A 57,671-nucleotide genomic window follows, 5' to 3' on the forward strand; every position below is an offset into this window, starting at 1 on the left:
GGTGCGGCAGTCGAATTCGACTGCCGCACCCGCGTTTTCGCCCCGATTCAGACTGCTTCGCTACGCATATCGTCTTGGCTCCAGTAGGCGCGCATGCTGACGATCCGGCCCTCGTCGTCGAACTCCATTACATCGATCGGCGAGAGTGTGAAGCGCTGCTCGCCGAACTTGGTGACCAGGGTGAACATGAAGGCGGCGTGGTTGCCCGTGATGCGGATCGTCTCCGGTCGCAGCTCGGTCTCCCGATCGAGGTTGGCGATCACGGCGTAGAACTCGCGAATGGCCTCATGGCCGCGCTTGGGCTCGGTGCCCATGGGGTCCTCCACCACCGCGTCGGGCGCGTAGAGGTTGACGATCTCTTCGGTGGGACCCGAGCCGACCAGTTTGACGTACTGCTCGACCACATCGCGGATCTGCTGTGCCATGAAAACCCCTCTTGTTTCGAGCGACCGGCGAGCAGTCGCCCGGGGCGACGAATTGAAACGTGTTCTAATTCGGAGCCTAGCAGTGTCCCACGGCCGCGTTGCGGGGAATCCCGATAGCCGGGAGGGGGATGACGTACTGGCGCAGATTGCCCCCCGCGCCAGCACTTGTCCTAGCATCTTGCGCACCGAACGGGCCGATCATGCCCACTCGGCATTCTTGTTGGCGCGCTAGTGCTACTGGATACGGTGACGATCGTCGTCCACATCTCTGTGTTTCCCGATCGCGCCCGGTGCCGGAATCGCCGTTGATTCCCTGGTTCGCCATTGAACCTTCTGTCCCGCACTGGTGCGTCTGCTAGTGGTTTCGGCATTGAGGCTTCGGGTGTTACCGCCTGCGGCTGCCTGTTTTACCAGGGCGTGCGCACTGGTTCCAGAAAACTTGTCGCTATTTCCCGCCGTCCGACCCCGGTGTGTCGAGCTAGTGTGGTGCTTGTAGTGCTGTTTACTCGGTCCGGTCAACCAGATGTTCGAGTGATGAGTGAAAGCGGAGGAGACATGCCACTGCCTACCATGACCGCCGAACAGCGCACCGAGGCGTTGGCCAAAGCGGCTGCGGTCCGCAAGGCACGCTCGGAACTGATCGGCAAGGTGAAGGCCGGAAAGGTATCGGTCGCCGAATTGTTGAAGAAGGCCGACAGCGATGACTTGGTCAAGAAGACCAAGGTCGCTGCCGTGATCAAGGCACTGCCCGGCGTCGGACCGGTAAAGGCCGCCAAGCTGATGGACCAAGCGGAGATCCCCGAGGACCGCCGCATCGGCGGACTCGGCGCACGCCAACGTGCGGCGTTGCTCGAAGCGTTGAAGGACTGACAACTAGCGCCAGCGACTGCTTGTCGCTCGAAAGGGTCAGCTCCGCACCATGATCGGGGAACCAACGCTCACGTCGGTGGCGTGGCTGTGCGTCGAGAACGGCCGCTTGCCCGCGGTCCGGACCGAGGGACGCGACGCCTTCTATCTGCCGGGCGGCAAGCCCGAGCCCGGGGAAACCCTGGCCGGAGCGCTCGTTCGTGAGGTTCGCGAGGAAGTAGGCGTCGAGTTGGAGGCGCACCGGATCACGCCCGTGGTGACCATTACGGCCCCCGCCCACGGGCGTCCCGGAACGCTCGTGGAGATGCACTGCTTCCGCGCACCCGGTCACGGCATACCGGCTCCGGCCGCGGAGATCGCCGAGATGGCGTGGCTCGGACCGGGCGATGGTCATCGGTGCGCACCGGCGGTGGTGCGGGCGCTCGACCATTTGACCGAGATCGGCGGATGGAATGCGTCCTGAACGTCGGACGCGCATCCACTTGCGACAGACCAAACGCCCCACGGCATGCGCTGTGGGGCGTTGACTGTTCCGGGGAGTCAGCGGGATGTGCGGCGGCGGGGGAGCCGGAAGGTGATCGGGTCGGGATCGCGCAACTGCGGTCCGCGCGGGGTGACCAGGATCAGCGCCAGACCGAGGACGGCGATCAGTACCGCGCCGATGATGCTGACGGTGAAACTGCCCGCGCCCATCTCGGCTGGCTTGTGCGAGACGTGATAGATCAGGTGTGGTACCCCGAAGACCAGCCAGCCCAGGCCCGCGACCTGCGCCAACGCGCTGCCGCCGAGGAAAAGTGCGGCCAGCGTCACCGCGGTCAGCGCTAGGAAGAACGAACCGACGTCGGAGGCCAGATGGTGGTTGTACGGACCGTCGGCCGAGATCCACTGCATGCCGAAGCCCGGAAAGCTGCTGTACCACGAATGCGGCGCGAAAACCGCCCACAGACCGACGACCGCGCCCTGGAATGCCAATACCCCCAATATGATTCGGACGGCCAGCCAGCGGTTGCGCTGCTGTTCGAACCGCATACGCACGCGTAGTCCGCCGGATTTGCCATCGACCGTGATCCGCATCGGTGTCTCCGTTCATCGCCGAACTATGGATCTGGTGTTGTCACCGTAAAACGGACATCGGCCGTGATCAATAGGTGGCGACTTCGTCGGTAATGGTCAGCCGGTCCGGGCGGGTATAGATGTTCATGGTGTCGCCGCGCAGGAAGCCGACCAGGGTCAGGCCGGATTCGGTGGCGAGGTCGACGGCCAGCGAGCTGGGGGCGGAGACGGCGCCGAGTATCGGTATGCCAGCCATGACGGCTTTCTGGACCAGTTCGAAGGATGCACGGCCGCTGACGATGAGTACGAGATCGTTTGCGGGGATGCGGTTTTGGAGTAGGGCCCAGCCGAGGACTTTGTCGACGGCATTGTGGCGGCCGATGTCTTCGCGTACGGCGAGTGCGGTGCCGTCGGCGGTGAACAGGCCCGCGGCGTGCAGGCCGCCGGTGGCGTCGAAAACCGTTTGGCGGGTGCGCAATCGGTCGGGCAGGGCGGCGAGGGTATCGCTGCCGAGGGAGATCGAGGCGGGCGGGAGCGGATATCGGGTGCGGGTGCGGACCTCGTCGAGTGCGGTTTTGCCGCAGAGGCCGCAGGCGCTGGTGGTGACGAAGTTGCGGCCGCGGACGGGGGTGGGGGTGCGCAGGTGGATGTCGAGGACGTTGTAGGTGTTGCGACCGTCCTCGTCGGTGCCCGCGCAGTAGCGGGCGCTGACCACATCCTCGGCGGTGTGAATGATGCCTTCGCCCAACAGGAATCCATGGACGAGTTCGATATCGCTACCGGGGGTGCGCATGGTGACGGTGAGCGACTGGCCGTCGAGGCGGATTTCCAGCGGCTCCTCCACGGCGAGTGAATCCGGGCGCTCGACAATGCCGTTGGGGGAGATGCGGCGCATCCGTCTGCGGGCGGTGACTCTACTCATGATTGCGCCTCTCCGCGTTCGGCTCGGTCGTGCGCGGTGTGTGCTGCGACCTGGTTCGCTCGCTGGGGTTGCTCATGTGGGCTGTCCGGTGTGGACGTGTGGTTCGATTCGGATAGTCACCGCTTTGGACACTGGTGTATTCGACCGTGCCGCAACGTGATCCAGCGGAACCAGCGGGTTGGTTTCGGGATAGTAGGCGGCGGCATTACCGCGCGGGGTGGCGTATTCGACGATGCGGAAGCCGGTCACCTTGCGTTCGGTGGCATCGGTCCATTCGGAGATCAGATCGACCAGATCTCCGTCCACGAAACCGAATTCGGTGATGTCGTCGATGTGCATCAGGATCACCTTGCGGCCGCCGTGTACCCCGCGGTAGCGGTCGTCGAGGCCGTAGATGGTGGTGTTGTACTGGTCGTGGCTGCGCAGGGTCTGCAGGATCAATCGGCCCTCGGGCACCGGGACCCAGCTCAATTCGTTGACCGCGAAATTGGCTTTGCCAGTGGCGGTGCGGAATTCGCGGGAGTCGCGCGGCGGGTGCGGTAGCACGAAGCCGTTGCGCTGACGGACTCGCGTGTTGTAGTCGGCACAGCCGGGCACTACCCGGGCGATCGCGTCGCGGATTTTGTCGTAGTCGTGCTGATACTGCGCCCACGGCACCGGATGATCGGCGCCGAAGAGGGTCTGGGCGAGTTCGCAGACGATGGCGACTTCGCTGCGCAGTTGATCGCTGACCGGCTGCAGTCGGCCGGTGGACAGATGCACCATCGACATCGAATCCTCCACCGACACTTGCTGTTTCGTGCCGTTTCGGAGGTCGAGGTCGGTGCGTCCGAGGGTGGGCAGGATCAGTGCGGTGCGGCCGTGCACGATATGGCTGCGGTTGAGTTTGGTCGAGACGTGCACGGTGAGCGCGCAGCTGCGCAGGGCGGCCTCGGTGACCTCGGTATCGGGGGTGGCAGAGACGAAATTGCCGCCCATGCCGAAGAACACCTTCGCGGTACCAGCGCGCATGGCTTTGATGGCTTCGACGGTGTCGTAGCCGTGGTGGCGTGGGCTGGTGATGCCGAATTCGCGGTCGAGTGCGTCGAGGAAGGTATCGGGCATCTTCTCCCAGATGCCCATGGTGCGGTCGCCTTGGACGTTGGAGTGGCCGCGGACCGGGCACACACCGGCGCCGGGCTTGCCGATCATGCCGCGCAGCAGTAGCAGATTGACGGCTTCCTCGATGGTGGCGACGCCGTGGCGCTGCTGGGTCAGCCCCATCGCCCAGCAGATGATGACGTTTTTCGATTCGGCCAGAAGCGTTGCGGTGCGGTGTAAGTCGTCGTCGGACAGGCCGGTCGCAGTGCGGACGGTGGCGAGATCGACAGCACGTACGTTCTTTTCGTATTCGGCGAAGCCAGCGCAGTGGGCGTCGACGAACTCGCGGTCGACCACCGTGCCGGGCGCGCGGTCCTCGGCTTCGAACAGCAGTTTGCCCAGGCCCTGGAACAGCGCCATATCGCCGCCGAGGCGGATCTGCAGGAAATCGTCGGCGATGGCGACGCCGCTGGTGAAACCTTTGACGGTTTGCGGGTCGCGGAAGCCGAGCAGTCCGGTCTCCGGCAGCGGGTTGACCGCGATGACCTTGGCGCCACTGGCCTTCGCGGCCGCCAGTGCGCTGAGCATGCGCGGGTGATTCGTGCCCGGGTTCTGGCCCGCGACGATGATCAGATCGGCCTTGGTGAAGTCATCGATCGAGACCGAACCCTTGCCGATGCCGATCGAGGTGGTCAGCGCGGCGCCGGAGGATTCGTGGCACATATTCGAACAGTCCGGCAGATTGTTGGTGCCGAAGCTGCGGACCAGCAGTTGATACAGAAATGCGGTCTCGTTGGCGGTTCGGCCGGAGGTATAGAACAGGGCCTCGTCCGGGGAGGGCAGGGCATGCAGGTGTTCGGCGATGAGCCGGTAGGCGTCATCCCACTCGATCGGGGAGTAGTGCGTATCGCCGGGGCGCAGCACCATCGGGTGGGTGAGTCGGCCCTGCTGGCCCAGCCAGTAGCCGGATTTGCCCGCCAGTTCCTCGATCGAGTGCGCGACGAAGAATTCGGGGGTGACGGTGCGTAGTGTCGCCTCCTCGGCGACCGCCTTGGCACCGTTCTCACAGAACTCCGCCGGACGACGGTGCCCCGTAGGCTCCGGCCAAGCACAGCCGGGGCAGTCGAAGCCGTGCACCTGATTGACCCGGGCCAGCGTGCGGGTGGTCCGGACGACACCCATCTCCTCGACCGCGCGTTTCAGCGCAACTGCCACGGCGGTCACGCCCGCGGCCTGCTCTTTCGGCGGGGTCACGGTCAGCGCGGACTCGTCGATGTCCTGTGTCGGTCCATTGCGGTGCATGCTGGACATTGTCCACACCGCACGAATTTTGTCGCGGCAACCCTTACCCCGATCCTGGGCCGCCGCGTTCGTAGTTGTGCCGCGGCCGTCGGATTCCTGCTCGGATGCTGTTCCCCGACACCGGAAGTCGCGCCGGAGGAGTATTTCGCATCCACCGGGGAACTCGACGAAATCGACGGTACGAATACCGTGCGGTTCCGAGTGGATGGGCGACGACTTGACCAGTGACACCGGCAGGTTGCGGGCCGCGCTGCCCGCCTACGATATCGGCGCCCAGGTCGGCAGGGGTGGATGCGGTGTGGTGCTGGCGGGCACGCACCGGCGGTTGGGCCGACCGGTCGCCATCAAACAGATTCCACCGCAGTTCGCGCAGGATGAACAGGTGCGCCGCCGGTTCGTCGCCGAGGCGCGATTGCTCGCGGCCATTGATCATCGCCATGTGGTGCGGGTTTTCGACTACATCGAGAAGGACGAGCTGTGTCTGCTGGTCATGGAATACCTGCCGGGCGGCACCGTCGGCAGCCGGTTCGCCACCGAGGGGTTCGACGCGGCGACCGCGGTCGCCGTCGGGCTGGCCGGTGCGGCGGGACTGGAAGCAGCGCACCGCCACCGGATTCTGCACCGTGACGTCAAACCGTCGAATCTCATGTTCGGCGCCGGCGGTGCGATCAAACTGACCGATTTCGGCATTGCCGAGATTGTCGGTGGTGACCAGACCCTGGTCACCAGGACCGGCGCGATCGTCGGCACTCCGTCCTATATCGCGCCGGAGCAGGCGCGCGGACAACCGCTTTCCCCCGCGACCGACGTCTACGCGCTGGCCGCCATGCTCTATCAGCTGCTGTCCGGTGTGTTGCCCTTCCCGCCGAGCGATGACCACCTCGCAACGCTTTTCGCCCATGCCTTCGGCGATCCCATACCCCTCACCGAGGTAGCGCCCGGTGTTCCCGGACCGATCGCCGATGTGGTGATGCGCGGCCTCGCGACCGATCCCGCCGACCGCTTCGATACCGCCGAACTCTTCGGCATCGCGCTCGCCGAACTCGCCGCCTCCTGCTGGGGCGGCGATTGGCTGACTCCGGTGGGTATCCCGGTGATCGGCGCCGACACCATTGTGGCCGCCGCAACCGGGGGTGGTCGTGCTGCACGGCGGGCGGGTGCGGCGATACCGGGACCGGGAGGTGCGCAGGGTTATGGGACGGTGGTGGGGCCGATTTCACCGGTAACCGGCGAGATCGCTGCCGGACCGCATCGTCCCCCGATGGGCCGGGTGCGGCCGCGGTACGGGTTGCAGGACCAGGGTGTTCGGCTGGCTGATGTCGATCGGCGCGATCTGGTGCTCATTCGGGATGTCGTCACGTTCGCTTCGCCTTGGCGGCCGCTGCTCGCGGGAGTGTTGTGTGCGGCGGGTGCCTGTGCGGTCGCGGTGCTCGGGCTCGGTGCATCCACGGCCGGCGGAGATCTGGTACCGGGCACGGTCACCATTGCCGGTGTTGATCCGACGAGGTCGAATCCGATCGATATCGATCTGTCCGAGCCGATTCCAGTCCAAGTCAATGGGATCGACGTCGATTCGGCTTCGCTCACAGTGCATGTGGTCGGTGTGCGGTTGGGTGGAGATCCGGTGCCGCTGCCGCCCGGTGGCGCGGTTGTATTGCCCGATCCGGTCGACCGGCAGGTATTGGCGGGCGATCTCGACGGCGAGCTGACTCTGCTGCGCAACGGTACCGAGATCGCGACCCAGCGAGTCGAACTGCATACGACGCAGCGTCCGACGCTGACCGCCGCTTCGGCCGTGATCGTGATCCTCGCGTTGTTCGCCGCCGCCTACGTGGAGTCCAACGCCCGGACACTGCGTCGTGGCCACGGTGGAATCGCCAATTTCATCGGTCTGTGCGCGAGTTCGGCCATGCTGGCCTGGGCGGTTGCCGGTGGTGCCTGGATTTTCCGGGGTACCCCGCCGACCGTCGCCACCCTGGCCGTCAGTGGGGTACTCGCCGCTGGCGCGGGCGTCGCGGTCGCATTCGGCGCATGGCGGATCGGCGAGCGGCGCAGGCTCCTTCGCCACGCACGGCGGGAAGATCGCTGAGTGTGCTGGCGGCGGAACGGGCCTGTGCGGTCCTGTTCGGTGCCGGTTCAGCGCACGGCGGATCGGCGAGCGGCGCAGGCTCCTTCGCCGGCGCCGCGGGAAGATGGCTGAATGCGCTAGCGGCGGAACGGCGCCTGTGCGGTCCTGTTCGATGCCGGTTCAGTTCGGCTACTGGTTCGGTCGATGAATCCGTGCGGATTCGCCCGGGATCGCCAGACGTGGGAAAAGTGCGCCCAGTGCGGCACGTCTTCGCAGGGCAAGCGATCCGCTCAGGAACGGCGGCCCTTACCAGTGGCTTCCGTCGGATGCTTCGGGTCGTTCTCGGAGCGGTAGGTGATGATTCGCTGGCCTATGCGCAGGCTCCAGCCGGGCGGCAGTTCGATCGGGGCGGTGCCGACGCGCGTCCAGTCATCGTCGCCTGGGGCCGCGATGAAAGTTCCCGCGGGAGTGGCGGCATCGCGGACGTAGACCTTGCCGCGGTCGACCGAGACGTAGGCGTGCACGCGGGAGATATGGCGGTCACGAGGGACGGTGATGGGCGTGGCCGTCGCGGCACGTACCGCCTCATCGATAGTCGGACTTCGACCGACAACATACGCCCGGTCCAGCGGATATGCCGCACCGTCCTCGAGAATCAACGCACCGGCGACCGGCCCCGGACTCTCCGGATTGCCCGCGCCGCCAACCGGCCGCACCGGTCGCGGTCGTTGCCCTTGCAATGGCGGGATCTTGTGCAGCGCAATAGGTTCGGGCCGTAACGATGCACCTGCCCGCGACCCACCGGACTCCGCACGCTCGGCAGCGGACATAGCCTGGGTACTGACGTCGCGCGGTGTCGCTACCTCCCCGGACCCGGACTCCGCCGTCCGCCCCTTCGCGGATGCCGCAGCCTGCTCGCCGATCGGCGACTCCGCCGATGCCCCCCGACTCGTTTTTTCGGTGGGCGCTGCGGACTGCGCGGAGGACTGCCGCGAAATCCCAGCAGACCCAGTTGATTGCGCTGAGCCGGCGGGTCCGGCCTTCGCCGAGGGTGCGTCCGGCGTGGCGGGCCGGATGGAGGACTGCCGCGGGACACCAGATCCGGTTGGTTGCGCTGAGCCAGCGGGCCCGGCGTTCTCAGTGGGCCCGTCCGGTGCGGAGGCCTGCCGGGGGACATTTGTAGAGCGCGCTGATCCCGTTGGTTGCGCCGAGTCTGCGGGTCCGGCCTTCTCAGTGGGTCCGTCCGGTGTGGAGGATTGCCGCGGAATGCCGTTAGCGCGTGCCGATCCAGTTGGCTGCGCCGCGCCAGCTGGTCCGGCGTTCGCCGTGGGCTCGTGCGGTGTGGCGGACCCGACAGAGGACTGCCGGGAGAGCTCGACGCGCCGGGCGGAGCCGGTGCGGCGATCGGAGGTGGGGTTTTGCGTGGCGTCTGTGCGGTGGCCCATCGAGGTGGGCTGGGATTTCGCGGACGGGTCGAGGAGGGCTTCCAACCCGGCCGGTGCGGTTTGTGGCGGTTCGAGTGTCGTGCCGGGGGACGGGGATGGTCCGGTGGCGCGGCCTCGGGTCGCCGCGGATCTGCCCGTGCGTCGGGCTGCGATATGCAGGGTGAAACCGCCGCCGGGGACGACACCGGCGCGTAGGTCGGTGCGTGGCAGTGCCTGCACCGGAAATGTGTCGTCCGCGCCGACTGTGATCCGGCGCACGGGCTCTCGGATGATTTCGTCTACCCAGGTGAACGCGCGGGCCCCGGAAAGGCGTCGAGTTCCTTCCGCGCCCTGGATCTCCGCGGTCACCTGGCCGCGCAGCAGGATCACGGTGCCGTCGGCAGTCGGCGCGACCACGCCGAACGGCGGTGGTTCGGAATTGCCGCCGAAAACCACCGCGGCCAGCCGCTGCGCGATCGCCGCGCCCGGATGCCGCGCATCGGCGACGGCCTCGATCGCGCCGAGTATCCGGTCGGTGGAGGGGGTTTCGCCCGCGAGATACACGACAACCGCACCGAAGCGTGCGATCAGACCAGTGCCCGGTGCAATCCCCACGGTCGACGGGTTACTCACCCGCGCCTCCTTCCCGCACCACTACCGGCGTCCAGCATAGAGTGTGCGATGCCCCCGAACCCTGCCTGCGACGAACAGCGAGCGCGGGCCCACAGTGATCCGTACCCGCGCTTATCGACGAAGAGGCGTGCATCACCCGACGTCGCCTCCGGATGCCTCCACGCACACTTCCCGCGAGCTCGGATAGCTCTGAGAGACCACGCGTACATCCTCAGCAAGCCAGTGCCCCGTCCACATACATCGCTGCGCTACCCACTTCGGCTGCTCGCCGAGCGTAGTCACATGGCGGTCGATACGGCCTGGGCGACCGCCATTCGACTACCTGCGACTGCCTCTGGCCCCAGGGGGCGATACGGCAGGAGCTATCTGGACATGGCGCTGGCGAACCCGTTGTGCGCGAGCTCACGGCCAGCCGGAGAATTCGGCTCGGTGCGCGGTCGTCGGAATCCGGTGGCGGTCAGTGCCCGTCACCCGCATTGCTGTGGCACTGACCACTGACGAGATTCAGGGAGCCGCCGTGACCACCCCGGCCGCCGCATCCTGCTCCGCGACGGCGATACCAGCTCGTCGTCGCGGCTCTGCGCGATCGGTCGACACACCTGGGCGGCACGGAATGATCCGTGCCGCCCAGGTGGGTTGGTCCTGTGCGCAGCGATCTGCCCGCCCGCGGCGGGTGAGTCCATGCGGCCGATCTGCCGTGCACCACCGGCCAGGTGGATTCCGTGCCTCAGGCGGTGAATTCGGACAGGTGGTCTTCGAGCCAGGTGGTGAAGGGCCGGGCCGGGTGGTTGGTGAGGAGGGCGACGGTGTCGGTGATCGGGGTCGGGACGCCGTCGCACCTCCGCCAGTAGTCGAGGAGGCCGTCGGCGTAGCGGGCGGGGATGAATTCGGCCATCTCCTGTCGCCAGGCGTCGGGAGTGACGTGGGCGATGGTCGCGGTGTGGCCGGTGATCTTGTTGATCAGGTCGATCTGCTCGGTGAACGTCAGGGTCTGCGGACCGGTGAGAGTGTGGACTCCACCGCGGTGGTCCGGCTTGGTGAGTAGAGCATGGGCGCACTCTGCGATGTCGAGTTCGTGAATCGGATCGGTGTAGGCATGGGGGTAGGGGAGGCTGACCGGGCGGTCGGCTTTGATCGCGAATGACCAGCCGCGGGCATTGCCCGCGAACGCGCCAGGTCGCACTACCGAGACGGTCATCGGCGCGTCGGTGAGTCCGAGTTCAACGTCGAGATGCGATTTCGCTACGCCGTTGGTGGCGGCATCGGGATCCACCACCGCGGACGAGGACAGCAGCACGATGTGGTCGACTCCGGCTTCGGTTGCGGCGGATACGAATTCGGTGATGCATTCGGGCTCGGCGTAGAGGAACACCGAGGTGACGCCGTCGAGTGCGGCGGCAAAGGTGGCCGGGTTCCGCAGGTTGCAGGCGACGGCAGGCACGTCCGCGGGAAGCTGCTCGGGGCGGCCGGAGCCGATACGGACGGCATGGCCGTCGGCGCGCAGCAGGGACACGAGGTTGTTGGCGACCGCGCCGCGGCCTCCAGTGACGAGAATCATGAGAGTCCTTGGGTTGAAGGTGATTCAGTGCTGCTGTTCGGCCTGAGCGTGGCGCGGCAGCAGTCGCACCAGCCCGAGACTGACCAGCGTGATGGCGGCGACGAACACCAGGCTGACGGTCAGCGCATGCGCCTGACCGGAGTCGACCGTGTGGAAGTACACCGTGGTGACCGCGGCCGCGCCGATCGCATTGGCGAGTTGCTGGACGGCGGAAAGGGATCCGCTGCCGCTACCGGTCTCGGACGGGTCGATATCGCCGATGGTGACGACGAAGATGCTGCCGAAGCAGGTGCCCATACCGATGCCGAGCACCAGGATTGCCGCCGCGAGAGCCCATGGGGCGATATCGATTCCGCCGGTCAGCACCAGCAAGAGCAGCAGGCCGCTGCCCGCCAGGGTGATCAGCAGGCCGATCAGGATGAGGTTGCGTCCGAGGGCGGTCAGCAATTGGTGCGCGGCGATCGAGGCGATGATGATGCCGACGGCGAGCGGGGCGAGACCGAGCGCGGCATCGGTCGGGGTGTAGCCGAGTCCGTTCTGCATGAACAGCGACAGCACATACAGCAGGCCGGAGACCGCGGCGAAAAATACGAGGCCGAGGATCAGACCAGAGGTGAAGCCCCGGTTCTCGAAGAGCGTCGGCTTGATCAGCGGGTTGGCCGCGGTGATCTGCCGAAGGGCGAACAGCGCGAAGGAGACGACTCCGGCCGCCAAGGCCGCGAAGGGCGCGCCGCTCCAGCCATTGGCGGAACCGTCGATCAGTCCGAATAGCGTCCCGAACATGGCCGCGGCGAGCAGGAGGGCGCCGAGCGCGTCGATGGTGACGGTGCGGTCGCCGTCCTCGGCGGGCAGCAGGCGATGGGCGGCGGCGAATGCGAGGCCGCCGAGCACGATATTGATCAGGAACATGGCACGCCAGCCGAGGCCGAGCAGATCCGCGTCGACGAGGAATCCGGCCAGGATCGGGCCGCAGACGCCGGACAGGCCGAGGCTCGGCCCGAAGACGCTGAATGCCCTGCCCAACTGTTCGCGAGGGAAGACGCTGGTGAGGATGCCGAAACCCTGGGGTATCAGCATCGCGCCGAAGGCGCCCTGGATCAGGCGCGCGGTAATGAGCGTGGCCGGATCGATGGCGAGACCGCAGGCGACCGAGGCGAGGGTGAATCCGGCAAGGCCGATCAGGAACAGCCGCCGTTTGCCGAAGCGATCGCCGAGTCGGCCGCCGACGACCAGCAGGACGCCGAGGGATAGGGCATAGCTCGCGCCGAGCCACTGGATCAGCGACGACCCGCTGTGGAGATCTCGCGCGATGGTCGGTGCGGCGATATTGGTGATGGTCGAGTCGAGCAGGTCGAGAACGTCGGCCGCGAGTATTACCGCCAGTATCGCCCACATCCGGGCGCTGACCTTGCTATCTGGTTGCTGCGTGCGGGTGTTCATGTCCTTCTCCTGATGGGAGGAAATCGGAGCGAACAGGGATCGTGACGAACATTGTTCGGTCGACGGGAACGCTAGATTACGAACAGCGTTCGTGTCAAACATTGTTCGTCAGCGCGTATGCTCGGCCCATGAGCGCCGCACCCGTCAGCCGCCGGGCCCGACCCGCGAAAGCACCCCTCAGCCGTGACGTCATCATCGAAACCGGCCTGCGCATCCTCGACCGCGACGGTCTGGCCGCCCTCACCATGCGTCGCGTCGCGCAGGACCTGGATACCGGCGCGGCCTCGCTCTACGTCTATGTCGCCAACCGTGACGATCTGATGGCCGCCATGCTCGATCACGTGCTCGGCACCGTCCCCGAGCCGACCGGCGACACCTGGCGTGACCGGCTCACAGCGCTGGTCACGACGACCGTCGACGCGATGGCCAAACATGAGGGGCTCGCACTCGTCGCGCTCGGCGCGATTCCCAGCAGCCCGAATGCCTTGCGGATCGTCGAGCTGCTGCTCGCCCTGTTCGCCGAGGGCGGGGTGGACGCACAGACCAATTCCTGGGCCGTCGACCTGATCTACCTGCACATATCCGCGCAGGCCGCAGAGCAGAGCGCGTACAACACCAAGGACACCAACGAGCAGGACTATGTCGCCGAGGTGAAACGGCGCTTCGCGGCACTACCCGCCGATCGGTATCCGACGCTCATGGCGATGGGGGACCAGATGTTCTCGGGCGACGGCGACGAGCGGGCCCGGTGGGCGCTGCGTGCGCTGGTCAACGGCATCCTGGCGACTCCGGCCGAGTGAGGTTCGTGGGAGAATCGTCCATGCGGACGATTCGACCGGCGGTCGAGGACGACCTGCCGATACTGCAAGAAATCGAGCGCGTTGCGGGCAAACCATTCGCTGACATCGGCATGATGGCTGTCGCGGATGACGATCCGCCGTCACTGCAAACGCTGCGTGAGTTCCAACAGGCGGGCCGGGCCTGGGTCTATCCCGATGACACCGGCCGCCCGATCGGCTATCTGGTTCTCGGGATCGTCGATGGCAATGCCCATATCGACCAGGTCTCGGTGGATCCGAATCATGCGGGTAAGCGGATCGGCAAGCGGCTCATCGACCATGCGGTGCAGTGGTCGAAAGCGCAAGGGCTACCGGCGATCACGCTGACAACCTTCGTCGACGTGGCCTGGAACGGTCCCTACTATGAGCGCCTCGGCTTCCGCTTTCTGACCGCCGCCGAAGAGACCGCCGAGCTACGCGAAATCCGCGCCGCCGAGGCCGCGCACGGCCTCGACCTCTGGCCGCGCGCCGCGATGCGCGCCGAACTCGCCACCTGGCGGATGGACTGACCCGCGCCGCCCGACCATTCGGCCGAATGCGACGCCGCGCGTTGCGAACCTAATGCTGGTGCGCGAAGGCGGCTTCCGCTGCGGGTAGGGCCGCCGCGCGGTCCGCGGGGACCAGGCCGATGCGGGTGCGGCGGTCGAGCAGATCGTCGGTGTCGAGTGCGCCCTCGTGGGTGATGGCGAAGGCGAATTCGGCTGCGGTGACGTCGATTCCGGGGGCGACGTATTCGGCGAGGGCGGGATTCGCGGCAGCCGTTGCCAGCACGGTCGCCGCCTCGCTGCCGAAGCGTTCGATCAGCAGCGGCGGGGCGGCGATGCGGTCGCGGGCGGCGCCGGAGATCGCGCCCACCAGGGGAAGTCGCTTGGTGCGGCACGGGCCGGCGGCGAGGTTGCCCGTGGCTACCGCCGCGTCGACCGCGTCCTCGGCCATCTGGCGGTAGGTGGTGAGCTTGCCGCCGACAATGGTGATAACACCGGTCGGGGAGTGCAGGACCGCGTGCTGGCGGGAGATATCGGCGGTGCTGTTGTCGGCCGTCTTCAGTAGCGGGCGCAGTCCGGCATAGCTGCCGCGAATATCGCTGCGGGTCAATGGCTCTCGGAGGGCGGTATTGATGGTGTCGAGGAGGAAGTCGATTTCGGCTTCGGTGGGCTGGGGTTCGTCGGGGATCGGTCCCGGTGCGTCCTCGTCGGTCAGGCCGAGGTAGACCCGCCCGTGCGCCGCCGGGAAGGCGAAGACGAAGCGGCTCGTACTGCCCGGCACCGGGACGGTCAGCGATGCGGTGAGCCCGCCGAATGATTCGGCATCGAAGACCAGATGGGTGCCGCGGCTCGGGCGCAGTTCGATGCTCGGGTCGACCTGATCGGCCCAGACGCCGGTGGCATTGACGACGGTGCGGGACCGGATGGCCATGGTCTCGCCGGTCGAGGTATCGCGGAGGGTGGCCGAATCCCCGGTGACGTCAAGGGCTTCGACGCGGGTAAGGATGGTTGCGCCGTGCGCGGCAGCGGTGCGGGCCAATGCCACCACCAGTCGCGCGTCGTCCACTAGCTGTCCGTCCCAGGCCTGCAGCCCGCCGCGCAATCCTTCGCGGCGCACAGTCGGTGCCAAGCGCAGCGCCTCGGCGGCGGCGACTCGACGGGAACGCGGCAGTGTCGCGGGCGAAGTGCCCGCACTGCGCCGCAGCACATCGCCAGCGACGAATCCGGCGCGGATCAACGCACGCTGTGCCACACCGATTTCCGGAAGCAGCGGCACCAATTGCGGCAGTGGCCGCACCAGATGCGGTGCCGTGGTGGCGATCAGGATGCCACGCTCGACGGCGCTTTCGTGCGCGATGCCGACCCGCCCGCTGGCCAGATACCGCAGCCCGCCGTGCACCAGCTTCGAACTCCAGCGACTCGTACCGAACGCCAGGTCGTGCCGTTCCACCAGCACTGTTCGCAGTCCGCGGGACGCGGCATCGACGGCCGCGCCGACACCGGTCACGCCGCCGCCGATCACCAGCACATCGATATCGATACCGTCGCCGAGCACCTGTAGCTCGCGCGCGCGGCGTCCGGCGTTCAGCGCGGAATTTCCACGGGCAGCGGCCGAATTCGCAGTCATCACAATCCCTTTCCGGTGGCGGACGGACCGCCGGTGCGCAGGTGTTCGGTCATTGGAGCGGCTTGTCGGTCGTCGCGGGTCCGCCGTCGGGAGCGAGGTAGCCGTCGATCGCGCGGGTCAATTCCGCATCCAGTGCCGCTCCGGCCAGCAGCGGGGCGACCGTACCCGCCGACTGCACCGCCGATTGCGCGATCAGCAACAGCATTGTCGCCATCTGTTCGGGCTCGCCCGCGCGGATGGAGCCGTCCAGGTGGCCGTCCCGGATGCCCGCGGTGAACAGTTCGATCAGGGCGCGTTGATTGCGGCCGAGGCGGCCGAAGACATAGGTGAGCATCAGGTCGGTATCGGTACGGAAGATCTTGCCGAACAACGGATTCGAGCGAATGGTCGCCGCGCCCCCGACGATGCCCTCGACCATGCGGGCACGCGCGTTACCCGTACTCGGCATGGCCGCGGCGACGATCGCGCGCAGTTCGCGCACCAGCAGTTCGGCCACTAGCGATCCGGTATCCGGCCAGCGCCGGTAGACGGTCGGCCTGCTGACCCCGGCGCGGCGGGCCACCTCGGTGAGGGTGGTGCGGCGCACCCCGAACTCCTCCACGCAGGCCCGGGCGGCATCGAGGATCGCGAGATCGGTTGCCGCGAGCGCGTCGACGGGGGCGGACTCTGCGGAGGCAGTCATCGGGTGTCACCACCGGGTGTCGGCGGCACCGTCGCAGCGGTGCCGGAAGCGGGTGTCTGTTCGTTACTGCTTGACAGTCTATGTCAAACTGTAACGTATGGTCGAGACGCATCAGCACACATCCTCTAGCGAGGCGGCCGCCGCAATCCCGGGCGCGCCGGAGCACGCGGCGAGTATGGTTTGGGACGCCTGGGGCATACCCGCCGGACACAAGCCGCTCTCGGCTTCGATTCGAACCCTGCTGACGCAGGTATTCGGAGTCTCCGGCGACCCGGTGGCGCGCCGCGATGAGGGCGATGTGCCGCTACGCGAGTCGACGTTGACACCGACTCAACGGGACGGGTTGGTCGCGGTGGTCGGCGTGGGCAGCATTTCGGTCGACCACCACGATCGTTTGCGGCATGCGGGCGGTAAGAGCACCCCCGATCTGCTGCGCCGCCGCGCCGACGGCCCACAGGACGCGCCCGATGCGATCATCTTCCCCGGCGACCATGAGCAGGTGCTCGCCGTGCTGGCCTACTGCGCCGACAATGCCATCGCGGTGGTGCCCTTCGGCGGTGGTACCAGTGTGGTCGGCGGCGTCGACCCGGTCCGGGGCCGCTTCGATACCGTCATCGCGCTGGATCTGCGCCGCCTCGACGGTATTTCCGATATCGACCCGATCAGCGGCACCGCCACGCTCGGCGCCGGATTGACCGGCCCGCTGGCCGAGGAACTCCTTGCCGCCCATGGCCTTTCGCTCGGCCACTTCCCGCAGAGCTTCGAATTCGCCAGCATCGGCGGTTTCGCCGCAACCCGGTCCTCCGGACAGGCCTCGGCAGGTTACGGCCGCTTCGATGACATGGTGCAGCGGCTCAAGATCGCCACGCCCAGCGGCACCATCGAACTCGGCCGCGCACCCGCATCCGCCGCGGGCCCGGACCTGCGTGAACTGTTCGTCGGTTCGGAGGGGGCGCTCGGTGTGATCACCGAGGTAACCCTGCGGGTGCATCCCGTACCGGAAACCATTGGCTACCAGGCCTGGTCGTTCCCGGACTTCGAAACCGGCGCCGCCGCACTGCGCTCGGTGGTGCAGGCGGGTGCCGCACCGACCGTGCTCCGGCTCTCCGATGAGGTCGAGACCGGCATCAATCTGGCTCGGTCCGCCGATATCGGTGGTGAGTCGGTTCCGGGTTGTCTGGCCATCACCACGTTCGAGGGCACCGAGGCGCATGTCGCGGCCCGCAGCGCTGAGGCGGGCGCACTGCTGGCCGCGGCGGGCGGGACCGCGCTGGGACAGACCCCGGCTCGAGACTGGGAGCACGGCCGTTTCGCCGCACCCTATATGCGCGATGCCCTGCTGGATGTCGGCGTGCTCTGCGAAACCTTGGAGACCGCGACCACCTGGTCGAATCTGGCCGAGCTGAAGGCGAAGGTCACCGCGGCACTGACGGATTCGCTCGGCGGTCAGGGCACCCCGCCGCTGGTGATGTGTCACATCTCGCACACCTATCCGACCGGTGCCTCGCTATATTTCACCGTCATCGCCAAGCAGCTGGACGACCCGATCACCCAGTGGTCCACCGCGAAACGAGCCGTCGGCGACGCGATCGTGGCCGCGGGCGGCACCATCACCCATCATCACGCGGTCGGCACCGACCATCGCCCGTGGATTCCCGATGAGATCGGCGATCTCGGCGTGCGCGTGCTGCGCGCGGTGAAGCGGGAATTGGACCCGGTGGGCATCCTCAACCCTGGAAAGCTGGTCCCGTGACACAGGATTCGTCCCGTCCGGTGCGCGCGGTCACCGTCGTGACCAATCCGCAGTCCGGCGTCGGCAAGGGCGGCGATGTGGCAGCGGCCGCGCTGGCCCGCTTCGCCGCACGCGGTGTCGAGATCACCGAGGTGCGTGCGCCTTCGGCCACCGAATCGGTACGTCTGGTGCGGGATTCGATCGCGGGCAGTGACCGGCCGGACGCGGTGGTCTGTATCGGCGGTGACGGGTTGATGAATGTGACGCTGGAAGCGCTCGCGCAGACCGGCGTACCGCTCGGCCTGATCCCCGCGGGCACCGGCAATGACCTCGCGCGGGAAATCGGTGTGCCCACCGACGATCCCGTCGCGGCGGCCGATCTGGTGCTCGGCGGCCGCACCCGTGGCATCGACCTGGGCCTGATCGAATCGCCGACGCCCGGATTCACGCCCAAGTGGTTCGCCACCGTCACCGGTACCGGATTCGACGCACGAGTCACCTTGCGCGCCAACGATATGCGCTGGCCCAGAGGTCCGCTGCGCTACACCGTCGCCGCATTGGCCGAAATCTCGGGCCGCTTCACCGTGCCCTATCGGATCGAACTGTCCGGCGTCGTGCCCGGCGCGCTCGACAATCCGGATTCCGACACCGTGATCGAGACCGATGCGGTCATGGTGGCGATCGGCAATACCCGCACATATGGGGGTGGCATGCTGGTCTGTCCGGACGCGGTGATGGATGACGGTTTCCTGGATCTCACGGTCGTCGGCGCGGTTTCCCGAGGGGATATGCTCCGTCTGCTGCCCGCACTATCGGCCGGTAAACGAATCGATCATCCGAAGTCCAAGCAGTACCGCGTCGCGCAGGTCACGCTCACCGCCCCCGGTGCCCCGGCGACCGCCGACGGTGAGCCCGCCGGCACGCTCCCGATCACCCTGCGCGCGGTGCCCGGTGCACTGACCGTGCTGGTCCCATGATCATGAGAACGACGTCCGCACTCGTCACACCGCGAAGCTGACCCGACCCAGCCGGTCGATGGTGGTCCGATCGGCGATCACCATCGATGCGGGCGCGGGCCGCGGGAGATCTCCCGTGCCGACGGCGCGCATGAGACGGTCCCAGCGGCGGCAATGCAGCGTGAAGAAGAACGGATTCACGCGCCGACCGCGCGCGTGCTGACCGGCGCGCGCTGTTCTGGCAGGCACATCGAGCAGGATGACGTGCACTTCCCGGCCATAGCGCGCCGCCCAGCGGCCGATCAAACGTCTGGCCCACCCGAAGGTGGCGCAGTCGTGGATGACGACCGGCCCGGCACCGTCCCGCAGCGCGGCTCTGATCCCGCGGTAATGCGCGATGTGCACCACCGGCCGCCACAACGGGTACGGCAGCCGACCGAGCCTGCGCCGCCAGCGATTTCGCGAATGGTGCGAGTCGAGCACCACCGAATCCGCTTGGCCGCGCGGCGGTCGCTCGGCATCGGCCTCGGCGCCGAAGAACAGCCGCAACGCCGTACTCTTACCCGCGCCCGGCACTCCGGCCACGACCAATGCCGCCGTCGCGGGATACCGCAATTCCTCGATGGTGCGTCCGCGCAGATCGTGTACGGAGGTCGGTGCGAATACCCGAACATCGGGTATTCGCGGTTGCGAACCCGGATAGGGCGAATCGAGCGGAGGGTTCACCTCTTCCAGGCTCCTCAGCCGACGCCGCCCCGACAACCGGGAAAACCCTGATTCTCGCTGTGTATTTCCTGAGCGGAGCAGGGCGGGCGAGGCTCGGTCTCGGCGCGCGGTGTTCGCCACGCCGTAGGGCCGCTGCCTGCGCATTCAATGGCGACCTCGAACCGGCGCGAGGCGACAGCCGCGGCGCCGAGGATGGAAGCCGCGATGAAGCTGAGAATTACTTGTGGATTCGGAGCTCGAGCCGTTTTGGGCGGTAAGCTCTCCAGGTGTAGGCGGAGTGTTCGGTGTCCCTCATCCACCGAAGACTCCGCCTTTTTCTGTGCGCTGGCCCTTTTAGGAGCTCAGCGAGCACCACCACTAGAATGCCGGGGTGACCAGCGCAGCCTCTGACAACCCGCGTAATCGTGCCGATGCCCTCCCCAAGAGCTGGAACCCCAGCGAGGTGGAGGCCGAGATGTACGAGCGCTGGGTAGCGGCGGGCTACTTCGCCGCCGACGCCGCCAGTGCCAAGCCCGGTTACTCCATCGTGCTGCCGCCACCGAACGTCACCGGCAGCCTGCACATGGGCCACGCGCTCGACCACACGCTGATGGACACCCTCTCGCGCCGCAAGCGCATGCAGGGCTACGAGGTGCTGTGGCTGCCCGGTATGGACCACGCGGGCATCGCCACCCAGACCATTGTGGAAAAGCAGCTCGCGGTGGACGGCAAGACCAAGGAAGACTTCGGCCGCGAACTGTTCATCGAGAAGGTCTGGGACTGGAAGCGCGAATCCGGCGGACAGATCCAGTGGCAGATGCGCGCGCTCGGCGACGGCGTCGACTGGAGCCGTGACCGCTTCACCATGGACGACGGGCTCTCGCGCGCCGTGCAGACCATCTTCAAGCGGCTCTATGACGCTGGCCTGATCTACCGCGCCGAGCGCCTGGTCAACTGGTCGCCGGAACTGCGCACCGCCATCTCCGATATCGAGGTCAAGTTCGAGGATGTCGAAGGCGAGCTGGTCTCGCTGCGCTATGGCTCGCTCGAAGATGATGAGCCGCATGTGATCGTGGCCACCACCCGGGTGGAGACCATGCTCGGCGATACCGCGGTCGCGGTGCATCCGGAGGATCCGCGCTATAAGGATCTGATCGGCACCACCCTCGAGCATCCGATCACCGGACGTCAGATCCCGATCATCGCCGACGATTACGTCGATCCCGAATTCGGCACCGGCGCGGTGAAGATCACCCCCGCGCACGACCCCAACGACTTCGAGATGGGCCTGCGGCACAACCTGCCCATGCCGAACATCATGGACGAGCGCGGCCGGATCACCGGCACCGGAACCGAATTCGATGGTCTGGACCGGTTCGAGGCGCGGGTCAAGGTGCGCGAGCGGCTCGCCAGCGAAGGCCGGATCGCCGCCGAGAAACGGCCCTACCTGCACAGCGTCGGACATTCCGAGCGCAGCGGTGAGGCGATCGAGCCGCGGCTTTCGATGCAGTGGTGGGTCAAGGTGGAATCGCTGGCCAAGGCGGCCGGTGACGCGGTTCGCAATGGCGACACCGTGATCCACCCGACCAGCCAGGAGCCGCGCTGGTTCGAATGGGTCGACAATATGCACGACTGGTGCATCTCCCGGCAGCTGTGGTGGGGCCACCGCATCCCGATCTGGTACGGCCCCGAGGGCGAGGTCGTCTGCGTCGGTCCGGATGAGACCGCGCCCGAGGGCTGGGTGCAGGACCCGGACGTGCTCGACACCTGGTTCTCCTCCGGCCTGTGGCCGTTTTCCACCATGGGCTGGCCGGACTCCACCGAGGAACTCCAGAAGTTCTATCCCACAAGCGTTCTCGTCACCGGCTACGACATTCTGTTCTTCTGGGTGGCCCGGATGATGATGTTCGGCACCTTCGTCTCCGACGATCACGTGCTCACCGCGGGCAAGGGCGGCGCGAAGCAGGTGCCGTTCAAGGATGTGTTCCTGCACGGCCTGATTCGCGATCAGTACGGTAAGAAGATGTCGAAGTCGCGTGGCAACGGCATCGACCCGCTGGACTGGATCAACGCCTACGGCGCGGACGCGCTGCGCTTCACCCTGGCGCGCGGCGCGCAGCCCGGCGGCGACCTCTCGGTCGGCGAATCGCACGCACTCGCCTCGCGCAGCTTCGTGACAAAGCTGTTCAACGCCACCAAGTTCGCGCTCATGAACGGTGCGAAGCCGGGCGTGCTGCCCGATCGCGCCGAGCTCACCGATGCCGATCGCTGGATCGTCGACCGGCTCGAACAGGTTCGCGCCGAGGTGGATTCGGCATTCGACGCCTACGAGTTCGGTAAGGCCTGCGAGGCGCTGTACCACTTCGCCTGGGATGAACTGTGCGACTGGTACCTGGAGCTGACCAAGGTGCAGTTCGCGGCCGACGGTGCGCGGGCCGAATCGACCAGCATCGTGCTCGGCAATGTGCTCGATTCGGTGCTGCGGCTGTTGCACCCGGTTGTCCCGTTCGTCACCGAATCGCTGTGGCGGGCACTGACCGGCGGTGAATCGGTTGTCATCGCCGCGTGGCCCGCGGCCACCGGTGTGGCCGCGGATGCGGCTGCCGCGCAACGGGTTTCGGATGGACAGCGGTTGATCACCGAGATCCGCCGCTTCCGTAGCGACCAGGGGCTGGCCGATAAGCAGAAGGTGGCGGCCAAGCTGATCGGTCTCGATGCCGCCGGCCTCACCGAACTGCACGATTCGGTGACCAACCTGGCCCGACTGACCGAACCCGGCACCGATTTCGCGGCGACCGCCTCGCTCGAGGTCCGGCTGAGCGCGGCCACGGTGACGGTGGAACTCGACACCTCCGGCGCGGTCGACCTGGACGCCGAACGCCGCCGCCTGGAGAAGGATCTCGCCGCGGCCGAGAAGGAATTGGCAACCACTACGGCCAAACTCGGCAACGAGGCCTTCCTGGCCAAGGCGCCGGATCAGGTGGTCGACAAGATCAAGGGACGTCGCGATGTCGCCGAGGCCGAGGTGGCCCGCATCGGTGCCCGGCTCGCGGAACTGAGCGGCAAATGAACGACGAACCGGAGCCGCAGTACGCGGACGACGAGCATCCCAAGGCGCGGCTCGGCTCCGGGCCGTCCCCGGTGGATCTGGCCGAAATGGCATTGGTCGAGGCGGAATTGGACCAACGCTGGCCGGAGACCAAGATCGAGCCATCGCTGACCCGCATCGCCGCGCTGATGGATCTGCTCGGCTCGCCGCAGCAGAGCTATCCGGCCATCCACATCGCGGGCACCAATGGCAAGACCTCGGTGACCCGCATGATCGATGCGCTGTTCACCGCGCTGCACCGGCGCACCGGCCGGATCACCAGCCCGCATCTGCAGTTGGCCACCGAGCGGATCAGCATCGACAACGTGCCGATCACCCCGGCCAAGTACGTCGAGACCTACCGCGAACTGCTGCCGTATATCGAGATGATCGATAAGCAGTCCGCGGCCGCCGACGGTCCGGCCATGAGCAAGTTCGAGGTGCTCACCGGCATGGCCTATGCCGCCTTCGCGGAGGCGCCGGTGGATGTGGCCGTCGTCGAGACGGGGATGGGCGGCCGCTGGGACGCGACCAATGTCATCGACGGACAGGTCGCGGTGATCACACCGATCGGCCTGGACCACACCGACTACCTCGGCGACGATCTCGCCTCGATCGCGGCGGAGAAGGCCGGAATCATCAAACGTGCGCCGGAGAACCTGATTCCGCGCGATACCGTCGCCATCATCGCCGAACAGGCGCCGGAGGCCATGGAGGTGCTGCTGCGCCGGGCCGTCGAGGTCGATGCCGCGGTGGCGCGCGAGGGTTCGGAGTTCCGGGTGCTGGCCCGCCAGATCGCGGTCGGCGGCCAGCAGCTGGAATTGCAGGGCCTCGGTGGCGTCTACGACGAGATCTTCCTGCCGCTGCACGGTGAGCACCAGGCGCGCAATGCGGTGCTCGCGCTGGCGGCGGTGGAGGCGTTCTTCGGTGCGGGCGCCGAGCGGCAGCTCGATATCACCGCGGTCCGCGCGGGTTTCGCCAGCGTCACCAGTCCGGGCCGGATGGAACGCATGCGAAACGCCCCGACCATCTTCATCGACGCCGCCCACAATCCGGCGGGCGCGCAGGCGTTGGCCGCGACGCTGACCGCGGAATTCGACTTCCGCAAGCTGGTGGGCGTCGTCGCCGTGCTCGGTGACAAGGATGCGGCGGGCATTCTGGAGGCGCTGGAGCCGGTGCTGGACGAGATCGTGGTCACCAACAATGGTTCGCCGCGCGCCATGGATGTCGAGCGCCTGGCCGACCTCGCCGTACAGCGCTTCGGCGATGAGCGGGTGGTCACCGCCGAGACCTTGCCCGACGCGCTGGAAACGGCCATCGCCATCGCCGAGGAGGTCGGCGATACGGGCGAAATGGTCTCGGGCGCGGGGGTTGTGGTGACCGGATCGGTGGTCACGGCGGGGGCGGCCCGCGCCTTGTTCGGGAAGAGCCCGGCATGAGCGTCAGGCCCGGAGGAGGCAGGGTGCGTAACCACGGAGGGTCCCGCGAATGCCGCAGTGAGCACAGCATGAGCGTCAGGCCCGGAGGAGGCAGCGCGCGTAACCACGCGGGGGCCCGCGAACGCCGCAATGAACACAGCGTGAGCGTTGGGCCCGGGTCCGGATGCGGCAGCATGGGTGGGAACGTGGGGCCCGCGAATGCCGAGAAGGAGACAGCGTGACCGAGACATCCGGCGACGCCGCCGAGCCCGAAGGGACCGACGGCGCACCGCAGGTCCCACCGCCCGCCACCGATCCGTGGAAGGGACTGCGCGGTGTCATGGCGGGCACCTTGATCCTGGAGGCGATCACGGTGCTGCTGGCACTGCCCGTCGTCGCATCCGTCGGCGGGGGAGTCGGCTGGTTCTCGGGCAGCTATCTCGTGGTCCTGGCCCTGGTGATGATCCTCGGCGCCGGACTGCAGCGCCGCCCGTGGGCCATCCCGTTCAACCTGGCCCTGCAGGTGCTGTTGATCCTCGGCGTCTTCGTCCATCTGTCCATCGGCGTCATGGGCGTCTTCTTCGCCGTGGTGTGGGGTTTCATCCTGGTCCTACGCGCCGATGTCAAGCGCCGAATGGAACTCGGCCTGCTCCCCAGCCAGCGCATCGAAGGCTCTTCATAGCTCCGGTTCGGTAACCCGGGGTACCGCCTATTAGGCTGTGCGCCGTGACTGAGCAGACGTTGGTACTCATCAAGCCGGACGGTGTGGCCCGTGGCCTCGTCGGTGAGGTGCTGGCCCGGATCGAGCGCAAGGGGCTGAAGATCGCCGCCCTCGAGCTGAAGCAGGTATCCGAGGAAGTGGCGCGTGGCCACTACGCCGAGCACGCCGAGAAGCCGTTCTTCGGTTCTTTGATCGAGTTCATCACCTCCGGCCCGGTCGTCGCGGCCATCCTGGAGGGCCCGCGCGCCATTGCCGCGTTCCGTCAGATCGCCGGTGGCACCGATCCGGTCGAGAAGGCCGTCCCCGGCAGCATTCGCGGTGACTTCGCGCTGGAGACCCAGGAGAACCTGGTGCACGGATCGGATTCGCCGGAATCGGCCAAGCGGGAAATCGCGCTCTGGTTCCCGGAGTTCCCGGCCTGATCCAGGGCTACGGCGTGAGCTGCGCGAACCGAGGGCCGGGCGGCATCGCCGCGGGCCGGAGCCGAGCGCAGCGAGGTGTAGTCGTGCGGCGATGGCAAGACGTCGCCGCACTGTGTGGGATACTGGCATTGGTTACTGACGATGCCGACTGTTCGCGCAGGTACGCGAACGATCGGTGCCGGACGGTAACCGGATGACACTGCGGTTCGATGCCGATCATCGCTGCCACGAACAACTGGCCTGTTGCTAGGGCCGGAGGTTCGCGTCGGCACGCTGGATGAGCGCTCGCGCCGTGGAGTTCAGCCAATAGCCAGGCGCCGCGTGACCAGTTAGCCCGACCGACGAACAAAACATGGTGTTAACCGGGCATGCGGGGCGAGACCACTTGACCTTGCGCCAACCGCGTGAGGTGAACGGACAGTGCCCCCGCGTCGGCCGCGTCACTCCTGCCAGGAGGGACGCGCCCGGGGACCCGAGGAGACTTCGTGGCCGATCAAGAGCCGCTGGAAACAACATCACAGGATGCCGAACAATTGCCGGAGCGAATCCGAGTTCACGCGCTTGCCAAGCGGCTGGGGGTAACCAGCAAACGCATCCTGGCCAAGCTCGCCGAGTTGGGTGCCGATGCGCGTAGTGCGCAGTCGAACGTCGATCGAGCGGTAGCGGAATCGGTCCGCGAGGCGCTCGTCACCACCGAGCCGGACGCCGAGGTGTCACAGGATGCCGAGGTCGCGCCGGACCAACAGCCAGCTCCCGACGAGCCCGGCCTCATCTTTTCCGCACCGGACCAGGTGATCGATCAGTCCGGATCACTGCCATCGGGGGAGCAGCCCGCGGCGCACCAGCCGTCGATGCAGCTGTTCACCCATTCGGTTCCGCAGGAGCCGCACGTCGCGACGCCGGTCGTCTTCGAGGCCGCCGCCGCGGTCTCCGCGCCGCTGTTCCTGCCGCCGGACGCCGCGGCGGCCGAAGCGGCGCGTAAACAGCGGCGGGCCGAGCGGGAGACCCGCCGGGTCGAGGAGCCGGTGGTCGAGGACGAGGTCGAGACCACCGAGGAAGAACAGGAACCGACCGAACAGCAGGGCGATGCGGAGGACCAGCCGCGTCGTCGTCGGCGTGGCCGTCGCGGCCGTGGTCGTGGTCGTGGTGAACAGCACAGCGAATCCGATACCGAAGGTGACGAGAGCGACGTCGCCGAGGAGACCACCGAGGACGAGCAGCCCGCCGCGCGCAAGACCGAGGCCGAGCCCACCGAAACCGCCGAGGACACCGAGGGCGAGGACGAGGAATCCGGTCTGCCGGAGGGCTCGAGCCGTCGCCGCCGTCGCCGCCGTCGCCGCAAGGTGGCCGGTGAGGGTGCCGAGGCCGAGGCCGTCTCCGAGGACGATCCGCCCAACACCGTGGTGCACGAGCGCGAGCCGCGCAACAAGAGCCGCACTCGCGCCACGGTCGACGAGGTGCAGGGCATTACCGGCTCCACCCGGCTCGAGGCCAAGCGGCAGCGTCGGCGCGACGGTCGCGAGGCCGGTCGCCGCCGCCCGCCGATCCTGACCGAGTCGGAGTTCCTGGCCCGCCGCGAGGCGGTGGACCGGGTGATGGTGGTGCGCGAGAAGACCTTCCCCGATCATCCGACCGCCACCCAGGTCGCGGTGCTCGAGGACAACATCCTGGTCGAGCACTTCGTGACCAATACCGGCTCCGCGTCGATGGTCGGCAATGTCTACCTCGGCAAGGTGCAGAACGTGCTGCCCTCGATGGAGGCCGCATTCGTCGATATCGGCCGCGGCCGCAACGGTGTGCTCTACGCCGGTGAGGTGAACTGGGAGGCCGCCGGTCTCGGCGGCAAGGAGCGCAAGATCGAGCAGGCGCTCAAGCCGGGCGATCAGGTGCTGGTCCAGGTGAGCAAGGATCCGGTTGGGCACAAGGGTGCGCGCCTGACCACTCAGATCAGCCTGGCCGGACGCTTCCTGGTGTACGTCCCGGGTGGTTCGTCCACCGGCATCAGCCGCAAGCTGCCCGATACCGAGCGCAAGCGGCTCAAGGAGATCCTGCGCGATATCGTGCCCGCCGACGCCGGTGTGATCATCCGCACCGCATCGGAGGGCGTCAGCGAGGCCGAACTGGCCCGCGACGTGGAGCGGCTACAGGCGACATGGCGCACCATCGAGAAGGCCTCCGAGGCCAAGGACAGCGGCTCACCCAAGACGCTGTACGAAGAGCCGGACCTGTTGGTCAAGGTCATCCGTGATCTGTTCAACGAGGACTTCTCCAGGCTGGTCATCGAGGGTGAGCGGTCCTGGAGCACCGTCGAGAACTACATCCGCACGGTCGCGCCCGACATGCTCGCCCGGGTCTCCCGGCACGAGAACAACGGTGTCGACGTATTCGAGACCTACCGGATCGACGAACAGCTCGCCAAGGCGCTAGATCGCAAGGTGTGGCTGCCCTCGGGCGGCACCCTGGTGATCGACCGGACCGAGGCGATGACGGTCATCGACGTCAATACCGGCAAGTTCACCGGTGCGGGCGGCAGCAACCTGGAAGAGACGGTCACCCGCAACAATCTGGAGGCGGCCGAGGAGATCGTGCGCCAGATGCGATTGCGCGATATCGGCGGCATGATCGTCGTCGACTTCATCGATATGGTGCTGGAGTCGAACCGGGATCTGGTGCTGCGGCGGCTGACCGAGGCGTTGGGGCGCGACCGCACCCGGCATCAGGTCTCCGAGGTGACCTCGCTGGGGCTGGTCCAGATGACCCGCAAGAAGCTGGGCACCGGCCTGGTCGAAGCGTTCTCGTCGACCTGTGAGCATTGCCACGGTCGGGGCATCATCGTGCACACATATCCGGTCGAGCTCACCGCGACCGAGGATGTCGCGCGTGGCGGCCGGGAGACCGGATCGCGGCGGCGTCGTGGCCGGGACAAGAGCGCGGCGGCCAGTGCGCCTGCCGCTGCCAGCAATGGCACCGGACATGTCGCGGAGGCGGACGAGTCGGAGATCGCGGTCAAGCGGGCGCATCCGGTCGCGCTGGCAATGGCGGCACATCAGTCCGAGGATGCCGCGCACGGCGAGGAGCCCGAAGGACAGCGTGAGGTCGCCGCGGCTGCGGCCGAAGCTGTCGCGACCGAAGCGGCCGAAGCTGTTGCGGCTGAAGCCGAGGCTGTCGCGGCCGAAGCAGCTGCGATCGAAGCCATTGCCGAAGCCGCCTCGGCTGCGGGCATGGTCGAGGAAGTCGTGGTCGACGAAGCCGTTGCGGCGGTGGCCGAGGCCGCTGCGGAAGCGGTAGCCGAGGAAGTCGCTGAAGCGGTGGTGGAGGAAGCCGTCCAGCCCGCGCCCGAGGAGGTCGTCTCCGCTGAGCCGGTCGTCGAGGCCGCTGCGAAGTCCGAGGCAGCGGCACCCGTTGCGGTCACCGAGCCCGCGGCTGAGCAGGCTGTCACATCCGAGGCACCCGCGGCATCAGCCGTCTCGGCCAACGGTGCGCCGGAACCAGTGGCGCCCCGTTCGGCCAGCCGCAGACGCCGTGTGGCGCGTTCGGCCGCCGCACCGGCCGCGGACACTGCGGGCGCGGTGTTCGTGTTGCCGACGGCTGATCAGACGTCCGCAACGCCCGTGGTGGATTACACGGCGGATATGCCGGGCGTGGTGCCGACGCGCAAGCCGCGCCGCCGGGCCGTCGGTCGTCCCGCCGGACCGCCGGTGGACGACGCGAACTGATCGCCACGATCGGATCCGAACTCGGGACCCCCGCCGCACTTCGCGACGGGGGTTCCCGCGTTGGACGGCCGAGTCCGACCGGCGGCGGGACCGTGACCTGGTGCGGGGCACCGGTTTGGTCGGCGTGGTATCCGTCCTGTAATCTTGGACAGTCGCTGCCCGGCGACAGCGCTCATCTGCGCTGTGTTCGTGACTCGGCTCGAAGCCGAGAGCCATCAGGTTGCTGAGGCGGCGGTGACTACCAGACCAGAGTGCTGTGGTTTCCAAGCGGAGTCATCCGGGCGGGAGCACACAGCCGCGCGAGCACGAGCACGAGCCGCGCGCATGACAGGAAGAAGGGCAGCCGACCGATGGCAACGTACGCGATCGTCAAGACCGGCGGAAAGCAGTACAAGGTCGCGGTCGGTGACCTGGTGAAGGTCGAGAAGATCGAGGGTGCGCCGGGTTCGTCCGTGGCGCTGGCCCCGGTTCTCGTGGTGAACGGCGCCGAGCTGACCACCGATGCGGACAAGCTGGCCAAGGTCTCCGTGGCCGCTGAGGTCGTCGAGCACACCAAGGGCCCGAAGATCCGCATCCACAAGTTCAAGAACAAGACCGGCTACCACAAGCGTCAGGGTCACCGTCAGCCGCTGACGGTCCTCAAGGTCACCGGCATCAAGTAAGCCTCCGCGCTTTCTCGAATTACTTCACAGGAGTTCAGAAATGGCACATAAGAAGGGTGCATCCAGCTCGCGCAACGGTCGCGACTCGAATGCCCAGCGACTCGGCGTCAAGCGTTTCGGTGGCCAGTCCGTTTCGGCGGGCGAGATCCTGGTTCGCCAGCGCGGCACGCACTTCCACCCCGGCGTGCTCGTCGGCCGTGGCGGCGACGACACCCTGTTCGCCCTGGCCGCGGGCAAGGTCGAATTCGGCACCAAGCGTGGCCGCAAGACCGTGAACATCGTCGTCCAGGAGCCGGTCGAGGCCTGAGCGCCTTAAGCCACTCCGGAAACAGCTGAGCGGGTCAGGGTGCATTCCCTGGCCCGCTTTTCGCGTTCTCTAAAGACCGCGTTCCCTTAACACAGGTTTTCGAGCGACCTGCAAGCAATCGCTACGGCCACCACCGAGGAGGATGATTCGGACATGTCCAAATTCATCGACCGTGTTGTATTGCACGTGCGTGCGGGCAAGGGTGGTCATGGCTGCGCCTCCGTGCGCCGGGAGAAGTTCATGCCGCTCGGCGGTCCCGATGGCGGCAATGGCGGACGCGGCGGGGATGTGGTGCTCGAGGTCGACCCGAATGTGCACACCCTGCTGGATTTCCACTTCCATCCGCACGCCAAGGCGAGCAATGGCAAGCCGGGTGAGGGCAGTAACCGCGACGGTAAGCAGGGCACCGATCTGCTGTTGAAGGTGCCCGACGGCACCGTGGTGCTCGATGACGACGGCAAGGTGCTCGTCGACCTGGTCGGCGCGGGCAATAAGTTCATCGTGGCGCGCGGCGGACGTGGCGGGCTCGGCAATGCCGCGCTGGCCTCCAAGGCGCGTAAGGCCCCCGGTTTCGCGCTGCTCGGTGAGGACGGTGAGGAGGGCGATCTCGTCCTCGAGCTGAAATCCGTGGCCGATGTCGGCCTGGTCGGATACCCGTCGGCGGGTAAGTCCTCGCTGGTGTCGGTGCTCTCGGCGGCCAAACCGAAGATCGCGGACTACCCGTTCACCACGCTGGTGCCCAATCTCGGTGTGGTTTCCAGCGGTGAGACCACCTTCACCATCGCCGATGTGCCCGGTCTGATTCCCGGTGCGAGCGAGGGGCGCGGGCTCGGCCTGGACTTCCTGCGGCATCTCGAGCGCTGTGCGGTACTCGCGCATGTCGTCGACTGCGCGACATTGGAGCCGGGACGCGATCCGGTCTCCGATGTCGATGCGCTCGAGGCCGAACTCGCGGCCTACAAACCGGCATTGGATGCCGATACCGGGCTCGGTGATCTGGCCGATCGGCCGCGCGTGGTGATCCTGAACAAGGTGGATGTGCCCGATGCCGCCGAACTGGCGGAGATGGTCACTGCCGAATTCACCGCCCGTGGCTGGCCGGTCTTCGAGATCTCGGCGGTGAGCCGAGCTGGTCTGCGCCCCTTGACATTCGCACTCGCCGATATGGTCGAGCAGTATCGCGCGGCGCATCCGAAGGCCGCGCCGAAGCGTCCGGTGATCCGCCCGATCGCGGTGCACGAGACCGGTTTCAGCGTGATCGCCGATCCGGAGGAGCCCGGCGGCTTCATCGTGCGCGGTCCGCAACCGGAGCGCTGGGTGCGCCAGACCCAGTTCGACAATGACGAGGCCGTCGGCTACCTCGCCGACCGCCTGGCCCGCCTCGGCGTGGAAGAGGAACTGGTGAAACAGGGCGCCGAGCCGGGAGCCCCGGTCACCATCGGTGACGTCACCTTTGAATGGGAGCCGCAGATCTCTGCGGGTATCGATATGGTGCCCACTGGCCGCGGCACCGATATCCGCCTGGAGCAGAACGACCGGATCAGTGCGGCCGAACGCAAGCACGCCTCGCGGGTACGGCGTGGTCTGGTCAAGGACGACGAGGAATAGCGTGGACGCCGTGGGCTTGTGGTGTGCGCCGAAGTCTGACACGGCGTTGCTCGGTCCGGCCCATCGGCGGGTATCGGAATTCAGTAGTGGCCGACACGGTGCGGTGTTGCTCCGGAAGTTCAGCGCGGCGTCGAGTTCGGCTGGATCGATGGACACGGCCAGTTCGGTTGAATCAGCTGGTATGGCGCGGGCGGTCAGCCCGGCCAGTGCACCGGGGTCGGTTGAGTCGGGCGCTAGGACCGGCACGGTTGAATCGATCGATACGATGGGTTCTGTTGCGGTACAGGGAGTTCTGTTGCGATGCAGGTGAGTTCGGGGATCGCGGAGGCGATGGCGCAGTCCGGTCTGAGTGAGGCCAGGACGGCGATCGCGGCGGCGCGCAGTGTGGTGGTGAAGATCGGGTCATCGGCGCTGACCAGTTTGAAGGGTGGGCTGGATACGGCGCGACTGGATCGGCTCGCCGATGCGGTGGAGGCACGGATGCGGGCCGGATCCGATGTGGTCGTGGTTTCCTCCGGTGCCATCGGTGCCGGTATCGCTCCGCTCGGATTGACAAGCCGCCCAAGGGATCTGGCCACCAAACAGGCCGCGGCGAGTGTCGGCCAGTTGGCATTGGCGCATGCCTGGGGCACCTCGTTCGCGCGATACGGGCGCACGGTCGGCCAGGTGCTGTTGAGCGCCGACGACTTCTCCCGGCGCGAACACCATCGCAATGCGCAGCGCACCCTGGATCGGCTGCGCTCGCTCGGCGCGGTCGCCGTGGTGAACGAAAACGATACTGTCGCAACGGAAGAGATCCGCTTCGGGGACAATGACCGGCTCGCCGCGCTGGTCGCGCACCTGGTCGGTGCCGATGCGCTGGTGCTGCTCTCCGATGTCGAGGGCCTCTACGACGGCGACCCGCGCAAGGGCGCCGCGAAGTTCATCCCCGAGGTCCGCAGCAGCGCCGACCTCGACGGCGTCATCGCGGGTAGCGGCGGTGCGCTCGGCACCGGCGGCATGGCCTCGAAACTCTCCGCGGCCCGCCTGGCCGCCGACGCGGGCGTACCCGTCCTGCTCGCGGCCGCCACCGCGGCCGATATCGCGCTGGGCGCGGGCACCGTCGGCACCGCCTTCGCCGCGCGCCCGGTTCGCCTCTCCGCCCGCAAATTCTGGGTCCGCCACGCCGCCGACAGCCGCGGCGCCATACTGATCGACGAGGGCGCCGTCCAAGCCGTTGCCCACCGCCGCCGCTCCCTGCTGGCCGCTGGCATCACCGGCGTCCGCGGCCGCTTCCATGGCGGCGATGTGGTCGACCTCATCGCCCCCGACAACCGCATCGTCGCCCGCGGTGTCGTCGAATACGACAGCGCCGAACTGTCCGGCATGCTCGGCCGCTCCACGACCGAACTCCCGGATACTATGCAGCGCCCGGTAATTCACGCCGACGACCTGGTCAAGGTCTGACCGCACACCGGGATCGCCCCAGGGAGTGCGTGCTCGGTGTCCAGAGCACTTGCCGGGGCGGAAGCTTTGCAGTCGGATACTGCTGGCCGATACGGCGGCCACCCATGCGGGCGTGCGGCGCTGCCCCGCGAGCTTGGAACGGGCCTGTCCTAGCGGGATCGCCGGGCGTGCGGCGCTGCCCCGCGAGCTTGGAACGGGCCTGTCCTAGCGGGATCGCCGGGCGTGCGGCGCTGCCCCGCGAGCTTGGAACGGGCCCGTCCTAGCGGGATCGCCGCTCATGTACCAGGTGACACGATCCTTGCCAGCACTCTAAATTCTACGAATTCTTGCCGACTACCTGAGGCTGTCGCCGCGCGAGCTCGCCCGATGCTTCGAACTCGCTTATGACCCCGGGCGTGCGGCCCGTGCGGCGCGCCGGGACAGAGCGGCGAAGGCGGCACGCAGTGAGTCCGGGCCGATGACCTCGATCTCGGTGTCGAAACGCGCCAGCGTCGCGGCGAGTGCGGCCCAGGACCAGGAACCGGTCAGCAGTCTGGTGCGGGCGGGGCCGAGTTCCTCGACGATTCCGTCGCCGGCGAACGGGGCCACCTGTGCGGCGGGGAGGTCGAGGACCACCTCACCGCGACAGAGCCAGATGTTCGCGCTGTCGGAGCCTTTGAACCGGGCGGACAGGAATGCGGCGACGTCGCCGCCTGGCAGTTGGCGGGGGGTGAAGCGCGGCCCGTTGGGGACGCGCAGCGCCATCCGATCGGCCCGATAAATCCGCCAATCCTGCCGCTCGGGATCCCATCCGATCAGGTACCAGCGTCCACCCCGGACCACGAGGTGGTGCGGCTGCACCCGACGCGCCGGCCGCAACCCGGGATCCTGCGGCCCTGCCGCCGACCGGTAGTCGAACCGCACCTCCTCTGCGGACCGGACGGCGGCGCTCAGCGCGAGCAGAACGGCGGTGTCGACCTGGGGATCGGCGCCGCGTCCGGCCGATTCGACCGCGGTCACATCGAGGGCGTCGACGCGCTGCCGCAGGCGGGACGGCAGGACTTGCCGCACAGTCGCCAAAGCGCGTGCGGCGGCCTCTTCGATACCCGCTCCCGTCCCGACCGCGATCCGCAACGCCACCGCGAGCGCGACCGCCTGTTCGTCGTCGAACAGCAGTGGGGGCAGCTCGCTGCCCGCCTCGAGCCGATAACCACCCTCGGGTCCCTTGACCGCCTGGACGGGGTAACCGAGCTCGCGCAGCCGATCGACGTCGCGGCGAACCGTGCGTTCGCTCACCGCCAGCCGCTGGGCGAGCAGTACTCCCGGCCAGTCACGACGGACCTGCAGCAACGACAGCAGCGAGAGCAGGCGGCGGGAGGTCACCTTCGAAGAAGCGGTCGGCATGGTGACCAGGCTGCCATAAATAGCGGACGTTCTCTGACCGGTACTGCTGACAGGGTGGCGTTGTCGCCGGAACCCTCCGGCGGCGAAATCACCTCCGAAGGGACCCGATCACCATGTCGGTAAACGCTGTCGCCCACTTGAACTTCCACGGTCAGGCCCGTGCGGCCCTGGAGTTCTACCAGTCGGTGTTCGGCGGGCAGACCACCATCGCCACCTACGGCGACTTCGGGATGCCCGCCGAGTTGCCCGACGCAACCAAGGTGGTGTTCGGCCAGGTCATTGCCGACAACGGGTTCCGGGTCATGGCCTACGACGTGCCCGGTGCGGACGCACCGGGCGCCCAGGGCGCGCCCACCACCCGCCGCGAGAACGGCACCACTCGCACCACGGAACCGTTCTTCCTCTCCGTCCGCGGCGACACCGTCGAGGAGGTCGGCGCGCTGTGGGAACGCCTCGCGGACGGGGCAAGCGTCATCGAGGAATTCGGCCCGGCGCAGTGGGCGCCCGGGTTCGGGATGCTGCGCGATCGCTTCGGCATCACCTGGATCCTCGATGTCACAGCCGAGTACGCCCAGGTCTGACGCCATTCCACCGGGGTGTGGCCGATCCGGTCGCACCCCGGGTGTCCCTCGCGCGAAATCCGGATACCCAGCAGCACAGGTGGTTTCGGGTGCTCCGTTATCCCGGCGCGCCGCCTGTTGCCAGCACTACACAGAGACCATGCACACTCGGCCGCACCGGCATCCAGGTCAGGCCGTAGGTCTTGGGCACCATGAAGTTCGGCCGTTTCGGCAACCCGACCACGAGGAGTGCATGCGGATCGTCCACCGGGCGCTCGACGCCGGGATCAACATCATCGACACCGCCGACATGTACGGGGCGAGGTCGAGTCCGAGGACATCGTCGGAAAGGCGTTGTGTGGCCGCCGTGACGACGTTGTCCTCGCGACCAAGTTCAACGGTCCGATGGGCCTGGCGCCGATCAGCGTGGTAGCTCCCGCCGCTGGCTGGTCGCCGCCGTCGAAGCATCTGCGCCGCCTCGGGGTCGACCACATCGACCTCTACCGGGTCCACCACCCCGACCCTGGCACCGATATCGAGGAAACTCTCGCCGCCCTGGGGTCCCTGCTCGGCACCCTGTAGCAGGCGTCGACGCCTGTGGCGTCGGGCGGAGTTCTCGCGCATACCGATTCGACAGCCGACCGGTCCGCCACGGGATCAGTGTGAGGCTGGGTTAGCGGGTGGCGTCGGGGGTTGGGATGACGCCGGGTTGATTGGTGGTGGATGGGGGTTGGGACTGGCCGGAGTCTTCGGGGATGGGGCCGGTGATGCCGGGTTGGCCGCCTGGGTCGGGGAGCGGTGCGGTGGGGCCGGTTGGGCCGGGAACCGGGGCTGGCGGTTGTGGCGCCGGTGTCGGCGGGGGTGCCTGCTGGGTTGGCGGTGTGGGGGTTTGCGGTTCAGGTGTTGGGGGCGGTGTGTGCTGGGTTGTCGGCGGTGGCGTCGGGTCCGGGCTCGGCTGCGGAGGAGCCTGCGGGGGTGCTGGTTCCGGCGTTGAGGTTTGCGGTGCGGGGATTGGTGTCGGCTCGGGGGACGGAGCTGGCTGGGGGGTCGTCGGTGCCGGGGTGGGTTGTGGTGCTTGGGATTCCGGCGTGGGTGGTGTCGGCTGTGGGGCTGGGGTGGGCTGTGGCGTGGTTGGTGCCGGAGTCGGTTGTGGTGCTGGCGATTCCGGTGTCGGCGTGGTTGGCGCCGGGGTGCTGGGGGCCGGAGTCGGATGTGGCGCTTCCGATTCCGGTGTGGATGGGGTGGGCGCCGGGGTGGGTTGTGGCGGTTGGGATTCCGGTGTCGACGGTGTCGGTTCGGGGATCTGTCTGCCGGGTGGGGTTGGCTGTGGTGTCGGTGCGGGGGCTTGATCGTCGGGCACGGCGTACGGCTGCGAGTGCCGGGGTACCGATGGTGCCGGGCCCGGTGTGCCGGGGAGCGCGGGTGGGGCGGGCAGGGCGGGGATTGCGGTGCCTGCCATTTGGTAGGCCGGTTTGTAGATCATGTTCATGGCGAGGACGGCCTCTTGGCGCAGCGCCTCATCCGCCATCTGCGCATTGATCACATTGACGGCCTCGAGCAGGCGCGCGATGGTGCCGATCGGGCCCGAATTGCCCGGTGGCACAACGGCTATCTTCACGGCCTCGGCGGCTGCGGCCACGGCGCCGAGACGGGTGCCGACCTGGCCCATGATCGCGGCGAGTTCATCGACCGAATCGGCGTAGCTGCGGGCGCTGGCATAGGCGGCCTCGGCCGCCGCGCCCTCCCAGGCCATCGTATTCATCACCCGATCCGAGCTTGCCCGAGTCAGCGGGAACGAACTGGCAAGCGTCCCAGCAACTTCCAGCCAGGTGACCGAGGCATTGAGGATCTGGGCCGCATCGATCTGCTGGGTCTTGGCGTAGATCTCCTCGTGCTTCATCGACTCGAAGTGCTCCATCGAGCTGATGTAGTCGGGATCATTCCCACCCGTCGCCCGACCGCCACCCCCGACGGAATCGTTGCGCGATGCGCTATTCCCCGTCATCTGACCCACCTCCGACGGATTCGTTGGGCGATGCGGTATTCGCTGTCGCCTGACCGCGACCGTCGACGGATTCGTTGGGCGATGCGGTATTCGCTGTCGCCTGACCGCGACCGTCGACGGATTCGTTGCACGATGCGCTATTCCCCGTCATCTGACCCACCTCCGACGGATTCGTTGGGCGATGCGACGTTCATCGCGGCACCCGCGATTCGATCGCCCGCAGCGCGGCGGCATTCGCGGCGTCGGCCTCCTCGAACAGCCCGCCGCTGATCAGGAACGCCTCCTTCATCCGGTAGGCGGCCTCGATGTAGTGGTCGAGCAGCGTGGCGGCGTCGCGGGCCTTGTGTGCAAATCCGGCCTGCAACTGCTGTGCGGAGATGAATCCGCCGAATCCGGCCAGCTCACCGGCGGATTCGAGGCGCTGTCGTAGATAGCTGAGCCGGTCGGCCTGGTGGTCGTACATTTCGGCGCAACGCCGCGCCGCGTCCGGATCGAATTTGACGGTGCCCGCCTGTGCCTCCTGTTTGAAGCGGGCAATATCGGCTCGGCTGCTCTCGATCGTCATGCACACCCCCGGGGATCGGTCGGTCCGCCTCAGACTAACCGTTGGCTATGCGTCCGGTTGAAATTGTTCCGGTCGGTGACGGTTTATCGGGCCTGCGCGGGAATGCGTTTCTGCAGCTGCGTCGCGAGCTGTTCGGCCGAGGCGGGCACGATGTGCACGGTATCGCCCGCCTTGATCAGATAGCGTCCGTCGCCCTTGACGTCGATCCAGGTGTAGTGGATCGGCGGCTGCGGACTCGGATGGTCCAGTCGACCCTCGATCCGGATATGTCCCTCGGCGGTGTGCGGCTTCAGCAGCAGCCGCCGGATCGATGGCACCGAACGCTGCGCGACGACAACGACCTCTTCGTCGCGGATCGCCTCGGCAGAGGCGGCCCGCGGCGGTTCGTGACCGGCCGGGACTGCGGGCAGCAACGCCGCGATCCGAGCACCGAGCTTGGCACTGAGGCCGATCGAAAGGCGCACGCGCCCACCGAAATCCGGGCCGGATCCGGGCTCCTGCACGGCGAGTACGGCGCGGTCGTAGATGGCGCAGGCCAGCATCCGGATCTCGGTGCCTGGACCATGTCCGCCGCCGATCGCCACGATCCGGGTCTGCGGATTCGCCATGATCCGCAGGCACGCCGATAGGTCGGGATCGCTGCGCGGTGGTAGCCGCTCGTTCAGCTGTGCGCGCAACTTGTCGGCGTCGGTCTCGGTGCGCGGCGTCTCCAGGATGCGCAGCGGATACGGGTGACGATCCAATTCGGTCTCGCGCCAGATATGGGCGAACTCGTCCGGGCTGAAGGTCCAACTCACGCCGAATCACTCCTCACAACCCGCGAACCTCACGCCGCCCGCCAGCGACCGCGTGCAGGTCGCTCGAGGGATCAGCTTAGCGGTGGCTCGAGGCATTCGAACCAACGTCTTTTGGGAAGCAGTACCACAGGATTGCGGGCTAACGTGAGACTGAAATCTCGGATATATCCAAACGACCCCTTCGGTTCGCTCTGCCATGTTGTGCCGGAGCGCCTGCTCCGGCGGGGTGAACGGGGGTGATGGGAGTTGATGACTTGCAGGTTCTCGGACCGTGGACCGACCCAGCGACATTCGCCGCGCTGGCCGGGGGTAAAGCGCGTGGGTTGTACACCTTGCACAATGGCGGCTTCCGTGTCCCGGACTGGGCAGTGCTCGGCACCGATGTCTTCGATCGGTTCCTTATCGAAACCGACACGGACGTCGATCTGGCCGCCCTTGTGGTGAAAGTCACATCATCGGATGACTTGGCGACGGCGCTGGCCGCCGGTGCGGAATTACGCGCCGCGATCGTGGCCGCGCCGCTGCCGCCGACGGTTCTCGAGTTGATCGGCGACGCCTACGACCGCCTCGGCGTCAGTGCGATCGCGGTGCGATCCTCGGCGCTCGTCGAGGACGGCCTCGGCCATTCCTATGCGGGCCAATTCGATTCGTTCCTCAACGTCAACGGTGTCGACGCGGTCGCGGGCCGGGTGCGCGACTGCTGGGCATCGGCATTCTCGGACAGATCAATCCGCTACGCGTTCGCGCACGGACAGCCGCGTGCCGCGGCCATAGCCGTTGTCCTGCAACGCCTTATCGCCGCGCGCGCGAGTGGCGTGATGTTCACAGCGAACCCGATCACCGGCGCCACCGACGAATTGGTGGTCAGCGCGGTGTACGGCCTCGGTGAGGGGCTGGTGTCCGGTGCGGTGGACGCCGACTCGGTGGTGGTCGACAAATCCACTGGCACGGTGCTGGAAACGACTGTGGGGGACAAGGATCGGACCTACGCACCGGTCGGGGAGCAGGGCTACGCGGTGCTGGAGGTCGAGCAGCAGCAGCGCGAGCGCACCGTGCTCGCCGATGCCGAACTGGCCGAGCTGGTGGAGTGGGGACGCAAGCTGGAGGCCGATATCGGTGCGCCACAGGACATCGAGTGGGCCATCGATGTCGACGGGCTCTGGCTGCTGCAGTCACGGCCGATCACCACCGCGGTCGGCGAGGGTGCGGCGCGTGGCGCGGTGCTGCGCGGCGCAGGTGAGGTCGTCGCCGACGATGAACAGCGAATCTGGGACAACTCCAACATCATCGAGAGTTTCAGCGGCATAACCTCCCCGCTGACCTATACGACGGCCGCCGATATCTACGGCCGGGTGTATCACGGCTACGCGAAATCGCTGCGGGTGCCCGCCGAACAACTGCGCCAGACCGATCGCTGGACTCCGGTGCTGCTCGGCTACTTTCACGGCCGGGTCTACTACAACCTGCTGCACTGGTACCGGATGGTCGGCATCGCGCCCGGATATCCGCTGAACCGAAAGGTGCTCGAAGCGGCGTTGGGCGTCGATGAACCGCTGCCCGATGAGATCGCGAAGACCCTGCGCCCGTACACTTTCCGCACGCCGCTGGCGCGACTGCGCTCGCGCGGGGTCACCACGGTCATCTATGTGCGGCGGGTGTTCGGTATCGACGATATGGTCGAGCGCTTCATGGCCGAGTTCTACCGCGTCTATGACGAATACGACGCACTCGACTATTCGACGCTGACCGGTGAACAGGCCTATGCCGCCTATCGCAAGGTCGACCGCGATCTGGTCGAACGCTGGGGCTCGCTGTTGGTCCTCGACGCCATCCTGCTGACCTGCACCGGTCTGATGTATCTGCTGACCAAACTGCTGCTGCCGAAGGCGCCGGAGTGGTTCCTCTACGCCGTGGTCGGCCCCGGCGCGGATGTCGAATCCGCCGAACCGGCCCGCGCCATGACCGAGCTGGCACAGTTCGTCCGCACCGATCCCGAGCTGGTGTCATTGATCAATTCGACACCGCCGGAACAGATTTACGATGCGCTGGGTGATCACGCCGAACTGCGCGGCCGGGTCGAGGCCTATATCGACCGCTACGGCTATCGCAGCCTGGACGAGCTCAAACTCGAAACACCGGATCTGCGTGAGGATCCCGCGAGCCTGTTCATCATGCTGCGCAGTGCGATCGGCCGGGTCGGCGAGGCCGCGCAGCACAGCCGCGGTGCCGAGGCCGACGAATACCTCGATGCCAATCTGCGCGGCTTCCGGCGCCGGATCTATGAACGCCTGCGCGGCAAGGTGAATCGCAGCGCCGCCCATCGCGAGCGGCTGCGGTTTTGCCGCACCAGGGCCTTCGGGATGGTCAAGCGGATGATCCGGGTGATGGGCCGAGATCTGGTCGCCCGCGGCGTCATCGATGAATTCGGCGACGTCTTCTCGCTGACCGTCCAGGAGTTGCGCGGCTGCTACGAGGGCGCCGATACCGCCGGTCTGCGCGAGCTGGTCGCCGCACGGAAAGCCCAGCGCGCCAGGGACGCCGAGCTGGTGGCCCCGGCCCGCTTCGTCACCACCGGCGCGACCTTCGGGCGCGCCGAACTTGCGCGCCAGGGCTGGGTGCCGGTCGCCGATACTCCGGCCGCGACCGTCGGCACCGTGCTGCCCGGTACACCATCGGCATCCGGGCTCGTCGAGGGCAATGCGGTGGTCGTCGACGAGCCGCGCGACGTCGCGGGCGGCATTCTGGTGGCATACCGCACCGATCCCGGCTGGGTGGCCGCGCTGCCCTCGGCATCGGCGCTGGTCATCGAGCGCGGCAGCCCGCTGACCCATGTCGCGATCGTGGCGCGGGAGCTGGGCGTGCCGACGGTGGTTCAGGTCAAGGATCTGACCAAAAAGATACGGCCCGGTATGCGAATTCGGGTCGATGGTACAAACGGAACAGTGACTGTGCTGTCCGAAGGAGATCTGCGGAATGAAACCTGACGAAAACGTTGCCGCAGTTCGCAATTGGCTCGCAGACCCGGCGCGGGACACCGGAATCTATCTGGCCGATGAGTCGGACGGCTGGGACTATCGCAGCTATGCCGATCTCGCCGAGCTGACCTGGTCGATCGCGGCCAGCATGCGCGCGCACGGTATGGGCAGCGGCGACGGTGCGTGTGTGATCATGCCGACCGGATTCCCCTGTGCCGCAGCGTTCTACGCCGTGTGGGCGTGCGGCGGGGTGTTCACGCCGGTCGCGCCGCCGATGTTCGGCGACCTCGACCAGATCATCGCCCATATCGCGGCCATTCTGGAGCAGGCCCGGCCGCGACTGGTGGTGACCTCGACCGAATTCGAGGATTTGGTGCGCCGGGCCGCGGTCGCGGCGGGCCGCACCGATGAGCCGCTGGTGATCGATGCCGCGAAACTGGATCCGGTGCCCGAGGTTCGTGAATTCGGGGAGCCGGACGAATGCGCGCTGCTGCAATTCACCTCGGGATCCACCGGTACACCGCGCGGGGTGCGGGTCAGCTGGCACAACCTGGCCAATAACATCGCGATGATCTCGGCGCTGATCGACTGGCGGCCCGGCGAGACCATGGTCTCCTGGCTGCCGCTCTATCACGATATGGGTCTGGTCGGCGCATTCCTCACCACCGTGACCAATCAGGGCGATCTGTATCTGATGCGCCCGGACCAGTTCGTCCGTGACCCCGCGCGCTGGCTGCGTGCCATGACCCATGCCCAGCACACCCCGTCGCCGTCCTTCGCGCTCGGCTATGTGGCGCATCGGGTCGCGGCGGAGGAGATCGCGGATCTGGATCTGTCCGGATGGCGCACGCTGGCCGTCGGTTCCGAGCCGGTCGAGGTGGCCGACCTCCAGTCGTTCGCGAATCTCACTCGCAGCCGGGGCTTTTCGACCAACGCATACACCCTCGCCTACGGTTTGGCCGAGGCGACGCTGATGGTGACCTCCTCCGCGCGCAACCGGCCCATCACCGCCCTGCGGCTGGACAATCCGAATCTGCGCTTCGGCGAGCCGATTACGATTCTGGCCGAAGAGTTGCTCAACGATACCCACCGCGTCGAGGGCTCCGGCTGGATCACCGGACTCGGGTATTCGACGCCCGAATCGACGGTGCGGGTGGTGGATGAAGACGGCCGGGAGCTACCGGACGGCACCCTCGGCGAGATGATCGTGGTCGGCGATTCGGTCGCACTGGGCTACTCTGGCGAGCCGACCGGTGGTTCGTCGACGCGGATCGTCGAAAGCGTGCTGTTCACAGGTGATGCCGGATTCCTGCACAACGGTGAGGTGTTCGTACTCGGCCGGATGGGTTCGAGCCTGAAGGTGCGCGGGCGGTCGGTGTTCATGGAGGACATCGAATCCCGGGTCGCTCAGGAAGCCGGGATCACCAAGGGCAAACTCGCGGCCGTCGCGATCACCGAGGCCGGTGCCCAGGGCATCGCATTGTTCGCCGAATCGGCACCCGGTGACTGGATTACCGAGGCGCGCAGGATCATTCGCGGTGAACTCGGGCCCGCGCAGACGGTGACCATCGTGACCGGACCGCGCGGCATCATTCGCCGCACATCCAGCGGAAAGCCGCGGCGTCGGCACATGTGGCAGCTGTTCGTCGACGGTGCGCTGGCAGGCGCGGTGGTGCACGCGGCCGATGGTGTCGCGGAATCGGAACCGCGCGCCGATCGGGCCGGTACCGATGAGGCCATTCCCGAGCCCGCCCTGCCCGCCGAGCGGGTGCGTCAGCTACTCGATCGTGCGCTGGAAAGCATTGTGGTGCCGCGTGATTCGGCCGTTCTGTTCGAAGGATCGCTGGCGGAGGGATTCGGCAATGCCGGATCCGATGTCGACTTCCTGGTCGTCGCACCGGGTGATGAAGAACTGCCGACCCTGCCGACGGTGTTGTTCATCGACGGTCGCCGGGTGGAAGTGCGGACCCGGTCCGAGGCGCAGCTGCGTGATCAGCTGACACAGGCGGGTGATCCGGACCGGCTCGACGAGGATCTGCTCAACCGGTGTCAGCGTTTCCTGCGCGCGACCCTGGTCAAGTCCGGCACGCCCGATATCGCGGAACTGCGTGCGCTGCTTCCGCATTCGAACTTCGCCACAGTGATCGCGGACTGGTGGACCCGGCGCGCAACGCAGGCGCTGCGCTACGCGGTCGCATTGCGGGCATTGCGAGCGGAGGACGAGGCCGGGGAGTGGGCGCGCGACGGACTGCTGCAGGCCATGAAGGGCTGGGCGGCCCGCCGGGGCGAAAGCTATCTGGAGACCAAATGGCTGCCGCACCAACTCGACCGCATCGGCGACCACGAGCTGATCGATCGCTACCGCGAACTCGGCTTCCCTGCTGAAAATGTGGTGTGGGAACAAGTTTGGGAGCTGGCCGCCGCGCTCGGCATATCCGAGATCGCAGACGATTCGCATCAGCTCCTGTTCGCACGAACACCTCGGGTGACAACCTGGACGATCGGCGGTCGGGTGCATGTGATCCGCGGCGACCGTGATGTCTTCGCGCTCTCGGACTCCGCTGCCCGCGCCTGGCGCTCGGTGGTGTTCCGGCACTCCCTGCGCGATGTGCTGGCTCGTGCCGAGCACGATATCGCCGCGGATCTGACCGAATTCCTCGGGCTCGGTCTGGTCGGATTGCAGTGGCGCGGTGGCGAACTCGTCGAACCAGCACTGGCCATGTGCAAGTCGGTCAAGCCGTATACGCCGGTGCCGAGTTCGGCCGCGCCAGCGCTCGGCCTGACCGGCGCGGCCCGCGACGATGTGATCGCGACGCTATCGCCGCTGCCCGCGATCAGATTCACCGAATGCGCGCTGAATCTGGTGTGGTCGAATATTGTCCTGGAGAACGCCAGGGAGGATCTGGCGGGTGCGGTCAAGAACTCTCAGGGGGCGGTCGCCGATATTGCCGCCCATCGGCTGATCGCGATGGCGGTGCGTGTGCTGTTGTCCGCATTCGGGATTCACCCGCTGCCCGCCGATGTCGCGCCCGCGTCGACGGTGCGGCGGCTGTTGCCGGTGCACGCCGTGCGCCGCGATGAGCTGCTGACGCAGTTGGAATCGGCACGGCGGGTGCGCTTCTCGGAGATCATCCGCAGCGGCGGTGACACCATTGCCGGGCTGGCGATACTCGATGATTTCGTCGCCCTGGTTCGGTCGGTGGCCGCGGGTACCGATGCGACAGCGCAATTCCCGGCCTCCTTCGATTCGCGTGAGCAATGGCGGCGCACCCTGGCGATCGGCTATGACTGGCTGCGCATCGCTGGCTACCTGAACACCGACCTGCCCCTCGACGAGGCCCGCGATCTGCTGACCTCCGGTGGCCAACAACCTCATCTCCGGGAAGGAGAGCCGGCATGACGGCAGCATCGCGCAGCGATTCGATCGGGGGCGGTGCCCGGCTGACGGACGGACCCGCCGACAAGGTGCGCAGACTTGTCCTGGCCATGGCCCCGCAACCACCGGCCGAGCTGTCCGACGAGCACCGCCTCGTGGAAGACCTCGGCTTCGATTCGCTGCGTCTGATGGAGCTCACGGTCGTGCTGGAGCGGGCGTTCGCGCTGCCGCGCTACCGGCCGGAGGAGCTGGTCGGTGTCCGTCGAGTCGATGCGGTGATCGCCCTGGTGTCCGGCACCTTGGCGGCGGCCGAGCAGGTCGGCGAGGTGAACGGGTGAGCCTCGGCGATACCGTTCTGGTCACCGGCGCGGCGGGTCTGGTCGGCGCGGAGGTGGTGGCACGGCTGGCGGCCGCGAGTCGGCCGGTTGCCGCTGTGCTGCACAGCAATTCGACCATTGCGCGCAATGACGGCACGCTCATCGAGGCCGGGACGGCGGTCGCGGGTGATGTCCGGGTGCCCGGTTTCGGCTTGGCCGAAGGTGTCGCCGCGGATCTGGCCGAACGGGTCGGCATCATCGTGCACTGCGCGGCGACAACGGCATTCGACGCGTCGGCGGCCGATTACGAGGACCTCAATGTGCGTGGCACCGTGAATGCCATCGCGCTCGCCCGTCAATGGGATGTGCCGCTGGTGCACGTGAGCACCGCCTATGTCTGCGGTATGCGCGGCGGCACCATTTCCGAGGATGACCTCGATGCGGGCCAGAGCTTCGGAAATGGCTACGAGGACAGCAAATTTCGCGCCGAACAGCTCGTACGGGCGGCGGGCGCGGAGGGTCTGCAGTGGGTCATCGTGCGCCCGGGCATTGTGACCGGAGCCAGCGATACCGGCGTGATCCGGGAGTACAAGAACCTCTACACCGTAGTGAAACTCATGGTCGAGGGCAAGCTCCGTTCGCTACCCGGCCGCTACGATGCGACGCTTTCGCTGGCGCCGGTCGATCATGTCGCCGATGTGATCGCCGCTGCCGTGCTGGATTTCGACTCCGCGTGCAACCGCACGCTGCACGCCCTTGGCCGCGACAGCCTGTCCCTGCGCGAGGTGTCCGATGTACTCGCCGAATACCCGTCGTTCGAGGTCGCCACCTTCGTGCCGGAGGCAACCTTCTCCGAGGACGACCTCGAGCCGATCGAGCGGGAGTACTACCGCCGGATCGGCGCGCTCTACACCAGCTACTTCCGGCGGCGGCTGGTCTTCGACACCACCCACGCCGACGTGTTGCTCGGCAAGTTGTCCCCAGCGACGGGTAAGGAGTATCTACGGCTGCTGTTGGACTATTGCCTGGAATCCGGTTATCTGGGAATACCGCTGCCTTCGATCGAGGATATCTTGGCCAGCAACGACTTCGACGGAGCCGCACAATGAGTGCCATCACCCCCGAGCCACTGCGGCAGCTGCTGAGTACGCTGACGCCGTCGCCGGAGAAGGTCGAGGCCTACGTCGCCGACACCTACGTCCAGGAAACGGTCGACCAGCTCGACCGGCTCGGCGTGGACGCGGCCAAATTCGCCAGGGAACATTCGCTGCTGCTGCTCAAGCCGGACGCGATTGTCGCCCGTTCCGTCGAGCCGACATTGAACTGGCTGGCCGACAACGGATTTCACGTTGTCGGTGCCTGCCGCATTCCGGTGGACCGGCATCTGGCCCGCGCGCTGTGGTACTTCGCCTGGAATATCGCCTCCCCCGAACGCCGACGCCTCGCGGATCTGCTGGTCGGTATCTCGGATGTGCTGGTGCTCGTGGTGCACGGGGCCGACGGTGCTTTGCCGGTTCCGGTTCGGCTCACCGAGGCGAAGGGCGCCACCGATCCCCGCAAGCGCCGACCGGGCGAGCTGCGGTATCTGCTCGGCCGCCACAACTACCTGCTGAATCTGGTGCATTCACCCGACGATCCCGCAGATGTCCTGCGCGAACTCGCCATCTACCTGGATGAGTGGAGCCGAGCCGGGGTGATCGCGCAGGCGTGTGCGGGCGAGGACCGCTCGGCGGATGCGACCGCGATCGCACAGGACCTGTACGCGCGCACACCGGCACGCAGCTTCGAGCGGGCGGATGCGCTCGACCGGGTGCTGCGCGATCTCGAACGGGACGGCCGGACGGTCCCGCCCGGCTTCGATCCGACCTCGGATGCAGATTGCGCAGAGCTGCTGTATCAGGCCTGGGCCGACGGCCGCGATCTGGATCCCTGGTCCGCGATCGTGCTCGGATCCTATGTACTTCCCATGCGGACCGGCACCGAGCCGCAGATGTTACGGCCGGTGTCGGCCGAGGAATGGTTGGAGGGTCGACCGTGACCACAGAAACGGCCGCCGTACAGACGGCAAGCCATATCCGCACGATATCCCGGGAACTCGCGCACCGGTGCGCGGTCTCGGAGGTGTTCGTCACCTCGCTGGACACCGTGGGCGAACACACCTTCGTCGCCGGGGCCCAACTGCCCAGGATGCACGCCTATTACGGCGACCACGTCGGCTCGCTCGCGGTGCGCCACGATCCACTGGTGGTCATGGAGGCGGCGCGACAGGCCGCCATCGCATTGACGCACAAGTTCTATGAGGTGCCGCCCGAAATGGGCTTCGTGGTGCGCACTTTCAATGGTACCGGCTCCGACACCACGGCCTGGGAGGTCCGTACCGCGCCAGCGGATCTGGTCATGCGGGTGCGAGTTCCGCAGCGACACCAGCGCGGCGGCGTGCTGCAAGGTCTCGATATGGTGCTCGAAATCGAATCCGATGGCGAGCCGATGCTGACGGTCGACGGATCCTTCTCCTGGGTGACCCCACGGCAGTGGGCGGCACTGCGCAGCGGATTCCGGGAAAGCCTGGGGCTCGGACCATTTCACGGTGCCTCGGCGCTGACCGAACGGGCCGCACCTGCTGCGGTGGGCCGGGAGAACTGGCGCAATGTGGTGATCAGCCCGCCGGTGCGCACCGGCGCGGTCGCGCGGGCGACGCTCGTTCCCGACCTCGGCCATCCCTTCCTGTTCGACCACCAGCTCGACCATGTACCCGGCAGCCTGCTCATCGAGGCCTGCCGTCAGACCGCCTTGTCGATGCTCGTGCGTGATCTGCCCCAACTCGAATGTGTGGCAAGCGCTTTCGACCGATTCATCGAATTGGATCTGCCCGCTGAATGCACCGCGGAGATCACCGATCAAGGTGCGGGCAATATCGTGATCCACTGCGAGATCCACCAGGCCGATGCCGTCGCCGCCCAGATCGATCTCGAATTCGCCGAGGACGCACTGGTTTCCGAGGCCGATATCGAAGGAGTCTGATGGCCGAGGACTTCAAGGGCACCGACCTGCTGACCAGCACCCGCGCCTTCCGCCGCCGTCTCGATCTCAGTCGACCGGTCGCGCGCCAGGATCTGCTGGACTGCCTCGACATCGCGGTGCACGCCCCGAGCGGCACCAACCGTCAGCCGTGGCGCTTCCTCGTGGTCGAAGATCCGGCGATCAAACAGCAAATCGGCGATTACTACCGAAAGGGTTTCGCCGCTTACCTTTCCGCACGCACCCCCCGCCCCGACCAACTCGGCGATCTGGCCTCCGGCCAGCACCTCGCCGCGCACCTGCACGAGGTGCCCGCTCTGGTCATGGTGTGCTCGCTGGGGCGGCCGCCCGCGAACGCGTCCCCGCTGCTGCTCGCCAGCTTCTACGGCTCCATCTACCCGGCGGTGTGGAATTTCATGCTCGCCCTGCACGAACGCGGGCTCGGATCGACCATGACGACCGCGCATCTGGCCTACGAGCGGGAGATCGCCGATCTGCTCGGGATTCCGTTCGACCAGGTCACCCAGGTCGCGATGCTGCCGGTCGCGCATCTGCTGCCCGGTTCCCGGGGGCCCGGCCTGCGGCGCACTCCGGCCGCGGAGGTGACCATGTGGGACCGGTGGAGTGACGGATGAGCGCTCGCATCGCGTCCGCTCCCGGTCTCTTGGATTCGGTCGTTCGCATCGGTCGCTTCACGGCGGTGATGTACAAGCCGCACTACGTGCTCTACGGCGTGCTCTGGGTGCTGGCGCTGGAGGGCACCGCGGCCCTGGTGTCGCAACCGGATTCGGCCTGGCGGCCGACCGGGTCCACGGTATTGCGGATCGTCGTGGTCGCCTTCGTTCTGCTGTATCTGCGCATGGTCGACGAACAGAAGGACCTCGACTACGACCGCGTCCACAACCCGGATCGTCCCCTCGTCACCGGCGCGATCACCGCCACCGAACTTCGTGCCGCCATGACCGTCATCGCCATCGGCGCGATAGCCGCCAGCCGCATGCTGTCGGCGATCTCGGCGCTCATGATCGCCGCGGTCCTCGCCTATGGGCTGGTGCTGTGGGGTCTCGAGCGGCTGTCGGTCACCATCCGAACCGACATCCTGGTGAACCTGGCCGTCACCTACCCGGTCCAACTGCTCGTCACCGCCTACATCATCCTTTCCGGCGCCGATACCGGTGAAGTCCGCGCCACCTGGAAGACCGCCGCCGTCGCGCTGATCTTCGCGGGCGCATTCCTGCAATTCGAATTCGCCCGCAAGACTTCCCGAACCCCCCGCCCCGACGAGCACTACTACTCCAACGCCCTCGGCCCGATCGGCAGCACCGCCTTCGGACTGCTGTGTGCCGCCGTCGCCGCGCTCACCGATATCGCCCTCGTCCAACCGTGGACGTATCCATCGGCTCAGGCCGTTGTCGCCTGGATTCCCTTGACGCTCTTACTACTTCCGATCTGGGGCGCGGTGAAGTTCCTGCGCGGCACCCGGCCGGACTATCCGGTGCTCCCGGCCGTCCTGTTCATTCTGACGTCGTACATCGGGCTCATAGTTCAGGCGTTCACGCTGACGTAAGTCCGATCCCCGCAGCTGATTTCGGCCGCATCGGTCAGCCGATCGGCAGGCACGCCGACCCGAGACCGATCCCGATGCCGACGCTGACCAGGACCGACCCCTCGGACTCGGGTGTGTAATTGCCGCCGACGTACTTCGCGAGCACTACATGATCACCGGTCGTCGTGGGCTTCCAATCGAATTGCGCGATGAGCGCGCGGCACGCGCACCACCGTAGTTACCCGGGATGTCCGATGAGCCGCGGGCACGCGCCGGGCCCCGGTTCGAAGTAACGGTTGTGTTGCCATGAGCTCACCTGGCGTTGATTCCGCCGGAATTGGGAACTCCTGGTCACACGTCCCGTGAGCGGAATGAGGTGCCACATGAACACAGTGGTATGCGGCGACTGCTGGCGTCGCGAAAACTTGACGTTCGCACAGCGACTGGACCCGGCATTCATCCGGCCCGAATTCGCCTACCTGTGCGCGGAGCACCGGGCCTGTCGGGCCGAAACGCTCGGCCGCACCGACTTGCGGCAATCGGCGGCGTGAACACTCGAAACCTACCGCCCGCGATCGCGGCAAGTGCGTACTCGCCGCGCCGACTTCGTCGGGCTGCCATCCCCCTTGCGGCCCAGCGCATTTCGCTGGCGGTTAGGGCGCGTCGGGCAATGAGCCGGTGCGGCCACGCTCGCGCTCCGCGGCGGTGGCGAGGTAATCGCCCAACTCGCGGCGCAGCGTGACATCGAGGGATCGGGCCAGGGTGGCGTGCACCGAGGCCACGGCGAGTTCGCGCATCTTGTTGAGCATCGTTGTGGTGTCGGCGATTTCGCTGCTGGTCTCTGGCAGCCAGCCGGGTCCGTGCTCGTCGACGATGTGCTGTTTGGCGGCCGTGATCATGATGTGGGTGATGTCATCGATGTGATCGGCGACCTTGGCGTAGATCTCGATGAGCGTGCGCAGTTCCAGGCCGTATTCGTGCAATTCGGCGAAAGAGGTGAGCAGTGCGGTATCGGTGAAGGCGACGGTATCGCCGTCGATCCGCACCAGCTTCATCTCCGCGAGCCGGTCGACGAGTTCATCGGTGTCGGCGCCGAGAATGGTGCCGATGAGTTCGCGGGGGACCTCGAAGGTTTCCTCCTTGGCCCAGGTGGCCGTCACCGCGTGCTGTAGGCCGAGCACCTCGGTGAGGTCTTTGCCGGTCTCCCAGCTGGTGATGAAATCGGCGATATGGGCGGTGGTGAAGCCGCGCTGCAACAGCGCGTCGATCAGCCGCAGCCGCTCCAGATGCGAATCGTCGTAGATGCTCGCGCGCCCGTCCTTGCCGACCGGCGGTGGTAGCAGCCCGCGTTCCTGGTAGGCGCGCACATTCCGGGTCGTGGTGCCCGCGGCGCGGGCGAGATCATCGATCCGGTACTCCGGCACCGATATCACCTCCCATAGCGAGTGCGCCGCGCTGCACCGGCGGCCCGGACACGGTCTTGGAACCGACCGAGTCTAACGATAGGGCCACCGCTGGCGATTGCTTGCAGGTCGCTCGGAACAACCAGCCGCCCGGCCCTAGGAAACCGCCGCGATCCGCGGTTTCGTGCGCGCGCTCACCGGCACGACGTGGTAGTCATCGAGGTGCACAGTCCGCAGCTGACCGACGTACTGGGTGGCGAAACCCGGATACATGGTCGCGTTGAACCCGTCCTCGGTGAGATACCAACTGCGGCAGCCGGAGTTCCAGGTGGTGCTGCCCAGCCGCCGCTGGATCGCGGCGTTGTAGCGGTCCTGCCGGTCCCGGCGCACATCGAGCATGCGCAGATTCCGGTCGAGGATGATGCCGATCGCGTGGACCAGATAGTCGATCTGGGCCTCCATGTACACCAGTGCCGAATTGTGTCCGGGCCCCGAGTTGGGCCCGAAGGTGAGGAACAGATTCGGGTAGCCGGATACCGCGATGCTCTTATAGGCATAGGCGCCGTGGCGCCATTCCTCGGCGAGCACCCGCCCGTCCCGGCCGACGACCGGAATGGGGGAGCCGGTCTTGGAGACATCGAATCCGGTGGCGAAGACTATGCAATCGGCCTGGTGCTCGATACCTTCCGCGGTGCGGATGCCGTGTTCGGCGATACGGGCGATCGGCCAGGTGATCAGCTTGCAGTTGTCACGTTGCAGCGCCGGATAGTACTCATCGGTCATCAGCAGCCGCTTACATCCGGCGCGGAAGTCCGGGGTGAGCTGGCGGCGCAGCCACGGATCCCGGACCTGCCTGCGCAATTGGGCCCGCCCGACGAGTTCGACCACCCGGGTCAGCGGGGTATTCCAGACCACGCCGAGCGCCACCGATTCGTGCCCGTAGAACCAGGCCAGGCGCGACAGCGATGCGGCGGCGGGCACCCGGCGGTAGAGCTGTTTGGTCAGCGGTGTGGTGCGCCGATTGATCCGGGGCAGCACCCATCCCGGCGTCCGCTGGAACACCTTGACCGAGGCCGCCTGCTCGACCAGTTCCGGAATGATCTGCACCGCACTGGCTCCGGTGCCGATGACCGCGACCTTCTTGCCGGTGAAGTCATAGTCGTGATCCCAACGGGCACTGTGGATCTTGTGTCCCCGGTAGTCCTCGATACCCGGAATATTCGGCAGACCGGCATTGGCCAGCGGTCCCGAGGCCAGCACCACGGCCCGCGCGCGAACGGTCTCGTGTCGGCCTTCGATCGTGACATCCCAGACTCCGGCGTCCTCGTCGAAGGCGATGCCGGTGACATTGTGGCCGAAGCGAAAATGCCTGTGCAGTCCGAATCGCGCGGCCATCGACTCGATATAGCCGAGGATTTCACTGCTGCCGGAATAGGTGTGCGACCAGTTCGGGTTCGGCGCGAAACTGTAGGAGTACAGCCGCGACGGAATGTCGCACGCCGCACCCGGATAGGTGTTGTCGCGCCAGGTTCCGCCGATCGCCGTGCCGCGTTCGAAGATCGCGAAGTCGCTGATTCCCTTTTGCTGCAGGCGAATCGCGGCACCGATACCGGCGAACCCGCCGCCGATAATGGCGACGTCCACTGTGCGCCCACCCGTCGTCCGGCTGTCACCCCTGATCGAATTGCTGCGCGATGCGGTATCCATCTGTTCGCTCCTCATGCGGCGGGCTCGTAGGTGAGTTCCTTGGACCAGGTGGGGTCCTTGCGCAAGAGCGCCTTCGGCACGCGCGCGGTGATCTTCACCAGTGCGTCGGCCAGCAGGTGATACGGGTGGCCCCGGTTGATCACCCAGCCGCCGTGCATCTTCACGATCTGGTACATCGGCAGCCTGCGTGCGAATTCGCTGCGCTCGCCGACATTGGCGTAGCGCTTGAGCGCGGTGTACAGCTTCTCCTCGTCGACGCCCATCTCGACAATGTTGTCGCGCATCTTGTTCAGCAGCGGCACATAGCTCAGCACGCCGATGATGAACGAGGGCTTGGCCCAGCCGCCGACCAGATCGATCAGCAGTTTGCGCATCTGCGCGTGTCCCAGCAGATCCATCACCGCGAAATCCACGGCCAGATGTCGGGATTCGTCGGCATTGATCCTCTTGAAGGCCTCCTGGCACACCGGATCCTCGATCTCGTCCATGATGAACTTGATCAGCGCGCCGTCCAGGGCGACCTCCAGCATCGGGATCACCGTGCCGAGGAACGATAGCGACATATCGTCGGAGTACTGGTCCAGGAAGTCGATGACCAGTTTGACGTTCACATTCGGCTGCGGAATCTCATCGCCGTCGAGCATGCCCCAGCGCCGCATCAGCGCAAGTTCAGCATTGGCGTGCTTCTGCTCCTCGGCGTGGAAGTAGCGGTAGATCTCGCGCAGCGTCTCAGTGGGCGCCTTCTTCGCCATGGCGGCGAAACCGCGCGCGCCGACATTCTCGATCCACATCAGATCGGCCATGAACGGCTTCAGTTTGGCGTGCAGTTCGGGCGAGATCGTCTCCGCGCCGGGGGCATCCCAGTCGATATCGGCCAGCGCCCACTGCCGATCCTTGATCTTGCGGAGCATATCGTCGAAGTCCATGCCGTTCGCCATGGTCAGACTCCCGTCTTATCGGAGACCGCGGAGCGGTCCGTGGTGGTCGGGTTCTCCTGTGGCAGTAGCCGATCCAGGAGGCCGAGGGCATAGGTGTATTGGGCGGGGAAGTAGCGCTTGAGCCGCCAGATGAGGTGGGCGTCCAGCTGCGGCAGCACATACAGCTGGCCGCGGTCATGGGCGTCGAGGGTGGTGCGCGCGACCCGGTCGGGGGAGAAGCCGGTCAGGCGCATGAGGGTGTCGGCCAGCCGAGCCGATTGTTCGGTAATGCGGCCGTCGCGTGCCACATTGGTCTTGACGAAGGTCGGGCACAGCACGGTGACCGCGACCCCGGTGCCGCTCATTTCGGCGGCCATGGTCTCCGACAGCGACAGCACCGCCGCCTTGGACGCGTTGTAGACCGCCATCGAGGGCGCGGCGGCGAAGGCGGCCGCCGAGGCGACATTGATGATCCCACCGTGGCGGGCGGCGCGCAGTTGCGGTGCGAAGATCTCGCACCCGTGCACGACACCCCACAGGTTGATGCCGAGCGCCCATTCCCAGTCGTCGAATCCGATCTCGCCGACATGCTTTCCGCCGATGCCGACGCCGGCATTGTTGACCACTAGCGTGACCGGGCGTTCGAACAGCGATTCGGCGAAGCGCGCGAGCACTTCCACGTCCTCGCGCCGGGAGACATCGCAGCGGAACGCGTGTGCCGCGCCCGGGTGGTTGCGTTCGATGAGCGCGACGGTCGCGTCGGCGCGGGATTCATCGATATCGGCGCAGATCACCTGCCCACCGCGGGCGGCGATTTCGAGTGCGAAGGCCCGGCCGATGCCGCTGCCAGCGCCGGTCACCACCGCGCGTGCGCCGTGACTGCGGCGCGGCCGGATGCCGGCCGGAATGAGCCTTTCCAGTCCGAACATATCAGCTCACCTTCTCCGTGACAGTATGGGAAATCAGTGCGGTACAAAGGAATTCGGCGGCCCGCCGCAATGCCCGGTCCGCCTCCGGCACCAGCAGCGGCAGCGCCTGGAAAACGTGCACCTGGCCCGGCCAGATCTCGAGTTCGCACGCGCCGCCCACTGCCCGCACCATCTCGTGCAGGTGTCGGGCATCGGCGCTGAGCATTTCGGCGCCGCCCGCCTGGATGAGCATCGGCGGCAGCGCCATACCCGGTGGCACGCGCAGCCGCAGCCGCGGTGCGTCGGCGGGCAGACCGCGGGTGTAGGCGTGCGGGAGTCGGCTGGCCGCGCGGGCCGAGATGACCGGATCCCGTTGCCGCCGTTCCTGTTCGGCGGCCAGCCCGAGGGTCAGATCGAGCAGTGGGGAGAACATCGCGACGGCGGCGGGTTGCGGCCGGTTATGACGTCCGTTCTCGAGCAGCAGATCCAGCGCCAGATGTCCGCCCGCCGAATCGCCGGCGATCGCCAGATCGTGTGCCGCGATACCGCGGTCGAGCAGCCAGCGGTATCCGGCCTCGACATCATCGGCGGCGGCCGGAAACCGATGTTCCGGCGCGAGCCGGTAGTCGGTGAGGAAGACCGGCAGCCCGGTCCTGCGCGAGAGCTGTGCGGCCAGTCCGCGATGGGTGCGGGCCGAACAGACCACATAGCCGCTGCCGTGGATGTAGTAGATGGCGCGCGGTCCGAAATCCACACCGGGGGCACGGACCCATTCGCCGCGGACAGTGCCGGATCTGACCTGGGTGACAGCCGTGCCCCGCGGCGCTGGGCCCGCCGTGGCCATGATCGTCGCGATCAGCTTGCGTGCGAACCACACTCCCGGTGCGTTCATGGGTACCGCATTGTTCAGCGGCCGCAGCCCGATCTCGCATGCGCTGGCAGCGAGCCTGGACCGCGCCGACGGCACCGTCGGAACGCCGGGGACCGAGGTCCTCGTTGACCTTGTCATGTTCTCAGCGTCATCGATGAATGTGCCAGTTGTCAATGGCACATTCAAAACAGGCTGATCACGATGGCGCCAGGGTCAGGCCCTGTATCGGCCGAGGTATCAGTAGCCGCGGTGTGGGTCGATCGGTGCGAGGAGATCGCGGCCAGCGATGAAACGGAGCACGTTCTCGCTCACGTGGTCGGCGAAGGCGGCGAGTCGCAGTTGCGGGGGATTCGAATCATGCGGGGTGACAATGGCATTCGGCAGCACCCAGAGCGGATGGCCGTCGGGCAGCGGTTCCGGATCGGTGACGTCGAGGCCCGCACCGCCGATCGCGCCCGCGGCCAGCGCGGCCACCAGCGCGTCGGTGTCGATCAGGCTGCCGCGGGCGACATTGATGATCCAGGATGTCGGCTTGAGGCGGGCGAGTTCGTCGGCGCCGACCAGATGGCGGGTGGCGGGGGTGGCCGGGGCGGCAATGACGACGTGGTCGGTGCGCGGCCAGACCCGGGCGAGCTGATCGGCCGGAATCGTCTCGATGGTGTCGGGGATGCCGGGGCCGGTTACCGGTGTGCCGGAGCGGTTGACCGCGACGACGTGCACGCCGAGCGGAATGAGCATGGGGATCAGGGCGCGCCCGATTCCGCCCGCGCCGACGATCGCGACGGTCTTACCGTGCAGCGTGTCGACATGGGGAAAGAACTCCTGCTGCCGCCAACTCCCGGCGTGCAGATGTTCGGGCAGATAGCGCACCCCGGCGAGTAGCAGCATCAGTGCGTGTTCGGCCACGCTGGCGGCGAAAGCGCCTGCGGCGGAGGTGAATCGAATGTCGGGATGGCGGGCGAAGATGCCCGCGGTGAACCAGTCCTCGACACCGGCCGCCGGGAGCTGCACCCATTCGACGCTCTCGGGCAGTTCGTCCGGGAATTCGCGGGGACCGCCGGCCCAGATCAGCGCCCTGGCCTCCGCCAGATCCACAACGTTCGCGCCGCATTCGACCACCGCCTTGCACAGCAGGGTCGGAGCGGGCATGGCCGGGCCGATCGCGATCGGAACCGGAACCTCGGCGGGGCTCATGGACGACCTCCTATCGCGGGCGAGACCAGGGAGCAGCTGACTACGAAGCGAACGGTAGCACCGGTAACTGCTGCGGCCGTCGGTTGTCAGTCCTGTTCGTCGAGGTCGACCGCGACGTTGTCGCGGTCGGCCCACTCCAGCAGTCGGTCGATGCGGAATACCGCGTCGTCGATGCCCGCGTGCAGATCACCGAATTCGGCGAAGCGCGCGGGGACGGTCTTTATGGTGAAATCCTGCGGTTCGACATCGGGTATCTCGTCCCAGCGGACGGGGGTGGATACCGTCGCCTCCGGGACGCCGCGCACCGAATAGGCGGCCGCGATGGTGTGGTCGCGGGCGTTCTGGTTGTAGTCGACGAACAGCAGGTTCGGATCGCGGTCCCGGCGCCACCAGGTGGTGGTCACATCGTCGGGCGCGCGCCGCTCGACCTCGCGCGCGAAGGCCAATGCCGCGCGACGCACCTCGGTGAAACCCCACTCCGGCGCGATGCGGACATAGATGTGCAGGCCCTTGCCGCCGGAGGTCTTCGGCCAGCCGACCGCACCCAATTCGTCGAGCACCTCATGGGCAATGCCCGCCACCCGCCGCACCCGCGACCACGGGCAATCCGGCATCGGATCCAGATCGATCCGCCATTCGTCGGGTCGCTCGGTATCGGCGCGGCGGGAGTTCCATGGATGGAATTCGACGGTCGACATCTGCACCGCCCAGATGACATCGGCCAACTTGTCCACGCAGAGTTCGTCCGCATGTCTGCCGTAGCGCGGGAAGAAGACCCGCACCGTCGGAATCCAGTCCGGCGCGCCCGCTGGCAGCCGCTTCTGATGCACCTTCGCGCCCGCGAGCCCTTTCGGAAACCGGTGCAGCATGCAGGGCCGGTCCCGCAGCGCGCGGACGATGCCGTCCCCGACGCTCAGGTAGTACTGCACCAGGTCGAGCTTGG

Annotated in this window: 49 protein-coding genes (1 of these 49 running past the window's edge); 28 read left to right on the forward strand and 21 right to left on the reverse strand. The window is 67.1% G+C overall.

Translation table 11 applies throughout. The features are described from left to right. Positions 1 to 47: 47 nt before the first annotated feature. A complete protein-coding gene (locus ABZ293_RS23775) occupies positions 48 to 425 on the reverse strand; it encodes a nuclear transport factor 2 family protein (RefSeq protein WP_355183905.1) in 378 nt (125 codons plus the stop codon). A gap of 555 nt (positions 426 to 980) precedes the next feature. Between ABZ293_RS23775 and mihF the strand changes: the two genes are divergently transcribed. Then, entirely contained in the window at positions 981 to 1,295 is a 315-nt protein-coding gene (mihF, locus tag ABZ293_RS23780; RefSeq protein ID WP_354960125.1) for an integration host factor, actinobacterial type, read from the forward strand. Positions 1,296 to 1,344: 49 nt separating this feature from the next. Continuing rightward, positions 1,345 to 1,755 (forward strand): NUDIX domain-containing protein, encoded by a 411-nt coding sequence (locus ABZ293_RS23785; RefSeq protein WP_355183907.1) that lies wholly within the window; start codon positions 1,345 to 1,347, stop codon positions 1,753 to 1,755. Between the two features lie 77 nt (positions 1,756 to 1,832). Here the strand turns inward: ABZ293_RS23785 and ABZ293_RS23790 are convergent, their stop codons facing one another. The 3 genes from ABZ293_RS23790 to ABZ293_RS23800 form a co-directional block, all read right to left on the reverse strand. Further along, a complete protein-coding gene (locus tag ABZ293_RS23790; RefSeq protein WP_355183909.1) occupies positions 1,833 to 2,366 on the reverse strand; it encodes a hypothetical protein in 534 nt (177 codons plus the stop codon). A gap of 67 nt (positions 2,367 to 2,433) precedes the next feature. Beyond that, positions 2,434 to 3,267 (reverse strand): formate dehydrogenase accessory sulfurtransferase FdhD, encoded by an 834-nt coding sequence (gene fdhD / locus ABZ293_RS23795; RefSeq protein ID WP_355183911.1) that lies wholly within the window; start codon positions 3,265 to 3,267, stop codon positions 2,434 to 2,436. Between the two features lie 72 nt (positions 3,268 to 3,339). After that, positions 3,340 to 5,649, reverse strand: coding sequence for an FdhF/YdeP family oxidoreductase (locus ABZ293_RS23800; protein WP_355184142.1), 2,310 nt, complete (start codon positions 5,647 to 5,649; stop codon positions 3,340 to 3,342). A gap of 205 nt (positions 5,650 to 5,854) precedes the next feature. Here ABZ293_RS23800 and ABZ293_RS23805 point away from each other — a divergent pair, with 205 nt between their 5' ends. Next, positions 5,855 to 7,738: a serine/threonine-protein kinase gene (locus ABZ293_RS23805; RefSeq protein WP_355183913.1), complete on the forward strand. Its 1,884-nt coding sequence runs from the start codon at positions 5,855 to 5,857 to the stop codon at positions 7,736 to 7,738. A gap of 269 nt (positions 7,739 to 8,007) precedes the next feature. On the opposite strand, the gene ABZ293_RS23810 is transcribed toward ABZ293_RS23805, so the two are convergent. From ABZ293_RS23810 to ABZ293_RS23820, 3 genes are all read right to left on the reverse strand, one after another. Beyond that, the gene (locus tag ABZ293_RS23810) at positions 8,008 to 9,774 is read right to left on the reverse strand and encodes an FHA domain-containing protein (protein ID WP_355183915.1); all 1,767 of its coding nucleotides are present in this window, start codon (positions 9,772 to 9,774) and stop codon (positions 8,008 to 8,010) included. Positions 9,775 to 10,501: 727 nt separating this feature from the next. Then, positions 10,502 to 11,332: an NAD(P)H-binding protein gene (locus ABZ293_RS23815; protein WP_355183917.1), complete on the reverse strand. Its 831-nt coding sequence runs from the start codon at positions 11,330 to 11,332 to the stop codon at positions 10,502 to 10,504. 24 nt (positions 11,333 to 11,356) lie between these two features. After that, positions 11,357 to 12,772 carry a DHA2 family efflux MFS transporter permease subunit gene (locus ABZ293_RS23820; RefSeq protein WP_355183919.1) on the reverse strand — a complete coding sequence of 472 codons (1,416 nt, stop codon included), beginning with the start codon at positions 12,770 to 12,772 and terminating at the stop codon, positions 11,357 to 11,359. A gap of 128 nt (positions 12,773 to 12,900) precedes the next feature. Here ABZ293_RS23820 and ABZ293_RS23825 point away from each other — a divergent pair, with 128 nt between their 5' ends. Together ABZ293_RS23825 and ABZ293_RS23830 are read left to right on the forward strand one after the other, a co-directional pair. Further along, positions 12,901 to 13,572 (forward strand): TetR/AcrR family transcriptional regulator, encoded by a 672-nt coding sequence (locus tag ABZ293_RS23825; protein ID WP_355183921.1) that lies wholly within the window; start codon positions 12,901 to 12,903, stop codon positions 13,570 to 13,572. A 20-nt stretch (positions 13,573 to 13,592) separates the two neighbouring features. After that, on the forward strand, positions 13,593 to 14,120 hold the full coding sequence (locus ABZ293_RS23830) for a GNAT family N-acetyltransferase (protein WP_355183922.1): 528 nt from the start codon (positions 13,593 to 13,595) through the stop codon (positions 14,118 to 14,120). Between the two features lie 49 nt (positions 14,121 to 14,169). On the opposite strand, the gene ABZ293_RS23835 is transcribed toward ABZ293_RS23830, so the two are convergent. Beyond that, positions 14,170 to 15,723, reverse strand: coding sequence for a glycerol-3-phosphate dehydrogenase/oxidase (locus ABZ293_RS23835; protein WP_355183924.1), 1,554 nt, complete (start codon positions 15,721 to 15,723; stop codon positions 14,170 to 14,172). A gap of 49 nt (positions 15,724 to 15,772) precedes the next feature. Further along, a complete protein-coding gene (locus tag ABZ293_RS23840) occupies positions 15,773 to 16,405 on the reverse strand; it encodes a helix-turn-helix domain-containing protein (protein WP_354960114.1) in 633 nt (210 codons plus the stop codon). A 175-nt stretch (positions 16,406 to 16,580) separates the two neighbouring features. Between ABZ293_RS23840 and ABZ293_RS23845 the strand changes: the two genes are divergently transcribed. Then, positions 16,581 to 18,158, forward strand: a complete 1,578-nt coding sequence (locus tag ABZ293_RS23845; RefSeq protein WP_355184144.1) for an FAD-binding oxidoreductase — start codon at positions 16,581 to 16,583, stop codon at positions 18,156 to 18,158. Next, positions 18,155 to 19,114 (forward strand): diacylglycerol kinase family protein, encoded by a 960-nt coding sequence (locus ABZ293_RS23850; RefSeq protein ID WP_355183926.1) that lies wholly within the window; start codon positions 18,155 to 18,157, stop codon positions 19,112 to 19,114. The genes ABZ293_RS23845 and ABZ293_RS23850 overlap by 4 nt, the downstream gene beginning before the upstream one ends. Before the next feature lie 24 nt (positions 19,115 to 19,138). Here the strand turns inward: ABZ293_RS23850 and ABZ293_RS23855 are convergent, their stop codons facing one another. Continuing rightward, a complete protein-coding gene (locus tag ABZ293_RS23855; RefSeq protein WP_355183928.1) occupies positions 19,139 to 19,819 on the reverse strand; it encodes an AAA family ATPase in 681 nt (226 codons plus the stop codon). Between the two features lie 370 nt (positions 19,820 to 20,189). Between ABZ293_RS23855 and ABZ293_RS23860 the strand changes: the two genes are divergently transcribed. The 9 genes from ABZ293_RS23860 to proB all read left to right on the forward strand — a co-directional run bounded on the left by ABZ293_RS23860 (position 20,190) and on the right by proB (position 33,186). Continuing rightward, positions 20,190 to 22,868 (forward strand): valine--tRNA ligase, encoded by a 2,679-nt coding sequence (locus ABZ293_RS23860; RefSeq protein WP_355183930.1) that lies wholly within the window; start codon positions 20,190 to 20,192, stop codon positions 22,866 to 22,868. 86 nt (positions 22,869 to 22,954) lie between these two features. Next, on the forward strand, positions 22,955 to 24,325 hold the full coding sequence (locus ABZ293_RS23865; protein ID WP_355184146.1) for a folylpolyglutamate synthase/dihydrofolate synthase family protein: 1,371 nt from the start codon (positions 22,955 to 22,957) through the stop codon (positions 24,323 to 24,325). Between the two features lie 319 nt (positions 24,326 to 24,644). Next, complete coding sequence (locus ABZ293_RS23870; RefSeq protein WP_354960127.1) at positions 24,645 to 24,986, forward strand: DUF4233 domain-containing protein; 342 nt, start codon at positions 24,645 to 24,647, stop codon at positions 24,984 to 24,986. A gap of 44 nt (positions 24,987 to 25,030) precedes the next feature. After that, positions 25,031 to 25,447 carry a nucleoside-diphosphate kinase gene (gene ndk / locus ABZ293_RS23875; protein ID WP_228002254.1) on the forward strand — a complete coding sequence of 139 codons (417 nt, stop codon included), beginning with the start codon at positions 25,031 to 25,033 and terminating at the stop codon, positions 25,445 to 25,447. A gap of 485 nt (positions 25,448 to 25,932) precedes the next feature. Beyond that, positions 25,933 to 29,163: a translation initiation factor IF-2 N-terminal domain-containing protein gene (locus ABZ293_RS23880; protein ID WP_355183932.1), complete on the forward strand. Its 3,231-nt coding sequence runs from the start codon at positions 25,933 to 25,935 to the stop codon at positions 29,161 to 29,163. A 350-nt stretch (positions 29,164 to 29,513) separates the two neighbouring features. Further along, positions 29,514 to 29,825 carry a 50S ribosomal protein L21 gene (gene rplU / locus ABZ293_RS23885; RefSeq protein WP_040687720.1) on the forward strand — a complete coding sequence of 104 codons (312 nt, stop codon included), beginning with the start codon at positions 29,514 to 29,516 and terminating at the stop codon, positions 29,823 to 29,825. A gap of 40 nt (positions 29,826 to 29,865) precedes the next feature. Beyond that, positions 29,866 to 30,132 carry a 50S ribosomal protein L27 gene (gene rpmA, locus ABZ293_RS23890; protein ID WP_354959450.1) on the forward strand — a complete coding sequence of 89 codons (267 nt, stop codon included), beginning with the start codon at positions 29,866 to 29,868 and terminating at the stop codon, positions 30,130 to 30,132. A gap of 153 nt (positions 30,133 to 30,285) precedes the next feature. Beyond that, positions 30,286 to 31,740: a GTPase ObgE gene (obgE, locus tag ABZ293_RS23895; protein WP_355183934.1), complete on the forward strand. Its 1,455-nt coding sequence runs from the start codon at positions 30,286 to 30,288 to the stop codon at positions 31,738 to 31,740. Positions 31,741 to 32,085: 345 nt separating this feature from the next. Beyond that, positions 32,086 to 33,186: a glutamate 5-kinase gene (gene proB, locus ABZ293_RS23900; RefSeq protein WP_355184148.1), complete on the forward strand. Its 1,101-nt coding sequence runs from the start codon at positions 32,086 to 32,088 to the stop codon at positions 33,184 to 33,186. 381 nt (positions 33,187 to 33,567) lie between these two features. Here proB and ABZ293_RS23905 read toward each other — a convergent pair whose 3' ends face one another. Further along, the gene (locus ABZ293_RS23905) at positions 33,568 to 34,569 is read right to left on the reverse strand and encodes a WYL domain-containing protein (RefSeq protein ID WP_355183936.1); all 1,002 of its coding nucleotides are present in this window, start codon (positions 34,567 to 34,569) and stop codon (positions 33,568 to 33,570) included. Between the two features lie 113 nt (positions 34,570 to 34,682). Between ABZ293_RS23905 and ABZ293_RS23910 the strand changes: the two genes are divergently transcribed. From ABZ293_RS23910 to ABZ293_RS23920, 3 genes are all read left to right on the forward strand, one after another. Further along, positions 34,683 to 35,150 (forward strand): VOC family protein, encoded by a 468-nt coding sequence (locus tag ABZ293_RS23910; RefSeq protein ID WP_355183938.1) that lies wholly within the window; start codon positions 34,683 to 34,685, stop codon positions 35,148 to 35,150. Positions 35,151 to 35,382: 232 nt separating this feature from the next. After that, the gene (locus ABZ293_RS23915; RefSeq protein WP_355183939.1) at positions 35,383 to 35,562 is read left to right on the forward strand and encodes an aldo/keto reductase; all 180 of its coding nucleotides are present in this window, start codon (positions 35,383 to 35,385) and stop codon (positions 35,560 to 35,562) included. Further along, entirely contained in the window at positions 35,484 to 35,711 is a 228-nt protein-coding gene (locus tag ABZ293_RS23920; RefSeq protein WP_355183941.1) for an aldo/keto reductase, read from the forward strand. The genes ABZ293_RS23915 and ABZ293_RS23920 overlap by 79 nt, the downstream gene beginning before the upstream one ends. A 91-nt stretch (positions 35,712 to 35,802) precedes the next feature. Here ABZ293_RS23920 and ABZ293_RS23925 read toward each other — a convergent pair whose 3' ends face one another. From ABZ293_RS23925 to ABZ293_RS23935, 3 genes are all read right to left on the reverse strand, one after another. After that, positions 35,803 to 37,134, reverse strand: coding sequence for a hypothetical protein (locus ABZ293_RS23925; RefSeq protein ID WP_355183943.1), 1,332 nt, complete (start codon positions 37,132 to 37,134; stop codon positions 35,803 to 35,805). A 190-nt stretch (positions 37,135 to 37,324) separates the two neighbouring features. Then, complete coding sequence (locus ABZ293_RS23930) at positions 37,325 to 37,699, reverse strand: hypothetical protein (RefSeq protein WP_355183945.1); 375 nt, start codon at positions 37,697 to 37,699, stop codon at positions 37,325 to 37,327. An 83-nt stretch (positions 37,700 to 37,782) separates the two neighbouring features. Continuing rightward, positions 37,783 to 38,496 carry an ESX secretion-associated protein EspG gene (locus ABZ293_RS23935; RefSeq protein ID WP_355183947.1) on the reverse strand — a complete coding sequence of 238 codons (714 nt, stop codon included), beginning with the start codon at positions 38,494 to 38,496 and terminating at the stop codon, positions 37,783 to 37,785. Positions 38,497 to 38,735: 239 nt separating this feature from the next. Between ABZ293_RS23935 and ABZ293_RS23940 the strand changes: the two genes are divergently transcribed. From ABZ293_RS23940 to ABZ293_RS23980, 9 genes are all read left to right on the forward strand, one after another. Beyond that, a complete protein-coding gene (locus ABZ293_RS23940) occupies positions 38,736 to 41,480 on the forward strand; it encodes a phosphoenolpyruvate synthase (protein WP_355183949.1) in 2,745 nt (914 codons plus the stop codon). After that, positions 41,470 to 44,871: an AMP-binding protein gene (locus ABZ293_RS23945; RefSeq protein WP_355183951.1), complete on the forward strand. Its 3,402-nt coding sequence runs from the start codon at positions 41,470 to 41,472 to the stop codon at positions 44,869 to 44,871. The genes ABZ293_RS23940 and ABZ293_RS23945 overlap by 11 nt, the downstream gene beginning before the upstream one ends. After that, positions 44,868 to 45,185, forward strand: a complete 318-nt coding sequence (locus ABZ293_RS23950) for an acyl carrier protein (protein WP_355183953.1) — start codon at positions 44,868 to 44,870, stop codon at positions 45,183 to 45,185. The genes ABZ293_RS23945 and ABZ293_RS23950 overlap by 4 nt, the downstream gene beginning before the upstream one ends. Continuing rightward, complete coding sequence (locus tag ABZ293_RS23955; RefSeq protein ID WP_355183955.1) at positions 45,182 to 46,273, forward strand: SDR family oxidoreductase; 1,092 nt, start codon at positions 45,182 to 45,184, stop codon at positions 46,271 to 46,273. The genes ABZ293_RS23950 and ABZ293_RS23955 overlap by 4 nt, the downstream gene beginning before the upstream one ends. After that, positions 46,270 to 47,202 carry a nucleoside-diphosphate kinase gene (locus ABZ293_RS23960; RefSeq protein ID WP_355183957.1) on the forward strand — a complete coding sequence of 311 codons (933 nt, stop codon included), beginning with the start codon at positions 46,270 to 46,272 and terminating at the stop codon, positions 47,200 to 47,202. Before ABZ293_RS23955 ends, ABZ293_RS23960 begins: the two co-directional genes overlap by 4 nt. Beyond that, positions 47,199 to 48,185, forward strand: a complete 987-nt coding sequence (locus ABZ293_RS23965) for a ScbA/BarX family gamma-butyrolactone biosynthesis protein (protein WP_355183959.1) — start codon at positions 47,199 to 47,201, stop codon at positions 48,183 to 48,185. Before ABZ293_RS23960 ends, ABZ293_RS23965 begins: the two co-directional genes overlap by 4 nt. Next, the gene (locus ABZ293_RS23970; protein ID WP_355183961.1) at positions 48,185 to 48,817 is read left to right on the forward strand and encodes a nitroreductase family protein; all 633 of its coding nucleotides are present in this window, start codon (positions 48,185 to 48,187) and stop codon (positions 48,815 to 48,817) included. Before ABZ293_RS23965 ends, ABZ293_RS23970 begins: the two co-directional genes overlap by 1 nt. Further along, positions 48,814 to 49,749: a hypothetical protein gene (locus ABZ293_RS23975; RefSeq protein ID WP_355183963.1), complete on the forward strand. Its 936-nt coding sequence runs from the start codon at positions 48,814 to 48,816 to the stop codon at positions 49,747 to 49,749. Before ABZ293_RS23970 ends, ABZ293_RS23975 begins: the two co-directional genes overlap by 4 nt. A 362-nt stretch (positions 49,750 to 50,111) precedes the next feature. Further along, a complete protein-coding gene (locus ABZ293_RS23980) occupies positions 50,112 to 50,279 on the forward strand; it encodes a hypothetical protein (RefSeq protein ID WP_354959468.1) in 168 nt (55 codons plus the stop codon). A gap of 102 nt (positions 50,280 to 50,381) precedes the next feature. On the opposite strand, the gene ABZ293_RS23985 is transcribed toward ABZ293_RS23980, so the two are convergent. The 7 genes from ABZ293_RS23985 to ligD all read right to left on the reverse strand — a co-directional run. Then, positions 50,382 to 51,152 (reverse strand): MerR family transcriptional regulator, encoded by a 771-nt coding sequence (locus ABZ293_RS23985; protein ID WP_355183965.1) that lies wholly within the window; start codon positions 51,150 to 51,152, stop codon positions 50,382 to 50,384. 135 nt (positions 51,153 to 51,287) lie between these two features. After that, positions 51,288 to 52,838, reverse strand: coding sequence for an NAD(P)/FAD-dependent oxidoreductase (locus ABZ293_RS23990; protein WP_355183967.1), 1,551 nt, complete (start codon positions 52,836 to 52,838; stop codon positions 51,288 to 51,290). An 11-nt stretch (positions 52,839 to 52,849) separates the two neighbouring features. Then, entirely contained in the window at positions 52,850 to 53,776 is a 927-nt protein-coding gene (locus ABZ293_RS23995; RefSeq protein ID WP_355183969.1) for a ferritin-like domain-containing protein, read from the reverse strand. 2 nt (positions 53,777 to 53,778) lie between these two features. Further along, on the reverse strand, positions 53,779 to 54,684 hold the full coding sequence (locus ABZ293_RS24000) for an SDR family NAD(P)-dependent oxidoreductase (RefSeq protein ID WP_355183971.1): 906 nt from the start codon (positions 54,682 to 54,684) through the stop codon (positions 53,779 to 53,781). 1 nt (position 54,685) lies between these two features. Continuing rightward, a complete protein-coding gene (locus ABZ293_RS24005; protein ID WP_355183973.1) occupies positions 54,686 to 55,672 on the reverse strand; it encodes an alpha/beta hydrolase in 987 nt (328 codons plus the stop codon). 99 nt (positions 55,673 to 55,771) lie between these two features. Next, a complete protein-coding gene (locus ABZ293_RS24010; protein ID WP_355183975.1) occupies positions 55,772 to 56,728 on the reverse strand; it encodes a D-isomer specific 2-hydroxyacid dehydrogenase family protein in 957 nt (318 codons plus the stop codon). Between the two features lie 86 nt (positions 56,729 to 56,814). Next, positions 56,815 to 57,671, reverse strand: the 3' portion of a protein-coding gene (gene ligD, locus ABZ293_RS24015; RefSeq protein WP_355183977.1) for a non-homologous end-joining DNA ligase. It continues 103 nt past the right edge of the window; 857 of the gene's 960 nt are visible here — the last part of the coding sequence; the start codon falls outside the window, past its right edge; it ends in the stop codon at positions 56,815 to 56,817.

The organism is Nocardia sp. NPDC005998, assembly GCF_040614395.1.
Classification (GTDB): domain Bacteria; phylum Actinomycetota; class Actinomycetes; order Mycobacteriales; family Mycobacteriaceae; genus Nocardia.

Coding starts and splice junctions, on each gene's coding strand:
- ABZ293_RS23775 (WP_355183905.1), bottom strand. CDS start 425: ATGGCACAGCAGATCCGCGATGTGGTCGAGCAGTACGTCAAACTGGTC.
- mihF (WP_354960125.1), top strand. CDS start 981: ATGCCACTGCCTACCATGACCGCCGAACAGCGCACCGAGGCGTTGGCC.
- ABZ293_RS23785 (WP_355183907.1), top strand. CDS start 1,345: ATGATCGGGGAACCAACGCTCACGTCGGTGGCGTGGCTGTGCGTCGAG.
- ABZ293_RS23790 (WP_355183909.1), bottom strand. CDS start 2,366: ATGCGGATCACGGTCGATGGCAAATCCGGCGGACTACGCGTGCGTATG.
- fdhD (WP_355183911.1), bottom strand. CDS start 3,267: ATGAGTAGAGTCACCGCCCGCAGACGGATGCGCCGCATCTCCCCCAAC.
- ABZ293_RS23800 (WP_355184142.1), bottom strand. CDS start 5,649: ATGCACCGCAATGGACCGACACAGGACATCGACGAGTCCGCGCTGACC.
- ABZ293_RS23805 (WP_355183913.1), top strand. CDS start 5,855: ATGGGCGACGACTTGACCAGTGACACCGGCAGGTTGCGGGCCGCGCTG.
- ABZ293_RS23815 (WP_355183917.1), bottom strand. CDS start 11,332: ATGATTCTCGTCACTGGAGGCCGCGGCGCGGTCGCCAACAACCTCGTG.
- ABZ293_RS23820 (WP_355183919.1), bottom strand. CDS start 12,772: ATGAACACCCGCACGCAGCAACCAGATAGCAAGGTCAGCGCCCGGATG.
- ABZ293_RS23825 (WP_355183921.1), top strand. CDS start 12,901: ATGAGCGCCGCACCCGTCAGCCGCCGGGCCCGACCCGCGAAAGCACCC.
- ABZ293_RS23830 (WP_355183922.1), top strand. CDS start 13,593: ATGCGGACGATTCGACCGGCGGTCGAGGACGACCTGCCGATACTGCAA.
- ABZ293_RS23835 (WP_355183924.1), bottom strand. CDS start 15,723: ATGACTGCGAATTCGGCCGCTGCCCGTGGAAATTCCGCGCTGAACGCC.
- ABZ293_RS23840 (WP_354960114.1), bottom strand. CDS start 16,405: ATGACTGCCTCCGCAGAGTCCGCCCCCGTCGACGCGCTCGCGGCAACC.
- ABZ293_RS23845 (WP_355184144.1), top strand. CDS start 16,581: ATGGTTTGGGACGCCTGGGGCATACCCGCCGGACACAAGCCGCTCTCG.
- ABZ293_RS23865 (WP_355184146.1), top strand. CDS start 22,955: ATGGCATTGGTCGAGGCGGAATTGGACCAACGCTGGCCGGAGACCAAG.
- ABZ293_RS23870 (WP_354960127.1), top strand. CDS start 24,645: ATGGCGGGCACCTTGATCCTGGAGGCGATCACGGTGCTGCTGGCACTG.
- rplU (WP_040687720.1), top strand. CDS start 29,514: ATGGCAACGTACGCGATCGTCAAGACCGGCGGAAAGCAGTACAAGGTC.
- rpmA (WP_354959450.1), top strand. CDS start 29,866: ATGGCACATAAGAAGGGTGCATCCAGCTCGCGCAACGGTCGCGACTCG.
- obgE (WP_355183934.1), top strand. CDS start 30,286: ATGTCCAAATTCATCGACCGTGTTGTATTGCACGTGCGTGCGGGCAAG.
- ABZ293_RS23905 (WP_355183936.1), bottom strand. CDS start 34,569: ATGCCGACCGCTTCTTCGAAGGTGACCTCCCGCCGCCTGCTCTCGCTG.
- ABZ293_RS23910 (WP_355183938.1), top strand. CDS start 34,683: ATGTCGGTAAACGCTGTCGCCCACTTGAACTTCCACGGTCAGGCCCGT.
- ABZ293_RS23915 (WP_355183939.1), top strand. CDS start 35,383: ATGCGGATCGTCCACCGGGCGCTCGACGCCGGGATCAACATCATCGAC.
- ABZ293_RS23925 (WP_355183943.1), bottom strand. CDS start 37,134: ATGACGGGGAATAGCGCATCGCGCAACGATTCCGTCGGGGGTGGCGGT.
- ABZ293_RS23930 (WP_355183945.1), bottom strand. CDS start 37,699: ATGACGATCGAGAGCAGCCGAGCCGATATTGCCCGCTTCAAACAGGAG.
- ABZ293_RS23940 (WP_355183949.1), top strand. CDS start 38,736: ATGGGAGTTGATGACTTGCAGGTTCTCGGACCGTGGACCGACCCAGCG.
- ABZ293_RS23945 (WP_355183951.1), top strand. CDS start 41,470: ATGAAACCTGACGAAAACGTTGCCGCAGTTCGCAATTGGCTCGCAGAC.
- ABZ293_RS23950 (WP_355183953.1), top strand. CDS start 44,868: ATGACGGCAGCATCGCGCAGCGATTCGATCGGGGGCGGTGCCCGGCTG.
- ABZ293_RS23960 (WP_355183957.1), top strand. CDS start 46,270: ATGAGTGCCATCACCCCCGAGCCACTGCGGCAGCTGCTGAGTACGCTG.
- ABZ293_RS23970 (WP_355183961.1), top strand. CDS start 48,185: ATGGCCGAGGACTTCAAGGGCACCGACCTGCTGACCAGCACCCGCGCC.
- ABZ293_RS23975 (WP_355183963.1), top strand. CDS start 48,814: ATGAGCGCTCGCATCGCGTCCGCTCCCGGTCTCTTGGATTCGGTCGTT.
- ABZ293_RS23980 (WP_354959468.1), top strand. CDS start 50,112: ATGAACACAGTGGTATGCGGCGACTGCTGGCGTCGCGAAAACTTGACG.
- ABZ293_RS23990 (WP_355183967.1), bottom strand. CDS start 52,838: ATGGATACCGCATCGCGCAGCAATTCGATCAGGGGTGACAGCCGGACG.
- ABZ293_RS23995 (WP_355183969.1), bottom strand. CDS start 53,776: ATGGCGAACGGCATGGACTTCGACGATATGCTCCGCAAGATCAAGGAT.
- ABZ293_RS24000 (WP_355183971.1), bottom strand. CDS start 54,684: ATGTTCGGACTGGAAAGGCTCATTCCGGCCGGCATCCGGCCGCGCCGC.
- ABZ293_RS24005 (WP_355183973.1), bottom strand. CDS start 55,672: ATGACAAGGTCAACGAGGACCTCGGTCCCCGGCGTTCCGACGGTGCCG.
- ABZ293_RS24010 (WP_355183975.1), bottom strand. CDS start 56,728: ATGAGCCCCGCCGAGGTTCCGGTTCCGATCGCGATCGGCCCGGCCATG.